The 57,671-nt window shown below is 43.1% G+C and carries 41 protein-coding genes (2 of these 41 cut by a window edge); 16 read left to right on the top strand and 25 right to left on the bottom strand.

Annotated elements, in window-relative coordinates; translation table 11 throughout:
- From HFD85_RS20640 to HFD85_RS20625, 4 genes are all read left to right on the top strand, one after another.
- A protein-coding gene (locus tag HFD85_RS20640; RefSeq protein WP_167614121.1) for a carbohydrate-binding family 9-like protein crosses the window boundary here: on the top strand, nucleotides 1-967 show its 3' portion. The gene continues 140 nt to the left of window position 1, outside the view; only the last 967 of its 1,107 coding nucleotides appear in the window; the start codon falls outside the window, past its left edge; it ends in the stop codon at nucleotides 965-967.
- A gap of 4 nt (nucleotides 968-971) precedes the next feature.
- Nucleotides 972-2,042 (top strand): family 10 glycosylhydrolase, encoded by a 1,071-nt coding sequence (locus tag HFD85_RS20635; protein ID WP_167614119.1) that lies wholly within the window; start codon nucleotides 972-974, stop codon nucleotides 2,040-2,042.
- A gap of 139 nt (nucleotides 2,043-2,181) precedes the next feature.
- A complete protein-coding gene (locus tag HFD85_RS20630; protein ID WP_167614117.1) occupies nucleotides 2,182-2,883 on the top strand; it encodes a queuosine precursor transporter in 702 nt (233 codons plus the stop codon).
- A gap of 181 nt (nucleotides 2,884-3,064) precedes the next feature.
- Nucleotides 3,065-5,584, top strand: coding sequence for a DUF5686 family protein (locus HFD85_RS20625; protein WP_167614115.1), 2,520 nt, complete (start codon nucleotides 3,065-3,067; stop codon nucleotides 5,582-5,584).
- Between the two features lie 124 nt (nucleotides 5,585-5,708).
- Here the strand turns inward: HFD85_RS20625 and HFD85_RS20620 are convergent, their stop codons facing one another.
- From HFD85_RS20620 to HFD85_RS20600, 5 genes are all read right to left on the bottom strand, one after another.
- Entirely contained in the window at nucleotides 5,709-6,488 is a 780-nt protein-coding gene (locus HFD85_RS20620; protein ID WP_167614113.1) for a hypothetical protein, read from the bottom strand.
- 84 nt (nucleotides 6,489-6,572) lie between these two features.
- Nucleotides 6,573-8,768, bottom strand: a complete 2,196-nt coding sequence (locus HFD85_RS20615) for a DUF748 domain-containing protein (protein WP_167614111.1) — start codon at nucleotides 8,766-8,768, stop codon at nucleotides 6,573-6,575.
- 176 nt (nucleotides 8,769-8,944) lie between these two features.
- Nucleotides 8,945-10,909: a GNAT family N-acetyltransferase gene (locus HFD85_RS20610; RefSeq protein WP_206082044.1), complete on the bottom strand. Its 1,965-nt coding sequence runs from the start codon at nucleotides 10,907-10,909 to the stop codon at nucleotides 8,945-8,947.
- Nucleotides 10,910-11,145: 236 nt separating this feature from the next.
- Entirely contained in the window at nucleotides 11,146-12,330 is a 1,185-nt protein-coding gene (locus HFD85_RS20605) for an MFS transporter (protein ID WP_167614109.1), read from the bottom strand.
- A 143-nt stretch (nucleotides 12,331-12,473) separates the two neighbouring features.
- On the bottom strand, nucleotides 12,474-13,733 hold the full coding sequence (locus HFD85_RS20600) for an Nramp family divalent metal transporter (protein ID WP_167614107.1): 1,260 nt from the start codon (nucleotides 13,731-13,733) through the stop codon (nucleotides 12,474-12,476).
- A gap of 312 nt (nucleotides 13,734-14,045) precedes the next feature.
- On the opposite strand from HFD85_RS20600, the gene HFD85_RS20595 reads away from it, so the two are divergent.
- Together HFD85_RS20595 and HFD85_RS20590 are read left to right on the top strand one after the other, a co-directional pair.
- Nucleotides 14,046-15,005, top strand: coding sequence for a hypothetical protein (locus HFD85_RS20595; protein ID WP_167614103.1), 960 nt, complete (start codon nucleotides 14,046-14,048; stop codon nucleotides 15,003-15,005).
- Between the two features lie 19 nt (nucleotides 15,006-15,024).
- Nucleotides 15,025-16,779, top strand: coding sequence for a hypothetical protein (locus HFD85_RS20590; protein WP_167614101.1), 1,755 nt, complete (start codon nucleotides 15,025-15,027; stop codon nucleotides 16,777-16,779).
- Nucleotides 16,780-16,860: 81 nt separating this feature from the next.
- Here HFD85_RS20590 and HFD85_RS20585 read toward each other — a convergent pair whose 3' ends face one another.
- The 9 genes from HFD85_RS20585 to HFD85_RS20545 form a co-directional block, all read right to left on the bottom strand.
- Nucleotides 16,861-17,880, bottom strand: coding sequence for a TQO small subunit DoxD (locus tag HFD85_RS20585; RefSeq protein ID WP_167614099.1), 1,020 nt, complete (start codon nucleotides 17,878-17,880; stop codon nucleotides 16,861-16,863).
- 63 nt (nucleotides 17,881-17,943) lie between these two features.
- Nucleotides 17,944-18,318 carry a hypothetical protein gene (locus tag HFD85_RS20580; RefSeq protein WP_167614097.1) on the bottom strand — a complete coding sequence of 125 codons (375 nt, stop codon included), beginning with the start codon at nucleotides 18,316-18,318 and terminating at the stop codon, nucleotides 17,944-17,946.
- Between the two features lie 78 nt (nucleotides 18,319-18,396).
- On the bottom strand, nucleotides 18,397-18,876 hold the full coding sequence (locus HFD85_RS20575) for a GNAT family N-acetyltransferase (protein ID WP_167614095.1): 480 nt from the start codon (nucleotides 18,874-18,876) through the stop codon (nucleotides 18,397-18,399).
- Nucleotides 18,877-18,982: 106 nt separating this feature from the next.
- Nucleotides 18,983-21,076, bottom strand: a complete 2,094-nt coding sequence (locus tag HFD85_RS20570) for an alpha-L-fucosidase (protein WP_167614093.1) — start codon at nucleotides 21,074-21,076, stop codon at nucleotides 18,983-18,985.
- A 90-nt stretch (nucleotides 21,077-21,166) separates the two neighbouring features.
- Nucleotides 21,167-21,823, bottom strand: coding sequence for a hypothetical protein (locus tag HFD85_RS20565; RefSeq protein ID WP_167614091.1), 657 nt, complete (start codon nucleotides 21,821-21,823; stop codon nucleotides 21,167-21,169).
- Nucleotides 21,824-22,344: 521 nt separating this feature from the next.
- Entirely contained in the window at nucleotides 22,345-23,187 is an 843-nt protein-coding gene (locus HFD85_RS20560; RefSeq protein WP_167614089.1) for an SDR family oxidoreductase, read from the bottom strand.
- Between the two features lie 595 nt (nucleotides 23,188-23,782).
- Entirely contained in the window at nucleotides 23,783-24,289 is a 507-nt protein-coding gene (locus tag HFD85_RS20555) for a lamin tail domain-containing protein (RefSeq protein ID WP_167614087.1), read from the bottom strand.
- Between the two features lie 187 nt (nucleotides 24,290-24,476).
- Nucleotides 24,477-25,475 carry a glycoside hydrolase family 43 protein gene (locus tag HFD85_RS20550; RefSeq protein WP_167614085.1) on the bottom strand — a complete coding sequence of 333 codons (999 nt, stop codon included), beginning with the start codon at nucleotides 25,473-25,475 and terminating at the stop codon, nucleotides 24,477-24,479.
- Nucleotides 25,476-25,611: 136 nt separating this feature from the next.
- On the bottom strand, nucleotides 25,612-26,619 hold the full coding sequence (locus tag HFD85_RS20545; protein ID WP_167614083.1) for a fatty acid desaturase: 1,008 nt from the start codon (nucleotides 26,617-26,619) through the stop codon (nucleotides 25,612-25,614).
- Nucleotides 26,620-26,996: 377 nt separating this feature from the next.
- Between HFD85_RS20545 and HFD85_RS20540 the strand changes: the two genes are divergently transcribed.
- Nucleotides 26,997-27,770 (top strand): class I SAM-dependent methyltransferase, encoded by a 774-nt coding sequence (locus HFD85_RS20540; protein WP_167614081.1) that lies wholly within the window; start codon nucleotides 26,997-26,999, stop codon nucleotides 27,768-27,770.
- 88 nt (nucleotides 27,771-27,858) lie between these two features.
- On the opposite strand, the gene HFD85_RS20535 is transcribed toward HFD85_RS20540, so the two are convergent.
- From HFD85_RS20535 to HFD85_RS20520, 4 genes are all read right to left on the bottom strand, one after another.
- On the bottom strand, nucleotides 27,859-28,572 hold the full coding sequence (locus HFD85_RS20535; RefSeq protein WP_167614079.1) for a hypothetical protein: 714 nt from the start codon (nucleotides 28,570-28,572) through the stop codon (nucleotides 27,859-27,861).
- Nucleotides 28,573-28,717: 145 nt separating this feature from the next.
- Nucleotides 28,718-29,878: an acyltransferase family protein gene (locus HFD85_RS20530; RefSeq protein ID WP_167614077.1), complete on the bottom strand. Its 1,161-nt coding sequence runs from the start codon at nucleotides 29,876-29,878 to the stop codon at nucleotides 28,718-28,720.
- Nucleotides 29,879-29,921: 43 nt separating this feature from the next.
- On the bottom strand, nucleotides 29,922-32,300 hold the full coding sequence (locus tag HFD85_RS20525) for a S9 family peptidase (protein WP_167614075.1): 2,379 nt from the start codon (nucleotides 32,298-32,300) through the stop codon (nucleotides 29,922-29,924).
- Between the two features lie 252 nt (nucleotides 32,301-32,552).
- Nucleotides 32,553-33,377 carry an aldo/keto reductase gene (locus HFD85_RS20520; protein WP_167614073.1) on the bottom strand — a complete coding sequence of 275 codons (825 nt, stop codon included), beginning with the start codon at nucleotides 33,375-33,377 and terminating at the stop codon, nucleotides 32,553-32,555.
- A 207-nt stretch (nucleotides 33,378-33,584) separates the two neighbouring features.
- Here HFD85_RS20520 and HFD85_RS20515 point away from each other — a divergent pair, with 207 nt between their 5' ends.
- On the top strand, nucleotides 33,585-34,835 hold the full coding sequence (locus HFD85_RS20515) for an aspartate kinase (protein ID WP_167614071.1): 1,251 nt from the start codon (nucleotides 33,585-33,587) through the stop codon (nucleotides 34,833-34,835).
- Nucleotides 34,836-34,928: 93 nt separating this feature from the next.
- On the top strand, nucleotides 34,929-36,242 hold the full coding sequence (locus tag HFD85_RS20510) for an efflux RND transporter periplasmic adaptor subunit (RefSeq protein ID WP_167614069.1): 1,314 nt from the start codon (nucleotides 34,929-34,931) through the stop codon (nucleotides 36,240-36,242).
- Between the two features lie 114 nt (nucleotides 36,243-36,356).
- Here HFD85_RS20510 and HFD85_RS20505 read toward each other — a convergent pair whose 3' ends face one another.
- Nucleotides 36,357-37,469: a carboxypeptidase-like regulatory domain-containing protein gene (locus HFD85_RS20505; protein WP_167614067.1), complete on the bottom strand. Its 1,113-nt coding sequence runs from the start codon at nucleotides 37,467-37,469 to the stop codon at nucleotides 36,357-36,359.
- 158 nt (nucleotides 37,470-37,627) lie between these two features.
- Here HFD85_RS20505 and HFD85_RS20500 point away from each other — a divergent pair, with 158 nt between their 5' ends.
- Nucleotides 37,628-38,284: a hypothetical protein gene (locus tag HFD85_RS20500; RefSeq protein WP_167614065.1), complete on the top strand. Its 657-nt coding sequence runs from the start codon at nucleotides 37,628-37,630 to the stop codon at nucleotides 38,282-38,284.
- Between the two features lie 93 nt (nucleotides 38,285-38,377).
- Here HFD85_RS20500 and HFD85_RS20495 read toward each other — a convergent pair whose 3' ends face one another.
- The 3 genes from HFD85_RS20495 to HFD85_RS20485 all read right to left on the bottom strand — a co-directional run bounded on the left by HFD85_RS20495 (nucleotide 38,378) and on the right by HFD85_RS20485 (nucleotide 42,956).
- The gene (locus tag HFD85_RS20495) at nucleotides 38,378-39,115 is read right to left on the bottom strand and encodes a redoxin domain-containing protein (RefSeq protein ID WP_167614063.1); all 738 of its coding nucleotides are present in this window, start codon (nucleotides 39,113-39,115) and stop codon (nucleotides 38,378-38,380) included.
- Between the two features lie 307 nt (nucleotides 39,116-39,422).
- Complete coding sequence (locus HFD85_RS20490) at nucleotides 39,423-40,166, bottom strand: carboxypeptidase-like regulatory domain-containing protein (RefSeq protein ID WP_167614061.1); 744 nt, start codon at nucleotides 40,164-40,166, stop codon at nucleotides 39,423-39,425.
- Nucleotides 40,167-40,319: 153 nt separating this feature from the next.
- Nucleotides 40,320-42,956: a valine--tRNA ligase gene (locus tag HFD85_RS20485; protein ID WP_240925089.1), complete on the bottom strand. Its 2,637-nt coding sequence runs from the start codon at nucleotides 42,954-42,956 to the stop codon at nucleotides 40,320-40,322.
- Between the two features lie 679 nt (nucleotides 42,957-43,635).
- Here HFD85_RS20485 and HFD85_RS20480 point away from each other — a divergent pair.
- Nucleotides 43,636-50,337: a carbohydrate-binding protein gene (locus HFD85_RS20480; protein ID WP_167614059.1), complete on the top strand. Its 6,702-nt coding sequence runs from the start codon at nucleotides 43,636-43,638 to the stop codon at nucleotides 50,335-50,337.
- Between the two features lie 250 nt (nucleotides 50,338-50,587).
- Nucleotides 50,588-51,022: a hypothetical protein gene (locus tag HFD85_RS20475; RefSeq protein WP_167614057.1), complete on the top strand. Its 435-nt coding sequence runs from the start codon at nucleotides 50,588-50,590 to the stop codon at nucleotides 51,020-51,022.
- Between the two features lie 89 nt (nucleotides 51,023-51,111).
- Here HFD85_RS20475 and HFD85_RS20470 read toward each other — a convergent pair whose 3' ends face one another.
- From HFD85_RS20470 to HFD85_RS20460, 3 genes are all read right to left on the bottom strand, one after another.
- Nucleotides 51,112-51,504, bottom strand: a complete 393-nt coding sequence (locus HFD85_RS20470; protein WP_167614055.1) for a hypothetical protein — start codon at nucleotides 51,502-51,504, stop codon at nucleotides 51,112-51,114.
- Nucleotides 51,505-51,674: 170 nt separating this feature from the next.
- On the bottom strand, nucleotides 51,675-53,129 hold the full coding sequence (locus HFD85_RS20465; protein ID WP_167614054.1) for a NupC/NupG family nucleoside CNT transporter: 1,455 nt from the start codon (nucleotides 53,127-53,129) through the stop codon (nucleotides 51,675-51,677).
- A gap of 49 nt (nucleotides 53,130-53,178) precedes the next feature.
- Nucleotides 53,179-53,772: a bifunctional nuclease family protein gene (locus HFD85_RS20460; RefSeq protein ID WP_240925088.1), complete on the bottom strand. Its 594-nt coding sequence runs from the start codon at nucleotides 53,770-53,772 to the stop codon at nucleotides 53,179-53,181.
- Nucleotides 53,773-53,948: 176 nt separating this feature from the next.
- Here HFD85_RS20460 and HFD85_RS20455 point away from each other — a divergent pair, with 176 nt between their 5' ends.
- The 4 genes from HFD85_RS20455 to HFD85_RS20440 all read left to right on the top strand — a co-directional run.
- Complete coding sequence (locus HFD85_RS20455; RefSeq protein ID WP_167614052.1) at nucleotides 53,949-54,452, top strand: RNA polymerase sigma factor; 504 nt, start codon at nucleotides 53,949-53,951, stop codon at nucleotides 54,450-54,452.
- The gene (locus HFD85_RS20450) at nucleotides 54,449-55,180 is read left to right on the top strand and encodes a hypothetical protein (protein ID WP_167614050.1); all 732 of its coding nucleotides are present in this window, start codon (nucleotides 54,449-54,451) and stop codon (nucleotides 55,178-55,180) included. Before HFD85_RS20455 ends, HFD85_RS20450 begins: the two co-directional genes overlap by 4 nt.
- A gap of 63 nt (nucleotides 55,181-55,243) precedes the next feature.
- Nucleotides 55,244-56,941 (top strand): HEAT repeat domain-containing protein, encoded by a 1,698-nt coding sequence (locus tag HFD85_RS20445; RefSeq protein ID WP_167614048.1) that lies wholly within the window; start codon nucleotides 55,244-55,246, stop codon nucleotides 56,939-56,941.
- A 168-nt stretch (nucleotides 56,942-57,109) separates the two neighbouring features.
- Nucleotides 57,110-57,671 carry the 5' end (the start) of a transglutaminase-like domain-containing protein gene (locus HFD85_RS20440; protein WP_167614046.1) on the top strand. It continues 1,463 nt past the right edge of the window, so only the first 562 of its 2,025 coding nucleotides appear in the window; the start codon lies at nucleotides 57,110-57,112; its stop codon lies beyond the right edge, outside the window.

Below are 57,671 nucleotides of genomic sequence, written 5' to 3'. Positions count from 1 at the left end.
AATTACTCTTGACGGAAAGCCGCTTGAAAAGGCATGGGATCGGGCTCAATGGTCCGATGAATTTGTTGATATTGAAGGTGATTTAAAACCGGCTCCCTTATTTCAAACACGATTTAAATTGCTTTGGGACAAAGACAATCTCTATGTTTATGTTGAACTTGAAGAACCCAATATTTGGGCCTACTATGATAAACACGACATGGTGGTTTTCCACGAAAACGACATTGAGCTGTTTATCGATCCCGATCGCGACACGCACAATTATTACGAATTTGAAGTAAATGCCCAAAACACCTTGTTCGACCTGGTGCTGAATAAACCATACAGAAACGGAGGCAAACCCGACATAAAGTGGAATGCTGAAGGTTTTGAGAGTGCCGTTTGCATCAAGGGAACGCTGAATAATCCGAATGACAAAGATGAGATGTGGAGCGTGGAAATGAAAGTTCCTTTCAGCTCGTTAAGCACAAACGGCGAATTTGTTCAGCCTGAAGACGGAAGTTTATGGAAGCTTAACTTCTCGAGGGTGCAGTGGCAAACCGACCTTGTTGACGGAAAATACGTAAAGAGAAAGAATCAGCAAACCGGTCGCGATCTGCCTGAAAATAATTGGGTTTGGAGTCCGCAAGGCGTCATCAATATGCATTATCCCGAACGCTGGGGACTGGTTATGTTCTCAGAAAAACCGGCGGGTAAGAAAGTGGATTTCAATTTGCCGGCGGATGAAGTTCTACGAAAATACCTGTGGGAAATTTATTACAGGCAGCAACAATTCAGAAAAGTGCACGAAAGATATGCAACTTCGCTTAACGAACTGAATATTGCTGAAAGGGGTGAGGATGCCGGGCAGTCGTTTCAACTTAACTTAAAGTCTGATTCTACTGCATATCAGGTTACTTTAACCGCACAAAACGGATTGATTTTGGTCATCGATCAGGAAGGATTAATACTACAAGCAACTAAATAACAGGATGATGAACAAACGTGATTTCATTAAGTCGTCGGTTTTGGCCGGAATGGGCATGACCGTTTTGGGAGCATCGGCCGGTGAGTCGAAAGCAGAAAAAAAGACTGCCAAAACAAAACACTGGGTATGGGAAAATCCTAACCGAACTGCAGGTGATGAGGAACTGAAGACAAAGTATGAAAGTTTTTATGCAGCCGGTATTCGTGGAATGTTCTTTGAAGCCGACAGCGAACGTCACTTTCGCATTGCCAAAAAAGCAGGGCTCGAAACTCACCGCTGGATGTGGACCATGAATCGCGGAGACAAAGATCTTTTGGAAAATAAGCCGGAGATTTATGCCGTAAGCAGAAATGGGAAATCATGCGCTACCGATCCTCCTTATGTGGGTTATTACCGCTGGTTGTGTCCGACAAAGCCTGAAACTCTGGAATTTCTGACACAACAATCGAAAACCATTCTGGAGAAGGATTATGTGGATGGCCTGCACCTGGATTATGTGCGTTATTGTGATGTTATCCTGCCGGTAAACCTTTGGGACAAATATGATATTGATCAAACCAAAGAATTGCCCGAATACGATTTTTGTTATTGCGATTCGTGTCGTTCAAAATATAAAGCAGAGTACGGCACCGACCCGCTTGAAATGGAGTTTCCCGATCAAAGTCCCTCGTGGCGTAAGTTTCGTTACGAGCAGGTGAACAACATTGTGAACCATTTGGCCGATCTGACACATTCCTATAAAAAGCCGATTACCGCCGCTGTTTTTCCAACGCCGGAAGTAGCACGCCGCATCGTTCGGCAGGACTGGACCAACTGGAACCTTGATGGAGTTGCTCCAATGATTTATCATGGTTTTTATCGCGAACCTGTAAAATGGATTGGCGACGCTGTGGAAGAAGGCCTTCATTTTTTGAGCGGCAAGTTCCCTGTGTACGCGGGTTTGTTCATCCCCGATTTTAAAACGGATGAAGAATTGGAACAGGGAATTCGTTATGCCATGAAAAATGGTGCTTCGGGTGTATCGCTTTTCGGCAAGGTGGACGAGCGTGTGCTGGGAATCCTGAAAAAGGCTTAGGCTTAATAAATTGCTGGCAGACAAACACTTTTGCCTTTTTGCTTTTTCATTTTGCCTTTTTATTCTACATTTGCTGCCCGAATTGAAATGTTAAACTTTTGCAGGTGGCATCACCCTGCGACAACTAAAAATTAAAAAAATGCAAAACGAACTACTGTGGCTGGTTATGCTGCTGGCCAATTTTCTGTTAATTATTCTGGCTTATCGCCTGTTTGGTAAATGGGGGCTCATTATGTGGATCCCGATCTCGGTGATCATTGCCAATATCCAGGTGATTCAAACCGTAAAGTTATTTGGTTTGGCTGCAACGCTGGGTAACATTGTTTATGCTACGTCGTTTCTGGTAACCGACATTCTTTCCGAGAATTACGGAAAGCAGGAAGCCAAGAAAGCAGTCTGGATCGGCTTTTTTAGCCTGATTTCAATGACCTTATTGATGAACCTGGCCCTGCAATTTATCCCGTTCGCCGGCGACGATTTTGCTCCGGTAGCTCACGAGGCAACAAGTACTATTTTTAGTTTGATGCCACGCATCGCGATTGCCAGTTTAAGTGCCTACCTGCTTTCGCAACGCCACGATGTTTGGGCCTATCATTTCTGGAGAAAGCGTTTTTCAAAGGACCATCAAATCTGGTTACGCAATAACCTTAGTACTATGGTTTCGCAGTTGATCGACAGTGTGGTTTTTGTACTTATTGCGTTCTGGGGAGTCTACGAAGGTGTTGTGCTTTTCGAGATTTTTCTTACAACGTACTTCCTGAAATGGATTGTGGCAGCCGCCGATACTCCTTTTGTGTACTGGGCTCGCGGCATTCATAAAAAGAACAAATTTTTAATGTAAGATAAGAAACCGGTTGTATTTCAACCGGTTTTTTCTTTTTGTCACCGATATGATTTTAAGGTTTATCGAATAAAAGCGAAAAATAATCGATAGCCGATCCGGAATACTGATTTTTTGAACACCTTTACGCAGAGGATTTTTCACAAAAGAAGCCTCGATTTAGGAAACAGAAAACAGATATATGCCAGAGTATAAAACCCGTTTGAGGTATCGAATTATCGTTGCTTTTATTTATTTTTTGTTGCTGAGTACCGGAACAGCTTTCGGTCAGAAAAAAATACTAAGCGGAACGGTAACCGACATGCAAACCGGTGAAGCCATACCGTTTGTAAACATTTCAATTAAACATACTACTACAGGTACAACTACTGATACTTTGGGAAATTTCAGAATGCCGTTCCCAAAACTTACCGATACACTTTCGTTTTCGGCTATTGGTTACAAGCCGGTGATCAAGTTGTTGCCGCGCGAGGACATGGTTTCGCTGAGCGTGGTGATGTTGCCCGAAGTGTTTGATATCGGCGAAGTGGAGGTGGCTCCCGATGAAGGTCCGATGCGGGCGTTGTTCGGCCACATCATGGATCGGAAGGAAGCCAACAACCCGGATCAATACAATAAATTTTCGTATAAAAAATACACCCAGTGGCAGTACCAGATCAATAACATTACCGATAAACTGCTCGATTCGAAAGTATTGCAGGAAAATGCTAATTTGATCAAGACAGAGGAAGACGGAACCCGTTTCCTTCCGCTGTATTTTTCTGAACAGCTGGTTTTTAACGAGGTTCAACGCGATCCTCAAAAAGCAAAGTCAACCGTTTTGGCCGACCGCACCAGCGGTGTGGGAATTCTCGATGAACTGGAGATTTCGGGCTATACCAGTGCGCTGGATATGGAAGTTAATTTCTACGACAATCATATTCTCCTGTTCACACAGAATTTTATCAGCCCACTTTCAAACGGCGGCTGGTATTATTACAAATATTTCCTGGCCGATAGTTCGCTGGTTGATGGTGTGATGCACTACCGTGTTCATTTTCAACCCCGGCGAAATGGAGAGAATACTTTTAAAGGATATTTTATTACCGAGAACAAATATTATTCGATCGTGGAGATCGATGCTGATCTTTCGTCGACCAGTAATCTGAACTTCCTGAAAAAACTGCACCTCCGTAGCAATTACTATTTTGTAAACGATTCCACACCGTTTTACAAACGAAACCAGATTGATGCCCTTTTTGATTATATCCCCTTCGAGACACGGAATAAAAAGGCAAACCGGCTGTCGCTGTTTTACACACAGGCCGCTACCATCGACGAAGTGACTATTGATCCGCCTGAGGAAATAAAACTGCTGACACCTCGGGCAAAATACGAAACAATAAAATTGCCGGGTTCCTACAGTCGCGATTCGGCCTATTGGAGTAATATCCGAATGGAGCCGCTGACGCAAAAACAGTTGATGCTCGAACATACGATCGACTCGATCAGCAGCATCCGGCAAATCAATTTTGTAAACAACCTGGCGCGTATGATGATGACCAGTTATTTCGATGTCGGGAAATTCGAGATCGGTCCGTATGCCAGCTTTTTCAATACCAATGAAGTAGAAGGACATCGCTTCTTTTTTGGCGCCAGAACAAGTACCGAAATCAGCGAAAACTGGATGTTGTGGGGAGGACTCGGCTACAGCACGCGCACACAGGATTTATCCGGAATGGGGGGAATCGGGTATAAGTTTCAAACCATTCAGCGGCGGGTACTTAGCTTTTCGTTCGACGATAAAATGATTCGTACCGGCGAAAATGAAAAAATTCTTTACCTCTACGAAAATGCATTTAGTCCAACCGAGAATAACCTTGTTTCAGAGATTTTCAAACGTAATCCGCTCGATGAAATGTTTCGTGAAACAAAGATCACTGGTCGATACGAGCATGAATGGTATCCCGGATTATCGAATAAACTATCGGTGAATTATTTCAAACACTATTCGCCTGAATTTTATCCTTTTATGCGAAATGGTGAGCCTGCGAATTCGGTTTCGGCAACAGAAATTAGTTTAGATACCCGTTTTTCGCGCGAGGAGAAAGTGATTGATGACGGTTTTCTGCGTTTATACATGGGAACCGATTACCCGATTTTTCATTTCACAGTGGGGGCAGGGCAGGTGTATTCCGGGAATACTACAAACTACTATGGAAGAGTTGCAGCTACAGTAAAAGACAATGTTTACCTGGGTATGACGCGTTTTGATTATGCACTTGAAGCCGGTGCCTGGATGGGCAAATTGCCCTACACTTTGCTTGATATTCCGCGAGGTAATGAAACGTTTGGCTTGTACAGTTACGATTTCAACCTGCTGAACTACCTGGAATATGTGCACGATAAATATTTTCATGCCTACCTTGAATATCATTTGAATGGCTTTATTTTCAGGAGGGTACCTGCATTCCGAAAAGCCAATCTGAGAGAAGTGTTATCTGCGAAGGTGCTGGTAGGTTCCGTCAGTCATAAACACGAGGATATTTTGAGCTTCCCCACAACTGTAAGCGATATGGAAAAACCATACATCGAACTGGGAGCCGGTGTTGAAAATATACTCAGTATTGCACGGATTGAAGCCATCTGGCGGATTCAACCCAAATCAAAACTCGATGTTCCGCAGTTTGGCATTCTGGCACGTTTCGAGATTGGATTATAAAACGGACTTTTTGCCTGACGTTGCAGGCGGCAAATATGAATGATCCGGACTTTTAATCCCGGGATAAAACAAAGGCGCAGCAATTTAATTTTGCCACGCCTTGTATATGAACATTGTTTATGGTTTAATCAAGATTGGAACGAACATTAAACGTCCGGATGTTACGGGCCTTAAAAACCTCAACCGCTTCGTCATTACCGTTTTGCTGATGAATACTCGTTGAATCGTATTTCAATACGCCGTTGAATTCAATTTCAGTGTAATCCAGATTGAGGTCTTCGGGTAAGTATTCGTCATAAAAGTAGCTGGTGTCGGTGCCGTCAATTATACCAATTACGAATTCGTTACAGTCGTTGGGACAAAGCGAGTTTCTGATTATCCCTGCTTGATCGATTAAAGTTCTGTCGCCGAAATTTACTTCTTCGTTTTCCTCAATTTTAAAAGCATCAGTATAAGTACGCAAATAGCCGATGAATGATCTTACTGCGTCGGGCTCGTTCATGTACTCAAAAATAACTTTATACACCTCCCCGCCGTGTTTTATTTCGATCCATTCGGCACCGCCATCGGCACAATCAGGACAACCAATAATGGAGTCGAGTTGCTTGAAGGCGTCAAAGTCGATGTTCTCAACAAGTGGCAGCCAGTAGTTTTGATCAATTTCAGCTGATAAACTTACTTCCGGAAGCAGGCCTTCCATGTTGTGTCCGTTTTTTTTGAAATCGATTTTATTGGATGTAACCTGTATTTCGTGTGTACAGTAACCGATGCACATGCCAAACGAGGTGCCGTATTTCAAGTAGTCTGCGTCTTTGGCCAAATCATCCGATACGATTTGATCACAAGCAGGTAACAGCAAGTAAAGTAGCATTCCAAAAAGCAAAATTGTGGTGTTTCTCTTCATAATAGTTGGCGTTTTAATTTAGCTGAACTATAATGATGATGAGAAGAAAACAAAAATGGTTGCGTGAGCTTAAAAAATGACTGATCAGTTGCCGGATTCAGCATCAGGCAGGTCTTCGGCCAATTTGTAGCTAATCACAAAACGAGGCCGGCTTCCGATGTTCAATACATTTTCGGGATCGTAATCCAAAACTCTTATTGTTGTGGAATCATTTTGCATGTGCAGGTATTCCTTCACCATCCTGAGTCGCTGTTGTTCGCGGTATTGAATCACTGAGTCCTTTGCCGCTTCGGGTGCCAGAAGTCGTTCGTAATCCTGAATGACAAGCGAATCGCGACCACTTTCTGCTTGCAGGTATTTGAGGTATTCTTTCTGATGGGTGAGCGGATTGTTATTGTGTTTTTCTTTGTATGAATCCTGCACGATTTGAGAAGCAGCATCGATACGTTCCAGTTTTCGGTCGTTTAAATATTGCATTTCAATGGCCAGTTCGGGCTTCATTTTTTCAAGTTCGAGCAAAAGATCGAGGCTGCGACGCTGTTTACCTGTCAGCGTTGTGTCGCTATACACCAAGGTGATCTCCTCAATTTCATCGGGTTGGGCACCCAGCAAATTTCCGAGAGCCTTAAATGGCGAGGCTACAATCTTGAACATGAACCCCTTGAATGTTTCCCATACAATCTTGTTGATATTTGTTTTGGGATCGGATAGATCACCACTCACCGGAATATCGAGTTTTACATCGCCATTAATATCTTTCAGAATAAACAGTGCCAGTTTAATGGGAACATCATACAAACCACCTGTTTTGCGGCCCATTTCAACATTGCGGATAAGCAATTCGTTGCTGCTTTCGAGCTGGCGGTTGATAATGGTGGTTTTGTTTACATAGTACATTTCCCCAAACAAAATTGGCAGGCCCATGTAGTGTTTCGAGTAAATATTTACATCGGGCAACTGGAAATCGGACAGAACATAATCCAGCTCGATATGACTAAAGGGATCGTGTGGATTAACGCCCAGGTTGGCTTCCAGATTTCCTCGTTTGTTGAGTTTCATTGTGGTATTGATTTCCAGCCAGTCGCTGCTTAGCGAAACAGAATCCATATCGACACTTACTGCTGAAAGCTCGTAGTTGAATGGTTCCAGAAGTCGCTGGTCGCTAAAATCGATCAACCCGCTGTCGATCACAAAATTATTTACGAAAACATCGTAAGGAGTGCTTTCCTCTTCCTGCTGCTTTACTTCCTGTACTTCGTTTTGTTCAACAATCAGTGTTTCAAGGTTAAAAACCGAATCGATCAGCACCAGGTTCATATAGGGTTGATCGAGTCTGACCGTTCCCAACTCGGCTTTGTACAACAAGGGTTTCATCGCAATTAAATCGGCCGCTGCATGTTTTACTCCGAGTACCTTTTCATTATTCTGATCATCCAACACCAGATCAGTGACTTCAGCCGTTCCTTTCAAGGTAAACTGGTTGAGGTCGGAAACCAGACCACTAAAGAAAATATCGGCATCCAACAATCCTTCAATGTCAGAAAAACTCATGTATTGCTGAATGTAAGGAAGAATTATTTCGAGATTCAGGTTCTTAAAGTCCGCTTCTCCTGAATATTCATGAGTTTTTGAATTGTAATCAAACGAACTACTGATACTTCCGCCATCGCCGATGTTAAAAGCCACATCGGCTGTACTTTCGGCACCTCCCCAATATATTTGCGGAATGAGGAAGCTGATATTTTCCATCGCGATGGTGTGATCCAGTTGCTTGTCGGTGTAACTCAGCTGCCCGTTTTTTATTTCAATCTGGTTCAGGTTGAGTTTATACGGTTCCTTTACTATCGTATCAACAGGCGCTTCTACACCTGTAGTGAAAAATTCAATCAGGTCGGTGAAATTGAAAATCGTATCATTTTGTACGACCTGTGCCTTCAGGTTCACCACCTTGAATTGCTGCACATTAAATTCGTTTTTTAGCAATCGCAAAGGTTTCAGATTAATCAGAAGGGAATCGAAACCAACAAAAATATCGGTATCATTCTGTTCGTACATTTTCGCCTTGCTTATACTTAAAGTTGACGTAAAATAATTGTATTTCAGCTTTTCGACAGAAAGTGTGCGACCGGTAAGTTCAGTTCCGTTCTTGTTGATGTAGTTTCTGATTATGCCTGGCGCAACGGCCAGCGCAATTGCAATAAGTACCACAAGAATTACTGAGGCGGTAATAAAAATTTGCCGGCGTTTATTTTTTTTATGAATGGCTTCTGTACTTCCCATATTGTGCTGGTCAACTAAAGAAATTCTATTACTGAAAGTGAATCCAAGTTATGAATTTATAGTATAAACAACAATCGGAACTTACGGTTTTAACGACAGATCATTATTGTTTTTTTGTGGTCTTTATTGCACATTTTGTTCGGGGGTGAAATAAAAGAAAAGCGGTAATTCTGTACTTATCTCACCGTCAATTCAATCTTCTGTACGTTCTTGGCAATTTCTATCCTGTTAATCAGCGAATCGATCAGCGTGTCGTATAGCTTATCGCCCAGCACGAGATCCTCAATTCCGCTATCGATGTTGGGATTATCGTTCACTTCCACGACATAAACCTTATCATCAATCATTTTCAGGTCAACTCCATACAGTCCGTCGCCGATGAGTGCCGCGGCTTTTAATGCTGTTTTCAATACCAGTTCAGGCACTTCTTCAACCGGCAATGTTTCTGAATCGCCGGCATATTCGTCACCTATTTCTTTCCAGTTGTATATCTGCCAGTGGTTTTCGCTCATGTAATACTTGCAGGCAAACAAAGCTTTGTTATCGAGAATCCCAATCCGCCAGTCGAAATCGGAATAAACAAATTCCTGGCAAACCACCATATCCGATTTTTTAAACAAACGATCGAGTGCCGTCAATGCCTCTTCTTCGTTGTCGACTTTGAATACACCCAGCGAAAATGCGCTGTCGGGCTGCTTCAGCACGATAGGATAGTTCACCTCGTTCAGTAATTTTTTGTTGAACAGGTTTTTGGTGAAGACAATGGTTTGTGGTGTTGGTATTTTATGTTTTCTGAAAATCTCGTTCTGGTAAATTTTATTCGAACATTTCAGGATCGACCACGGATCGTCGATCACCACCAGCCCTTCGGCATAGGCCATTCGCGAAAATTCGTAAGTATAATCGTTTACATTGGTGGTCTCTCGTATGAACAGCGCATCAAACTCGTTGATCTTGTCCATATTTTTGCGGGTAATAAATTCCAGAAAAACGTTCTTTTTGGTGGCTGCATTTTTTAGTTTCTGAAGTGCAGCAGTATTCGATGGCGGTGTTTCTTCTTCGGGATTCACCAGTACCGCAATGTCGTATTTGAAATTGGTGAGTTTGGGTTTACTAAAGCGTTTTCTGCTAAAATATTTCCGGGCAAACTCGTACATGTTTTCCAGTTCATCGCCGCCCAGTTTTGGCAATGTCAATACCTGAATGTCCTTGATCAGCCATTTGTCGTGTTTTACAAAATCAACTTTAAACAGCGGGGCCTCGAACAATTGGTACAGTTTCATGGCCAGCGCTTTAAACCCCCGTGTTGAGGTTTGCCCAAAAAAGACTTTTAACGAAAAGTTGCTGCTTTTTTCACGAGTAAGCGAACGGTTGATCTCTTCTTCGATATCGAATGCCGCCGAATTTACCACATTCAATAACCTGAAATCGCGGATGGTGGCGATGCTTGGGATTACCCGCTGGCTGCGCGCCGTTGCCAGCAGCGACACATAGTAACCGTAACTCTGGTACTTGTACGAACTGCACAGGTTGAAAATCCTGAAGTCGGTACTGTTTTGGTATACCGGATTGTTGATGTATTCTTTAACCGTGATGATATTCGCATCTACCTCGGTAAACGACCACTTGAATGGCTGGTTTATCACAATTACGTTCGTGGTTTTTCCGCTGGATTCGGCTTTAATCCTGCATTCCATTTTTAAGGCATGCTCACCTTCCTCGTAATAGTCGGGAATAGTTTTTATGGTTCGGAATCCTCTTTTTCGATACCAGTTGATCAAAGCCTCGTTCTTCTCGCTGACTTCAATAGCAATTTTCTCATACTTGTTTCGCCGGGCCAATTCGAAGACATGCTTTAAGAGCAATTCGCCAAATCCTTTATTTTGAAATTCGGGAAGGATGGCCACCGAATAAATTCGAACCGTATGCTGGTACAAAAACAAGGTGAGTGAACCTATAGCTTTTTTATTTTTAGCGCTGGTTTCGGCAATCAGCACTCTTTGAAAATCGCTAAGCAGGCTATGCCTGATATTTTGCCGCGAGTTTTGCTGGAAAGGCTCGAAGCAGTTTTGTTCCAGTTTTACCAGGAATTCGAGATCATCGGTCCCGGCTTTCCTGATTTGGATATTCAATGGTTTCATGAACGTGATTACGCAAAATTGAATAAACGGGTTGTTTTAATTGTATTTTGTTCGTTTATGTGCTGAAAGACAATGTTATAGTAACTTATAATAAGTCTTTTATTTTAAGGGTGAATATAGATATATTTTGAATTAAATATTCAATTCAGAAAAAATGTTAGCTCCACACAATACATTTTTTTAAAAGGGGTGAAATATGTAGATAAAAGGTGTGACAGCCTTTTGTGTCCGATCGTTCAATGACCTGTTTTGTGATCCTCGTTACCTACCATTGAAAAGATAATAATCAACATGATTCCTGCCAGTATCGCACCCGAAAGAAAGGCTGCTTCAAGCCCTTTTAGTGCATAAAATAATCCCACCATTAAGGGGCCAAAAGTCTGGCCTCCACGCAGCACCATCGAATTCAGCGACATAAAAGCAGCACGTTCACTGATGCCTGCAAAACCAACCATCATATTCTGAATCGAAGGAATGATTACGCCGTGTCCCAGTCCAAAAATTATCACAGCCAGACCTATAACAGCATAATCTCCGGCTATCATCATAATAAGTGTAGCAATCAGGTATGCCGAACTGCCAAAAATCAGTTGTTTTTTTAATCCCAACCACTGATTTATCCGGCCGAGCTGCGAACTGACTCCTGCCGTTGTAATCGACATCAACGACATCATCAGCCCAATCTGGTACGATTCAGCGCCCAATCGGTTTTCCAGCATCAACGGGAAATAAGTGAGGTAACTTCCGTAAAGGATCAAAAAGATTATGAAGTTGATGATGAGTAAGCCCCATACCGTTTTCCGGTTGATGGTTTTCCACACTTTGCCAAAATAGGAACGTAAATTGGATTTGTTCTTTGGTTCCGGGTTGTTTAAACACCTGATCACACATAATCCAAGCGGGATAGCCAAAATCGGTAACGCAAAAATGTATTGCCAACCCAAAATTGCGATTACGCCACCCAGCGCCGGATACGAAGCAGTAGCAATACTCAGCACACTAGCGTTATATCCCATTACCGCGGTACGCTGTTTTCCTTCAAACAAATCGCCTACAAGCGTAATATTCATGCTCGAAAGCGAGCTGGCGCCAATTCCCTGGAAAAAGCGCAGCACCAGCAGCCAGTAAAAATCTTTGGTAAACATACAGGCAAATCCAGCCAACCCGAATAAAAATAACGAAGGAACCAGCACGATCTTTCTGCCATAACGATCGGCCAAAATACCCGTGAACGGTGTAAGAAAAATTCCCGGTAGTGTAAAAGCCACGATCAAACCACCCACTTGTTGAGGACTGATATCGAAATAGCGAATAATATCGGGGAAAGCCGGTGTAATACTGGCTACTCCCATCATGGCGATCAGCGTGACGCCAAAAATAATAAAGAGGTTTCTGTTCTTGAAAACGGATGTTTCGGACATTTTTTACAGTTTCAATCCCATCAAATGTAATAAAAATGACCGGAGCTCAAAGGTTCTTCCTGATGACTGCAAAAATACTGACAGGTATTCCTATATTCCCGGAGATCCGGTTGACTGGTTTTGCCGGTACAGGTTTTCGTTGCTTAGAACATGCTTACAAACAAAGCGATGTTGAGCAAGGTCACAATTCCGCCCAAAACATAGAGCAGAATTTTCGAAAACAGCGAATTTTTGTATTTCCCCATTACTTTTTCCGATGAGGTAAGGTACACCTGTAAGAAGATGGTGAAGGGCAGTTGAATACTCAGAAACATCTGAGAAATGATCAGGCCGTTAAACGGATTCGAAATAAGAAATATGATGCCAAGGGCAAGTACCAGCGAAATGGCAACTCCCAGGCGCGAGTGGTTATCCTTGATGTCGTAGGGTTCTTTAAACATACCCGAGAAAATTGAACCCGCCGCCATTCCCGAAGTAATGGTTGAAGCAATCCCGGCAAACAAGAGTGCAATGGCAAACACAAACGACGCGTGATGTCCGAGCAGTGGGGCCAGCAGTTTATTGGCTTGCTGCAATTCGGTAACCTCGGTTTTCGTTTTGAAAAAGGTGGCAGCTGCCAGGAGTATCATGGCACTGTTGATCGCCCAGCCAATAACCATCGAAAAAAGGGTATCGAAAAACTCGTACTTCAGTTGCTTTTTTATGACTTTGTCGTTTTCCCGGTTCCACTGCCGGCTTTGAATAATTTCTGAATGCAGGAACAAATTATGCGGCATAACAACCGCGCCCAACACACTCATGATCACGATCATCGATCCTTTAGGAAACGAGGGAGTAACCCAGCTGCTGATGGCGGTGTTCCAGTCGATGTTTACCAGCGAGAGTTCGTATAGAAACGACAACCCGATAACCGAAACAAAAGCGATGATCCATTTTTCGATCATCCGGTAGGAGTTGGTGTACAGCATGATCATCACAAAAATGGTAACCAGCACAGCCGCTGCCCGTATCGGGATATCCAGCAGCATATTCAGCGCGATGGCGCCACCCAGTATCTCGGCCAGCGAGGTGGAAATGGATGCCAGCATGGCTGACGAAAGCAAAAGCCGCGCATATTTGGGTTTTACATAAATGGCTGCCGCCTCCGACAAACACAGCCCGGTAGCAATGCCAAGGTGCGCAACATTGTGCTGCAATAGTATGAGCATGACGGTCGACAGTGTGACCATCCAAAGCAGGGCATAACCGTAATTGGCACCGGCAGCAAGGTTCGAGGCCCAGTTACCTGGATCGATAAATCCAACGGTTACCAGCAAACCAGGACCTATAAACTTAAAGATCTCAAGCCCACCATATCGGGCCTTATAGCCTTTACGGTCGATGTTTTTGAGCAGTTTAAACATAAAGCAAAATACGTGTTTGTCAACTTTTACTCACTTCGGGAACCTAAATTTACGACACATAATTTAACATGATACTTTAAGGTGTCGCAAATTGTTGTTTTTGAGAAATGCTTAATGCACGTTTTGTTTTTCGCTCTATCTGGCCATAATATACTACCATATTTCAGGTCGAATAAGTACTGTTTTGAAACATTTTAAATTTGCTGAAGAATCAGTTAATCTTGTGATGAACTCCTGAAGTTTCTGTTAAATTTGCGTTGTTATTAATGTTTTACAAATACAGCACAAACCAATATCAACAGACTCTTTTAAATGAAAAATCTGAAGACCTTTTTTCTGCTGTCAATGCTTTTTTTATTGTACAGCAGCACCGTGTATTCGCAGGACCGTATTGTTTTGACTTCGGGCGATACAATCACCTGCACCATCATCAAAGTAAACAAAAGCTACCTGGTTTACAGCCAGAATTTTAATGGCGTTTCGGCCAAAGGGAAAGTGCCCCGCGACAAAATAGCGGAGTGGTCGTATCGCATGAACCCCGAAACGAATGCGACATCTTTTATGCCTGAAGTCAAGACGGAAATAGCGGTAGAGCCTGAAGTTGAAAAGGAGGCGTTGCCAACTTACGGATCACGTTTAAGAGTGGCTGTGAATGGTGGATTGGGTTTTCTTCTGGGCGACACCAAAACGGCCGAGGAATCGCTGGTAACACAGGGAGTAAGCTCGGATAACGCCAAAAAATATTACAAGGGACTGAAAACAGGTATCCAGGGAAAGGCTTCTGCATATTACCATGCTTTTGGCGAATATTCGTTCGGTTTGGTTTACAAGGGTTTTTATACATCTTCCGATGTGATGACAGCGCTGCAAATGGACGACCTGAACATGTATTACGGAAAACTGGGCGAAAGGTACTTTGTGAATTTTGCCGGCGCTTCGTTTTTTGGCGCCGAACGGTACGGAAAAAACAAGCAGATCGGGCTGAACTCGTCGTTTTCGGTGGGACCGGCTTTTTACCGCGACGAAGTGGAGATGTACAACCAGGAGATACTTGTTCAGGGCACAACACTTGGAATGGATGTTTCGCTGGGCGTGGAATACTTCATCAAACCCAATATCAGCCTGAACTTCGAAACATCGGTTTTCTCGGGTAAAGTGAAAAAAATGACCGTAACAACTTCCGATTCATCGCAGGATATGGAACTCGATAAAGACAATTGGGAGAATCTTGGCCGCATTGATGTGGCAGTGGGTTTAGTTTATTATTGGTAACCTTTAAAGCTGAATGATGATGAAACAACTATTTACGCAATATCCGGTTTTGTCCCGGGGAAATGCACGCAAAGCAACACGTTTTGCAGCCTTAAATGTTTTGGCTGTATTGCTGCTGTTTGCCTGTAATTTTAATTACCCTGAAGAAAGACTGGAAGACACTTATTCCACCGATCTTGACTATCACTTTAATACAGGTACTTCAGGTGCTGCGCTAAGCTTTCAAATCAGCGAGTTGGGAAATGCAGCATACCAGGTGATTGTTTACCCGATTTGGATGGGTGTTGATAATCCTGAAGGAAAGCTGGACAATGGAAATGCCTTTATCCCGATCTACTTTAAAAATCCCGAAAGCTTTATGCAGAATGGCCGTGTGGAAGGTTTTGTGTACATCCGGATTGGTAATGAAGGCATTTTTCGCTTTTTGGTGAGTTACGGAAAAGAGAAAACAGAAGACCCGGATATTACAGGCGAGGAATACATGAATGTGAGTACGGCTGCCATCGATTTTGCTTATGGTGTAAGCAGTTCGTTTACCATCGAAAATCCCGGAGAAGTTGGGAAGAACTGGTTCATACAGAATATTCCGGAGTGGCTGCAGTTGTCAAGCACAGCGGGTTATCTGGAGCCCGGTGAGTCGCTGACCATCGAATGCACTGTGGTTCGCGATGGACTTGTTCCCGGAAGCTATTCTCAGATCATTAATATTGAATCGGATCGCCCGCAACTCTCGGCCGGGATACTTATGGAAATGCTGGTTGAAGATCCGGGCGAACCCGTAAATTCAGCGTCACTGAAGTGGATATCGGGAACTGTAAAAGATGCTTATTACTGCAAGGTCACCGATTATTTTTATGTTTTAACCGCTTCGCCCAATGCCTTGCTGGTAAAGACTCCGGATGTTGATTCACTGATCGCTTATCCGCTCGACCGTATTCCGAATTGTATTGATGTTACTGCCGATGGAAAAACCATGGCCATCGGTTACAACCAGGCCTATGTCGATTTGCGCAATGCAGCTACCTGCGAGCGGATCAAACTCTACGAAACCGATTGTGTTCCCTTCGATCTTGTATTTGGCGAGAACGAATGGTGTTACCTTTCGCCCGACGATGACCAGTGGGTTTCTTTATACAGCCTGAACCTGACCAGCGGGGTTACATTCAGAACGCAGTCGGCTAATTTTTATGAAAAATCGATCCTGCGAAAAATGCCCGGTAAACCACTGATCTACATCACCCGGCCACAACTGACACCCGGTGGTATCCAAATTGTCAATATCGCAGACAGTATACCCAACGACACTGTTCCGGGATGGCACGAAGAAACCGGCTCTAATATCTGGCTGTCGCCCGACGGCTCGAAAATTATTGCCGGCGACAAAGACGTTCATTCCACTCCGGAATACACCACCGAAACGTATCACCTTGATCTGCCCCGGATAGGTACTTTCGAAGTTCCGAGAAACTACATAACCAGCCTCGATTACAACGCAGCGCTGCATTGCTACTTTGTAGCTTGTTCCGATTATTACTGGGGTGCCGAAAATGCCGATAACATTTACCAGGTGAACGAGATCAGTTATTCGGCCGAACGCTCGCTGAAGGTGGGTACTTATCCGGGTTATGTGAATAACCGTTACAATCCCGGAATGGATGTGCACTATGTATTCAGCAATCAGGAAGGAACAAAGCTGCTGGCATTGAAAAATGTTGAACGTGATTTGGAGATGAATGTATGGGCACTTGAAATTTTCGACCTGCCCCTGGAATAACAAGCTTGTTTAAAACCGTAATTCAGGGGAGGCCGGATTAAAAGTTGAATCCAACTTTTGGAACAGCCTCCCCTGTTGTATTTAGTGCAGGTTAATCGCAGTCACCCATTCCAATCCGCTGATATCAACGAGTTTTAAGGTGTATTGCTGATTGTTTTTCAAATTGACTCCTCCTAATTCGATAGCCAGATCGGCTTTTGCACCCAGCGGAACCACCAAACTGTGTTTGCCCGGTTTCACTATTGCCACATAATAATTGTTGATTTGATCGACAGGAAAGCCGGCCAGCTGGTCTCCGTTTCGTTTAAACAGAATGTTTCCTTCCGCATCGCTCAGCTGAATTCCGATTAAAAACGAGCCGTAAACATCCACGCCTTCGGTACGGTAAATCTGAAATTGCAGGATGTTGTTTTCAATCCCGGCATTGCTGATTTCGATCTTTGGTTTTACCGATTTGTTATGAAGTTTTCCAAAAACACCACCGTGAAAAACCTGGTTGGTGAAAAGTGTCAGCAGTAAAATTGCCAGTGAACCGGCAAGTACAGGCAGCTTGATATTTTTAATTGGAAGTTCGCCCGATCCGAGCCAGACAAACCATTTACTTTGGGTGAATTTTAGCTTTTTGTTTATCAGCCACTGATCGAATGAAAAAGCACCGCTACCGCTAAAAAACAAGGTAAATCCGGCGGCAATTCCAAGTACTCCGATTTGCCATTCGTCGAGGCAGGTGGTACCGATCCAGCCCGAACCGAGCAGGATTCCGGCGGCCAGGCCAAAAACGCCAATGCTCATCAGGCGGGTAAAAAAGCCCAGCATGATAAAAAGCCCCACGATGGCTTCGATTATGGTAAAAATCACCATGGCTAGCCACAATTGTTCGGGGTGGGTGACGAGGTGCTCAATAATAGGTTTTATCCCCAGTGCGTTGGGTAAAAAGTGGTTGAATTTCTCGCCGATATAGCCGGCTGCATCCGGGTTTAATTTATCGACAAGAATTACCCGGCGCCAGAAGGCTGAAAAATAGGTCCAGCCAACTACCAGCCGGAGCGATAAGGTGAAAAGTCCGGCCATACCTGCCGGTTTATTCGCATGAATATTCATTCTGAAAATGATTTTACGGTTATTAAAATTGACAAAAGTGTGTGCTGAGTGGTGGTGTTTTGGTTACACCATGTCGAATTTTAATCGTTTGTAAAGGATGTAAAACGGTATGTTTTTACTGGAAACAAGCTCGCCCGAAAACACGGGTTCAAAGCCGGAAACTGCTGGCTCAGCCACATCGTTTACCATGTTTGTTGCAGCTAACAACTTATTGTCGGGATGCTGAACGGTGCCGCTTTGCAGGTAATCGTCAGGCGAAGTATTGCAGTTGTGTTCGAAATTCTGCGAGACCTTTGTTTTGTTTAATGGCTTTAGGTAATCAACACCGATGGCCCGAAAAACAGGTTCTTTCACCGAGCACGAAGCCAGTGAAAATAACGCCAGCAACACCAGTGTAAGGTGTTTGACCCATCGAAAATATGCTTGTTTGCGTACCATTGTCACCTGAAACAAAAGTAAAAGAAATTTGTTTGGGCGAAACGGCAAACGTCTCATACCTCACTTTCGTCTCTCAGTTCACAGCTTCAACTCCATTCTGAAATTGGTAAGATTTACACCGCGTGTGGGATTGTCCTGTTTGCGGATGACTACAAAACCCATTTTTTCGAAAAAGGGGCGGGCAGTGAGACTTACATCCGAAGTTAGTGTTTCTACATTCGTTTCGAAGGCTTTTTGCAGTAGTCCCTTATATAAATTTCTGGCAATCCCACGGTTCTGAAAATCCTTGTGCACAAAAAGAAAATCGATGTAGTTATTTTCGAGCGAGGCAAAACCGACGAGCGTTTCTTCCAGCCGTGCAACTATAAAATAGTGTTGTTCGAGTTTCTTTAACCAGCGCTCGGTGTTTTGTGCTCCGGCGGTCCAGACAGCACGCTGTTCGGGCGTGTAATCTTTGGCGCACACGGTATTGATGGTGTCGACAAATAAGGCGAGGATGGCTTCCACATCCATTGCAGAAGCGGCGGAGATAGTGATGGTGTTGGAGTTGGAATTCATCCTGTAAAATTAGCCTTTCTCGATTTACCGGTAAATGGACTCGTGTTATTTTTCGGCTTTTTCTTTTAACTCCAGGTGTCCTCTATTTAGATTGTCATCCCTTTTATTAATCTGCAAAAACTTCCACTTCTGCCCAGCTTGCTTTGCCGCTTTGTCTCACATCCGACAATGATCGCATTTTCAGGTAGCGGGCAGTCACTTTTTCATCAAACCTTACAATTCGTCTGTTCGGATTGTTTTCAATATTACTGAAAGTTCCCGAGGCCATTAAATTCCAGTTGCTGCCATCTGCACTGCACAGGAATTCGTATTCGTAAATGATCCCTTCCTTTTCACCGTCCTGCCGGGCCAAATACGAAAATGCGCTAATGTTGGTCGGCCTTGCCATGTCGATGACTATTTCGTGCGGATGTTTCGACTTTTCTTCCTCGCTGATCAGAAAGCTTTTTGTATCGTTATCAATGGCGAGTTTACTTTCCTGAGGGATTTGCCCGTCAACAGAAATTACCTTCCAGTTCTTGCGTGCAACACCAAATTCTTGTGTAATTACTTCGGTTCGAAATCCTGTTTTATCATCTTGTGCAAAGCAGTGCAGTTTTCCTCCTTCAGGAATTGCAAGCGGTGGTGTATATTTTTTGAAATCCGCTGAGTCGGGATCTTCTCCTAAAGCATAGTATATGGAAATGCCATCGGTTGACGCAAAGCTCAGATTCCCCTGCAGGTCAACTTCGGGAAGCGGATCGGGTACCAAAGCAGGTGCATGGTAAATTCCTGCATTCGAAAGCATCAAACAGGGAGCTTTTGTGCTGAGTTTCAGCCTTGCCTTTTGGGTGCTTACTTCATCAAACCGCAGCAGCCGTTTGTAGCCAATCGTTGTTCCATGGGCAATCTCCACAAACTTTCCGTCTTTCTCAATTTCTAAGGAAAAACTATCCACCCGCTGTCCGAGGGCGATGTATTCCTGTAGCAGTAATCGGTTAAATACGGTAGGTTTTCCAAAATCAAATTCAAGCGTGGCAGAGTTTACGCCGTCAGAAGTTGCCCAATACGTTTCATTATTCTTGTCGGCGATCAAACCGGAGTTGAATTTAGTGCCACGGTCATTATCTGCTTTGATTCTGGCCTGTTCGAGCAGGTTGCTGTCAAACTCGCGTTTTACCTGTTCTCCGAATTTCAGCAAGGCTCGTCTGTCGGCTTTGCGAACAAGACCGCTGGGTGCAATGGCCAGGCCAAGATTCAGAGGCGAACCACGTCCCACCGAGGTGTAATAAAGGTCCATCAGGTTGCCCAGACTGCGCACCGGCTGACCGGTGTGGTAATACCAGGCTTTGGGCCACAACAGCGTGGTGTTCACTTCGGCCGGTATCCACTTTGCGCCGCCCTCTTCGCCGGTCGATAGCTTTTTAACATATTCGCTGTCGGACACTCCCGGAACTTTATCTCCCGGACTGATCGTGTTCCAGTTGGTTTCGCCGCCAATGCCATCTTCATTTCCTACCCAGCGCGTCCCCGGACCGATGTCGCTAAAAATAACCGCATTAGGCTGGTACTTTTCTACAATCGAAAAAATGGAATCGTAGCCGTAATAGTTTTTTGCATCGATGTTCCGGCGCTCGTTGGCTCCGCCGTAATAACCGGTTCCCCCGTTGGCTCCGTCAATCCAGAATTCAAAAATATCACCGTAACTCGTCAGCAGTTCCTCCAGTTGCCTGTAGTAATAATTCACATATTCCGGGCGGCCGTATTCGGCATGGTTTCGGTCCCAGGGCGAAAGATAAACACCGAGTTTGAGACCGTATTTTTTACACGATTGCGCCAGGTCGCCCAAGACATCGCCTGCTCCGTTTTTCCACGGTGTAGCTTTTACCGAATAATCGGTGTATTGGCTTGGCCAGAGGCAAAAGCCGTCGTGGTGCTTGGCTACCAGAATCAGTCCTTTCATTCCGGCTTCGCTGGCAGTTTGTGCCCACTGGTCGGTATTCAGATCCGAAGGGTTGAACAAACCGGGATCTACATCTCCGTAGGCCCATTCTTCTTCGGTATACGTATTCAAACCGTAACAAACCAGGCTAAAATATTCCATTTCGTGCCAGGCCAGCTGGGCTACCGATGGAAGGGCGCCGTAAGGTTGTGGCGGATCAACCTGGTGGCATGCAGTAAAAGCAAAAACAAGCAGGTACAGTAGTAGTTTTGGTTTCATATTTTCAGGTGTTCTTAGCCGGAAGTAAATATATATGAAGTATGGAAGTCCGCAAAACCGAATGGAGACATTGTGTGAGGAAAGTGGAAATTATCGTGGTTTTTGTGCTTCCGGTGCCTTTACTTTTTGCAGGTAAAAACTAATTGAAAGCAGCGCATAAAATGCAACATTGACAGCTATAAACAGGTACCCCGATTTTTTGAGAAACTCAACATCTTTAACTAAAAGCACATTAAACACTAAATGAAAAAATATGCTACTCGCGAAATAAAGCAGTACAGCTGAGTTGATCCAAATAACAGGTTCGTTTCTTAGCTTGTCTATTTTGCCTTCTACCATGATTCTGTAAAAAGTAAGAATGGACAACACGATCATTAGGATACTTTCAATTGCCCGTGTTGTTGGATATTCATTTAAACCCTGAATAAAAATTATATTCACAATGCAGTAAATTTCAAATACAGTTACTACCAGCCAGTATAAATTTTTATTTACGAATGGTTTCATCAAATACCAGAAAAACAAGGCCCAGAAAAAGAATTCAAACATTACATAAAAGTGGGTTTTCCAGATAGTTGTTCCTTTAAAGAGATGGATGATTATTTGAGCAGAAAATTCAGATATAACGGCCATGGATACAAAAGCAAAAACAACTTTTAAGGCCTTGTTGAGGTATTTGTAAAACAGAACTCCAAAGAATAATGCTTGAGAAACTGCAACAAGGGTGAGAATTTGGTGAAAACGCATTTTGGCTATTAATTGATCTCAAAATTAGATCAGCCAAAATACAAAAAGAATTTGAATGCGTTTTGTTCAGTTGAACTGATGGTAGCGCAACCTAAAGCTGAGAAAATTAAAGAAGTATTCGCGGATGTTTTTTATTAGGATCGGCAAACGTTTTTATGCTTTGTAAATCACTACCGATTTAACAAGCAGGTCGTGAATGGCCTGGCCTTTTTTATTGCCCGAAACGGTTAACAGCGAAATTGGGTGGTCATTCCCCTTTGATTCCCCCTCTACTGGAGCGACGAGGAAAAACTATTCCCTCATGCGATGTCCTCATTCTGTATGGAATTATCCTGCTGCGCTACAGAATGATAGAGATTCTCTAACGAATTGCTATACTGCTAAAGAGAATCCCTATCATTCTATGTGGAATTATCTATTTTCGAATGAGAATCATAGGAATTCTCTATGGAATTACTTTGCTGCTAATGAGAATCTCTATGATTCCAAGGAGAATGGTCTTTCTGCACTCCGGAATTAGATTAAAGAACAGCTGCAATGGAATCAGCTAAAGGCGTTGTTGGCCTTCCGATCAGTTTTGAGAGCTGTTTTGATTCGTCGAACAAATCGCCTTTTGATGCAGATACATCCCAACTTGCAATGGCATCGGCAAAAAACTCGGGTAAGCCAAAGCTTTTTAAGATCGACGCATATTCCGATTCCGGTAGGTTGTTATAGGGGATATCCTTCCCGGTTTGTTTCGAGATTTCGGCAGCGAGGTCGCTCAAGGTGTACGCATTTTCGCCGGCCAGTTCGTAAACCTGTCCTTTGTTGCTTTCATCGGTAATAGCTGCCGCAGCGGCTTCTGCAAAATCGGCGCGAGCGGCTGATGAAATCTTACCATCCCCGGCGCTTCCAATAAATGCTCCGGCTGCCAAAGCTCCTTTAATCGAACCAGTATAGTTTTCGGTGTACCAGCCATTACGCAAAATGGTATTATCGATGCCCGATGCTTTAAGTGTTTGTTCGGTGGCCAGGTGCTCTCCAGCCAAATTCAGCGAAGTAGTATCGGCGTGAAGCAGACTGGTATAAACGATCCAGTTAACACCTGCCTGTTTTGCTGCCTCAATAACATTGCCGTGTTGGCGCGCACGCTGCCCAACTTCGCTGCTTGAAATCAGCACTAAACGATCGATACCTGAAAGGGACGCAGTTAAAACGTCGGGTTTTTCGTAATCAAATGCCCGGACTTCCACTCCCAGTCCTTCAGCTTTTTCAGGTGTGCGCACAAGGGCTACAATATGTTCACTTCCGGTTTTTGCTTTTAGCTGTTCAACAACAAGACGACCTAGCTGCCCTGTTGCTCCTGTTACTCCTATTTTCATTTACTTTAATATTTTAATGTTTCTACAAATTATTCCCATTTCGTTCCACAATCCTATAGTGACCATGCTAATTTAAACGCCTTCACGGTCGGCTCGATGAACTTGCAGTCACCAATAGGCATTGCTTTGTGCTATGTACCATACATAACACCCATCACCGCTGAATGGTTTCCTAATTCAATTTGTATGGGATGCTCTTTTTACGGGTGTGGGGGCACAAAGCAATTTCCGGATTTCGCAGGTCAATCCCCTTGGGGCACAAAGCAAGCACGCGTTTTCGAAAGTTAATCCCACGGGGGCACAAGCTAATCCCCTGTTTTCGGGAGGTAGTCCACATTGAGCGTATAGCAAGACCCTGTTTTCTCAACATCATCCCCGTGGGGCAAATAATGATCCCTCAAGGTCGAATAGCAATCCCTCAGGGGCACAAGGCAAAAATACGGGAGATTGACTTTCCCTGATTCATATTAAAACATCCAAAGGAGGGGAATTCATAAGAAGTGAACATTTCGATCCGGCAAACACTTCGCTGTAAATCGCAGCGAGTTTGCCAGGTATTTGGAGTAGTTACCAGAGATATTTGCTGCCGTTCGACTTATTCATTCGATCGGTTAAAAGTTGGTGCCGACCATGCGAAATCACCCGAACCATTGGGTTTACGCGCCCACGATTGTTCAACAACAGTTACCGGATATTCTGCCAGGTCAATTACATTCAGCTCAGGATCGAGAAAAACCACATTCTCGCCATCGGCTGACAATCTGTAGTTTGTATGTAATCCGGCCTGAAGTGTATCGCCATCGCACCAAACAATCAGGTAACCGAGTTTGCCAATAACGGTTCCTTCCGGGAACTTCCATTTTCCGGGCTCTTTTTTACTGTCGGAAAGATAATATCCTGAAATATCCTGGTCGATTTCTGAAGGATTGTACAGCTCAATCCAGTCGTCGTACTCTCCATCCTGATCAGAACCATTTTGCGAATTTTTTGGCAGCAGTTCGTTAATCACTACAGCGGGAATCTCCACTTCATCATCATTCTTGTTACATGAGCTTAATCCCAAAACAAGGGAAAAAAACAGGACGGGTACTATATATTTCATTTGAATATTCTTGGTAAAAATGGTTAGTTGTTAAAACGATTAAAGCCGATTAAAAATATTTTTAGCTGCGAAAAATACAAATAAATGTTGAAAGGATTTAAAAATACGGAAAAATCAAAGTACGACAGGCAATTTCAACAATTGAAGCACGATATTACGGTGCAAAACTAATGAAAGTGGCAGCGAGCTAATCACCTATGGTTTGCATAAAATCGGGGAATCCGTTTGCTGTCCATCGCACCACCCTGGCACGTGTTGCCCGGTTGGGATCGGATAATTCGTGTCCGCGTATTTCCTTGTAATCGCGTGCGTGGTAAATCATGATTACTGTTTCACCATCTTCGGCAGTTGTAAACGAATTGTGCCCGGGTCCGTATCTTTTTACCTCTTCGTTGGTAAAGAAAACCGGCCCCGGCGATTTATTCCAGCTTGAGGCTTCCAGCAGATCAGCATCTTCATCGATCCACAACAAACCCATACAATAGTTATGGTTGGTGGCGCTGGCCGAATAGCTCACAAAAATCTTTCCGTTTCTTTTTATAACTGCGGGTCCTTCGTTCACATGGTATTTTACCCGTTCCCACGCGAACTGTGGTTCGGTGATCACAATTTCAGGTCCGGTCAGTGTTGTCGGGTCTTTCATTTCCGACAGTACCAGGGCAGTATTGTCGCCTTCCCGCACATTTTGTGCCCAGATCAGGTAGCGTTTACCCTTGTGTTCGAAGGTAGTGGCATCGAGCGAAAAGCTCTCTCTTTTTGTTTTTATCTGTCCTTCTTCTTTCCATTCGCCCTCTGTCGGGTCGTTTGACGAATTAGACAAGGCCCACATCCTGATCTTCCAGATGTCTTCGGCTTCACCGGCAGCAAAATAGATGTACCATTTCCCGTCGATCCGGTGTAATTCGGGTGCCCAAATGTGGTGCCCCATAACGCCTGTTTCGTGTTTGTGCCACACCTCTTTTTCTTCGGCGTTTTTTAATCCGTTTATGCTGTTGGCTTTCCTGATCACAATCCGGTCGTATTCAGGAACAGTGGCAATCAGGTAATAGGTACCATCATCGGTTTTGGTTACCCATGGATCAGCACGTTTGTTTGCAATGGGATTATTGTACTGAAAGGTTTGGGAAAAGCTGTTTTGGTATAGCATAATAACTGCTATCAGGACTAAAAATATTCTGATTTTCATGATCTGTCATTTATAAATCTGTTCGCCCAAAATAGGTATTTTTTTGAGAAAATAGAATCTGAACAAATGTAGAAACCAGAATTAGTATCTCAGTTCATAGGAATTTATTATGCCTTTCCAAACAACAATGCCGGGGTTAAATTTCCTGAAATCCTATTAATTTTTGAAGTTTTTCGTCCCATAAACGAAGACGCAGGGTTCTGAGGCTTGAAATAAACGTGACGGGAGTAACTTCTTTGAAAATTTGATTCTCGGCATAACACTTTGGTAAATTGTAGTTAGGTATGCGTGCATTGATATGATGGATATGATGAAATCCAATGTTGCCCGAAAACCACTGAAGTAGCCTCGGAAATTTTACAAACGAACTTCCTTCCAAAGCCAGTTTTATGAAATTCCAGTCTTTATCTCTTACCCAGGTAACATTCTCGTACTGATGTTGCAGGTAAAACAACCATAATCCGACTATCGCGGCCAGGTATAAAATCAACAGCTGAAGAACCAGGTAAGTGAGAAATCCAATTGACAAACCCATGCCAACAAAGATGAGGAGCAAGGTAATGTTGGTTAAATACACATTGTTTTTCTGCTTCCTGGTCATCCATTCGCCAGTCAGCCTGTTTTGAATTAGGAATACGTAAAGCGATCCAATGCCAAACATCGTAATAGGGTGTCTGTACAGTCTGTAATACAGCCGTTTCTTTTTCGAACTGGCAAGGTACTCTTCCTTTGTCATCGTCCATACATCTCCGGCACCGCGCTTATCGAGATTCCCAACTGTAGCATGGTGTTTCATATGAGAACTGTGCCATTTGTCGTAAGGTGTGAATGCCAAAATTCCAAAAACCATTCCGGTGTACCTGTTGGCTTTTTGCGATTTAAAAAACGAGCCATGACCACAATCATGGAAAATAATAAACAGACGTACCAGCAATCCGGCAGCTATTATTAAAAGGAAAACAGTGAGTACAAGCGAAACCGATAAACTATAAACAAGCAGGATCCAAATGCCAATATACGGAACAAACGTGTTAACAATTTGCCATATACTTTTTAAACGATCCGGATGTTGGTAACGGGCCGATTTTCTTATAAAATCTTCCCATTGGTTGGGTGATGTTGCTTGTGTTTTTTTTGTATCCATTTCTTAATTCTCCAACAGGTGTCATACCGGTTTAAACGAAAATTCAATTTGATAGGTTCTGCAATTTTCCCCGAAAGAGATAAGCCGGGACATATTGTTTGGTGTCTGTTAAAAAGAGGTGGGTACTATTTATCAAAGGATTAGAATGATTTCGTGAGAATGACCTATATTTGAGGTACTAAAATTTTTGGATGTTTAAAGTTAAGAAGGATTTGGTGAAGTAAGCAGCCTTTGACGTTTTGTCTCTGGTTGTCCATTTGATGAACTCAGGCATATTCGTGCCCGGGTTATTTTTACAACTATAGGTTACCTTTAATTTATGGCCGGAAAACTTGTAATGTTTGAATCCGGTCGGAATACTTTTAATTATAAACATCATGGAAAAAGAAAATAAATCCATTCACGAATTCGATTTTAGTCTAATCGCAGAATATTTCTCGAACCTTCAACGTCAGGGGCCCGGAAGCCCTGAGGTGACCATTAAGGCCCTAAGTTTTATTGAAGGACTTAGTACCGATTCGCGCATTGCCGATCTTGGTTGCGGAAGCGGAGGTCAGACTATGGTACTGGCGCAATACACCCCTGGAAAAATTGCCGGCATCGATCTGTTTCCTCTTTTTATCGATCAGTTTAACAAGCAGGCAGAGCAGTTAAAAATTCAGGACCGGGTACAAGGGATTAGCGGATCAATGGATGATCTTCCCTTTCAGCCTGAAGAACTGGATTTGATCTGGTCGGAAGGAGCGATCTACAACATTGGTTTTGAAAGGGGATTAAGCTATTGGCGTAATTTTCTGAAAAAGGGAGGTTATGTTGCAGTTTCTGAAGCATCGTGGTTTACTACCGAACGACCCGCAGAAATAGAAACTTTCTGGCAGGATGCCTACCCCGGAATTGATACGATTCCAAATAAAGTAGCGCAACTGCAAAAGGCAGGATATGTTCCTATCGCAAGTTTTGTTCTTCCGGAAAACTGTTGGATCGAGCATTTTTATACCCCGCAGGCAGAGGCACAGGAGGTTTTTCTGAAAAAGTATGCAGCTAACAAAAACGCAGCAGATTTTATTGCCAACCAAAGGCACGAGGAGCAGTTGTACATGAAGTATAAGGCGTATTACGGGTATGTATTTTACATAGGGAAGAAACTTTAGGCAGAAATAATGGGGGATGTGAAATCATTCCCCGGTTTCTTTTTTAAGGGAGAGCGCATTCCTTTTTTGTAACGAATCAGTTAGTTTATCATTCGGGAAACTCATGAATGCGCACAAATTTGCGCGAAACGGAGTCTTCAGAATTTAGCAAGGTTAAAGTGATAACATTTTCCTCGAAATCGATTTGCCAGAAGTCCCTGTTCAGGTTATCTCCATAAGGAATCAGTTCCACTTCCGGTTTGTGGCCGTGAACATTGTAAACACCGTTGATCCTTCCTTTTTCGGATTGAATAACAAAGCGTTTGTCCCAGCGGAAGAGGATATAAGCCGTTAATGGGGATTTGCCGGCTGGGGCAAAATAGTTGCAGTTGCCTGTGGCTTTCTCCAGTTGCCATAAACCAAGGATTTTATCACCAAAGGTTTGCGGAAGTTCGTCTGAACGCTTCAGTGTTACAATCACTTTTTCACCCTCTTCGCTACGGTTCCAGGTCATTACATCCTTTTCCATGCTAATGGTGAATGGTCCGCTGGGATCAATCAACCCGTTTGTGTTGTCCACTGTTAATTCCTGCGTATTGTCGTCGATGCTCCAAGTTCCCACCGAATGCTGGAACCAGCCGTTACCTGACTGTTGAGTGCCATCAGCATTAAAACGCATCCAGCGTGCGTTTGGGGTCATTTCCTGCCCGCCTGCTGTAACCTGCTGCACCACCCATAGGCCTTCGATTGGGGATTTTTCAATACAGCCTGGCAATGTTGCCGCCACCATCAGAACAATTACAAAAAATACAGTTTTATTCATCGTCAGGATTTTATTGAATAAAACACGGCGGAAACTGAAATGTTGCAGATGTTCAGGTTTAAAAGGAGAACCGTTCTTTCTTCGTTTGCGGAGAGAAAGAACGGTTCTTCAAAAAGCTCGAAGCTCAAGGCTCACTGCTCACTGCTCATTTTTCCGGGGTTTTACCTGAACTTCTGCCATTGTCCATTCTTTTGTACATCATTTTTGAAGTATGCAGTATTTTGTTGCCGAGGGTAGCAATTGGGTGCTCGTAGAGTTGATACAGCAGGTAAGAGCCCGTAAAAGTGACCAAAAGAAATAACAAATATTTGAATGTTGCATGATTTGCAAGCAGATTGGGGTAATGCTTGTCAATCAGCTGGATGAACAAGAGATTCAACAAATACATACTGTAAGATAAAAAGCTGATCACGGTAATAAAACGTCCCACAACAGACCGGCTGTCTTTTAATCTGTCTATTAGCGGAAATAAAAGTGCGATAAATATGGGAGAGAGGCTCAGGTAAATGATATTGTAATAAATAGATTCGGTGTTTTTTGGAATTGACGACATGATCAGGAAAATAACAATTCCGCTGATAAAGGCAGGTAGTGCAAATTTTTTCCAACTTTCGGCATAGAAGAACCGAACCCAGGCAGCGAGTACTCCAAAGAAAATTGAATCGATTCTGGACAGTGCAACTTTCCTGAAATTTACGTCCCACCAAAAAGTGTCGTAAACTGTTCCGGAAATATTAATCCGGTAAATAATTGCAATTGTAATAAAGAAGCCCGAAATGATTACTATGCTTTGTTTGAGTCGGTTGTTGCGGGTGAAAAACAAAAGCAAAAGTGGGAATAAGAGGTAAAACCACTCCTGTGTGGCCAGGCTCCAGGATTCCCAGAAAAAATCGTAAAAAGGATACCACAAATTTTGTGTGAAGGTTGCGAAAAGCCAGGGACTGAATTTAGCCACTGAACCATTCAGTATTTCACTTTTCACCAGAAAATAATTGACAGCCAGCAAAAGGTAGTAATTGGGCAGAATTCGAAGTGCTGATCTTTCCCAGAAGTTCATGGCTTTGCCAAATTTTAATTGCCCGTTGGTTTTAGCAGCGCCCGATATGAAACTGTAGCCTATCAGGAATCCGCTCAGAACAAAAAAAATGTCGACACCGCGTGGGAGGGGGACCCATGGAAAACCTTCAAGCATCGTTCCAGTGAGCAGGTGTTTTCCGTGGCCGTGAATCACACAAAAAATAGCAAATGCCCTAAGAAGGTCAAAGCCGTATATTCGTTTTTCATAGTCTATCTTGATCCCCAACATTGGCTGCATCGGTTTGATATTACACAACAAAGTGTGTTTCCGGTTATTTCAGATTATCCTCAAACAGTTTAAATATACGTTTGTATTCATCGGTCCAACTGCTGGGCTCAACAAAACCGTGTCGCTCGACCGGGTAAACGGCCAGTTCCCAGTTTTCCTTGCCCAATTCGATGAGGCGCTGAGTAAGCCTGATAATGTCCTGAAACTGTACATTGTCGTCCACCATGCCATGGCACATTAGCAGTGCACCTTGCAGTCCGTCGGCAAAATTAATGGGCGAACTTTGTGCATAGGCAATGCTGTCTTCCACCGGAGTATTCAGGATGTTGGAGGTGTATCCGTGGTTGTAATGCGCCCAGTCGGTTACCGATCGCAGTCCGGCTCCGGCAGTGAATACATCCGGTTCGTTAAACATGGCCATCAGCGTAATAAATCCGCCATAAGAACCACCGTAAAGACCGATTCTACCGGGCGAAACATCGTATTTGTCCACCAGCATTTTGGCGCCATCCACCTGGTCCGAAAGATCGAGGCCACCCATATGGCGGTAGATTCCGGTTCGCCAGTCGCGACCATAACCCGCACTTCCGCGGTAGTCGATGTCGAGCACCGTGTAGCCGTTATCGGCCAGAATATTATGGAACTGGTACTCGTGGTAATAGTCGCTCCACCACTTGTGGGCATTTTGCAGATAACCGGCACCGTGTACAAAAATCACGGCCGGGCCTTGTTTCTCCGGCGATTCGGGTCGGTATAAACGTGCATACACTTCGGCGCCGTCAGCAGCTTTAAAAGTGATGTACTCCGGCATTCGCCAGGGGTAAGCATTAAATTCTTTTGTGGTGGAGTGGGTGAGTTGTTCGGCTGCTGCTCCGGCTTTGTTGGCTTGAAGGTAGAGTTCCCACGGCTTATTCCCTGTTGAATGGCGAATAGCCAAATATTTTTCGTCGGGCGAAAGTGTTACTTCGTTACCGCCTTCCATCGAGGTGATTTGTGTAAGTTCGCCACCCCACACCGGCATTTGGTAAAAATGCGTTACACCTGGGTGTACCTTGTTGGCCGTGAAGTAGAAGTATTTTTTATCCCTGGAAATGGAAGCGCTAGAAACCTCAAATTTACCACTGGTGAGCTGCGTCTTCTTTTTACTGTGAATATCTACGGCATATAAATGCGAGTAGCCACTTGCTTCGGAGTGGAACCATACAGATTTACCGTCGGGCATCCAACCCATGGTGCCTCCCGAGAAACTCCAGCCACCGATTCCCGGGCCACCGATCCAGGCTTCGTCGCGCTGGCGGTCGAGCAGTTCAAGGTTGCCGGTTGCCGGATCCAATAACATGATCCAGCGGTCTTTATTGTCGATGGACAACACCGTGAGCACAGCCAGGTCTTCTTTTTCGTTCCACAAAATTCCGGTGATATTAACCGCGCGGTCTTTCATCTCCGTGCTGTCTTTTGGCATCCTTTCGGGGTAATCACTCAGGTAGTCGGGCAGGTCTTTCAAACCCGGTATCTGCGATTTATCGATGCTGATGGTTTTGTTATTCTTCACATCGAAAATGCCCATTTCGGTACTGCCTTCCTCAGCACCAACTTTGGCGCGAGCGTTTTGATCTTCGGTGTACCCCGATTCAGTTACAAAATGTGTAACCGAAGTGTTCTTGCTGTTTCCACGATCCATAATCATATAACTCACAAAATTTCCACTCGGGCTCATTGAAATCCGGCTAACACGGTTTTTCCCGGTGTTGATCTCCAACAGCTTTTCAGTTTCTTCGGCTTTACGCTGGTTTTCGCGGGCCTTGTTTTTGGCGTCGCGTTCATTTAGTACTACGAAAAGATCTTTTTGTTGCTGCTCCAGCCACTTGTCCTGTTCGCTTTTACGTGGCTCGGGACGTTTGTTCTCCGTGGTGAAATTGGTGATCTGGCTGATCATCCCACTTGCAATGTCTATGGTGAACAGGTTGCTTTCCATGGTAAAAGCAATCTTCGAATCATTCATTACAAACTCCGGCGACGACACCCGTTCAAGCCAACTTGTGAGTTGCTTTTCAGTATCTTTTTTCAGGTCTTTCAAAATAATGTTACCACCGCGGACAAACACTTTTTTGCTACCGTCGCTGCTTACATCGGAGACGCGTCCCGGGAATTGTTGCTTTTCTTCCAGCGATACTTTTTCGATTTTTTTGGTAGTTAGCGAATAAGCATACAACGACGAAAGTGTATCCTGATCCGGATTCCAATCGAAATAAATTTTATTGCCCGAATCGCTCCACCGGATATCGGAAGGAGAGGTGCCGATCCACGTTGCTTCGTCCTGCATAATTTGTGCAATGCTGAGCGAACTCCGGTTGTTTTTTTCAATTTGGGCAAAAGCCGTAACAACAAAGGCGGTTAACAGAATAGTGAGCAGTTTTTTCATGAAGAGATATTTTGTTGATTTTAGATATTTAAGATGTTTTTTTAAAATAAAACTTTAGCGAGCTACCACCTCCCCCCTGACTTTATGGTCAGGGGTACTCCTCCTGGCAAGGAGGAGAATCGTTCTTTTTCCAATATACAATATTGAAACAAATTGAATGATTTCAGCAAGAACTTTTCCTCTTCTATCCGAGGAGGGGTGCGGCTTTAGCCTCGGGGTGGTGGTATTGTGAAAATTAATTTTGTTGAACATTTAGAAACTTATATAATCCGGGTGCCCGCCAATGCGGCCGTTTTTGTCGAGGCTGTCGATTTTGGCCATGTCTTCCGGCGAAAGTTCAAAGTCGAAAATATCGGCATTCGCAATAATTCGCTCCGGCGTTACCGATTTCGGGATAGTTACCACACCTTTCTGGATGTCCCAGCGCAGGGTGATCTGAACCGGTGTTTTACCGTATTTCGCAGCCAGCTCCTGAAGTATTGGGATGTCGTTCACTCTTCCTTTCATAATCGGCGACCAGGCTTCGAGTTGAATACCTTTATTCTGACAGAACTCCAGCAGGTCGGGCTGAATCAGTTCAGGATGAAACTCCACCTGGTTAACTACCGGCATAACTTTACAATGGGGCAGGAAATCTTCGAGGTGGTGCACCAAAAAGTTGCTGATGCCAATGGCTTTTGCCTGTCCCTTGGCATAGATTTCTTCCAGCGCTTTCCAGGTTTCCACCGAACGGTCGCCTTTGGGCCAATGGATGAGGTACAGATCGAGGTAGTCGGTTTGCAGTTTTTCCAGGCTTTCTTCAAAAGCTGCCATAGTGGTGGTATAGCCCTGATCGGTGTTCCACACTTTCGAGGTCAGAAAAATATCTTCGCGTGCGACTCCACTTTCAAGAATGGCGGTTCCAACGCCGCGTTCGTTCTGGTATATGGCTGCGGTATCAATACTTTTGTAGCCATTTTCCAGTGCTGTTTTTACTGCGGTAATTACTTCTTCTCCGTCTTTCGACTGAAAAACACCCAAGCCGAGCCAGGGCATTTTTACGCCGTTATTCAGTATTGCTGTCGATGTAATGTCCATAATTAATTTTTTTTTTGAGGCTGTCTAAATTAGCCATTTTTAGCGAGTATCAATGCTATAGGCAGCAGCAATTTATTTATGTTAATATACATATTCCGGATTGTTGGACTATTCATTTCATTTGAATAAAAAGTTGCATGTCAGAACTAAAAAAAACTAGTTTTGTATTTCGGTTAAAAACTCAAAACAATAGAAGCAACTCAGAAAATGAAGGTTTACAAATTTGGGGGTGCATCGGTAAAAAATGCATCGGCGGTAAAAAACGTTTACGAGATTATCAAAAGTGAGTCGGGGCCACTGGCAGTGGTTATTTCAGCCATGGGCGAAAGTACTAACCTGTTGGAATTGCTGGTAAGGTCTTTTTCGGATAATGACGATAAGAAGTGGGAGATATTCAATGCTTTTCGCGGATATCACCAGGAAATTATTAGCGATTTGTTTGGCGAACAGGGAATGCCGCAAGGTGTTTATCAGCTGTTTACCGACCTGGAACATAAACTACGTACCCGTCCATCGTACGACTACAATTTTGAATACGACCAGATTATCTGTTTTGGTGAGCTGATTTCCACTAGAATTGTAAGCGATTATCTGAATGCAGCCGGTCACGCCAATGTTTGGGTCGATATTCGCAACAGCCTGAAAACCGACGATACTTTCCGCGATGCGAAGGTTGACTGGGAATGGACCGATGAACTGATAAAGGAAGAATTTAATTTCTCGGATACCAATTTGTACATCACTCAGGGATTTATGGGATCGACTACTGCTAACCTGACAACTACACTGGGGCGTGAAGGTTCTGATTTTACTGCGGCTATTATTGGTAGTATTCTGGAAGCCGAAAGTGTTTCGATCTGGAAAGATGTCCCGGGGATTTTAAGTGCCGATCCGAAGAAAATGAAAGACACAGTAAAAATTGGTGAACTTTCGTACAAAGAAGCGGTGGAAATGACACATTCCGGAGCGAAAGTCATTCACCCGAAAACCATGCAACCACTGCACAATAAAGGCATTCCGCTGTTGGTGAAATCCTTTGTTTTGCCGCAGGATCCGGGAACAGTAATTCATAAAATAGATCATAAAATTGAATTGCCACCGATTTTTATCCTTAAGGAAAACCAGGTACTGATCACACTTTCTGCCAAGGATTTCTCGATTATTTCGATCAACGATATCGACCGGGTGGTGAATTTCCTGTTAGGTAGACTGATAAAAGTGACGCTGATGCAACAGTCGGCCATCGACCTCAACATTGTAGCCGATGCTTGGGACGAAGACCTGGAAGAAGTTTTCGGTGAACTTTCAGAACATTACAAAATACGTTACAACACCGGTTTAACACTGGTCACTATCAGGCATTATACCGAGGAGGTGCTCGACTGGATGGTAAAAGAAAAGGATATTTACCTGGAACAACACAGCCGACTCACTGCAAGGATGCTAATAAAAGAATAAGTTGGAGGTCTAAAATGATTTAAACTTATGCTAAACGGTTTTTTCTTGTAATTTTAAGGGTTGAAAACTGACCTATAAAAAAACTACTTCAATATGAAGCAAAAGAAAATCCTGCCTTATGCAATCGCTCTCGTTGTAATTGTAATTATTGTATTGGTTATCGGTAAAAAGAAGGGCTGGTTTGGCAATGACTTTACCATAAATGTGGCCACTGAAAAAGTGGAAAGCAAAACCATTACGGAATTCATTACAGCCAATGGAAAAATTCAACCCGAAACTGAGGTAAAAATCAGCCCCGACGTGGCAGGCGAGATCGTAGAATTGTACGTGGAAGAAGGCGATCAGGTGGAAAAAGGAAAGTTGCTTTGCATCATCAAGCCTGAAATTTATGTTTCGGCAGTTAACCGGGCAGAGGCTGCACTTAATTCATCCAAGGCAAGACTGGCACAGGCACAGGCACAAATGATCGAACGCGAACTTTCGTACAAACGTTCGAAAGAATTATACGATAAAGGAACCATTCCGGTGGCCGAATTCGAAACTGCTGAAGCGGCCTATAAAGTGGCTGAATCGGAAGTAATGGCTGCCCAGTATTCGGTACGCAGTGCTGAAGCTTCGTTGTCGGAGGCAGAAGAGCAACTCACCAAGACCAAAATTTATGCACCTATTTCGGGTACCATTTCAGCGCTTGAGGTTGAAAAAGGTGAGCGCGTGGTTGGAACCAGCATGATGGTTGGAACCGATATGATGACTGTAGCTGACCTGGAACGCATGGAAGTACAGGTGGAGGTGAATGAGAACGACATTGTGAAAGTAATGAAAAGCGATACCGCGCTTGTTGAAGTTGATGCTTACCTGGGGCGCCAGTTTAAAGGAATTGTAACCGAAATTGCCAACTCGGCAAGTATCTCCGGTACCACTGCCGACCAGGTTACCAATTTCGATGTAAAGGTATTGTTGCTGAAAGATTCGTATAAAGATCTGATTGATCCGGCCAACGGAAACCTTTATCCTTTCCGGCCGGGAATGTCGGCAACGGTAGATATTCTCACAGAAACCCGCGAAGGTGTTATTTCGGTGCCAATTGCTGCTGTTACAACACGTATTAAAAAAGAAGACGGTGGAACAGAAGAGGTGAAAGAGGAAGGCGAAAACGCATCGGATAATGAGGAAGCTACCGAACGCGACGAAAAGCAGGAAGTGGTGTTTTTAATTAATGGCGACCGGGTAAAAAAGGTAGAAGTTGAAACCGGTATTCAGGATAATACAAGCATTGAAATTCTGAAAGGTATAAAAGAAGGCGACGAAATTGTTACGGCACCTTACAATGCCATTAACCGGACTTTAAAGGACAGTATGCTGGTGAAGGTTGTTAAAGAAGAAGACCTGTTCAAAGCAGAAAAGTAAACCTAACAATTCAATTTATATAATTGTTAAAACGGGAACAGCTAATGGTTGTTTCCGTTTTTTGTTTTCAATGCTGGTGCTTTCAGATTAATAATGGCTTTTTAAAAACTGATTTTATTTACCCGGAAAATAATCGCGCGAAGTGAGTGTCGTTAAGCCATTGGCATGGGCGCGGTTTACCTGCAATACCGTTTGCTCACTGTAAGTGTCATTTTTGTAAGCATAATCTTTTGATAGTGTGATTTTGTTAAGGAGCAGATCCTTGTAATCCACAGTGAACTCGTACGATACATCTTTCAGAAAATCGGTATTGCCGACTGCGATGGCCAGCGAGCGGTCCTGACGGTTGTTTTTTGGCGACGTTACTTTAGCGCTAATGTTCCTGACAGCATAATTTTCTTTCGAAATGGTAATGGTTCCTTCAAATGCAGTGGCATAAAAATCGCCCGATCCTTCCAGGGTGGGAAGCACCTGTTTGTAGGCGATCACCCAGTATTCTTTACCGTTGATGTTTGGCTGGTCCTTCAAGCTCAGCGAGTAATCGCGCAATAAAGCCGGATTCAGAATTTCGGAAGCCGACCGTACCCAGTCGAAAGCGAGCAACTCATCCAGTTTCAACATATTCGAAGTAAAAGAATAGTCGTCGCCAGCTTTGCTCACCCTGTATTTTCGCGAGCGGTAAGCATCCAGAACCGATGGTTGCGAGTAGCCTGTTTTATCGTAGATCAGCACATCGGCGTTTGTGGTGTAACTCGAGTCGTTTTTAGTGGTTTCGCGGGTGTAACTGCAATGCAGGTTAAATGGCCCGGCTCCGTTGTTGTAGCGGATGTTTTCAGACGCCATTCTCAAAATACGGATCAGCACCAGGTTTTGCGCCTCGATGTCAACCCGGTCAACATCGTACGATTGCGGTTGCAATTTAATAATTGTGTTCTCTGTGGTAAACAATTGTTTTACCGGAAACTGACGATTCTTAAAACCTACTGCCGAAAAGAAAATGTTCTTATCCGACAGCTCTTCCGGAATTTTCAATTCGAAATTACCTTCTTCGTTACTGGCGGTACCGTAAAACGTACCTTCGAGCCCGATGTTAGTGTATGAGATCGGTTCGTTGGTGTCGGCATTTACTACCTTTCCTTTTATGGTATGAACCACTTTGCTGCCATTTTGTGCAAAAGAAGCCAAAGAGGTAATTAAGATGAGGGTAATTATTGTAACTGTCTTCATTCGTTTTCTATTTTTTACTTGCCTGTCCAAATTTTTCAGAGAAATTGGCCTGTTCTATTTTTAAATAAAAATAACAAATTAATACCAGACCTGTTTATATGAACGTTTTAATCAGGGAATATTATTGTATATCTTTGTTAAAATCAAAACAGACAATTATGAATAAAAAATATCTGATCATTTTTATTGGTTTTTTAGTGCTTGGGATGTCTTCGTGTGTTTCTAAAAAGAAATACCTCGAAATGGAAGCCGGTCGTTTAAAGGCAGAGGAACTATCACGGAAACTGGATGGAGAGAATCGTGATAAAGCAGCTCGAATTGAAGCTTTGATTGCCGATTTCGAGTCGATGAAAAATGAATTGATGGAAAGTAATGCCATGAAGGAGCAGCACATCGATTCGTTAAAAACAGAATTGAACCAGCTTTTTGCCGATCTGAATAAAAAGGAACGTTCGCTGGAAGAAACAAGTTTCACGCTCGATTTCGAAAAACAGCGGTTGACCAATGCGCTTGAAGCGAAAGATCAGAATATCATTAAACTTCAGGCTGAAAATGAGAGTCTGGAAGAACAACTCAGCGAAAAAGATAGTGAAATTGAAGAGCGAAACTTTGAGATTTCGAAGTTAAATGACCAGGCAAAGTTGCTTGAAGGACAAATAAAATCAGGTCAGAGTGCACTTGAAAAGCAGCAAGGCGAACTTGATAAAGCAAAAGCTGAAACTTCGAAGTTGATGGAAGACCTGAAACAAAAGGAAGCCGAGATTGCCAAGTTACAAAACCAGGTAAATCTGCTCAAAAAAGAAATTGGAAGTTAAGGTTAGTGAAATCACATAAAGAAAAAGTCCTGATAATCTCAGGACTTTTTTGTTGGTGGGAGACCAACGCTTCTGCTGTTTCTATGAAAAAAATTATTTGTTATCTTCTTCACCTACCCTTTTAAACCATACACGATTTCCAACTTTATAGTAAGCCTGAAGTTCGTCAGGACTTACTTCGGATTCAGCTTTATCAAACGGATAGTAAGGAATAATCACATCATCTCCTTTTTCCCAATTTGCCGGGGTGTAAACCAGAGCTTCTTCCGTAGTCTGAAGTGCTTCAACAAGTCGAATAATCTCGTTCATGTTACGACCAACTTGTAAAGGGTAAAAATTAATCGATCGTACTATGTTATCTCCGTCAATTACAAATACACCTCTTATGTCGCGATTTGTACTGGTTGGCCTGTGAAGCATACCGTACTTTTTCGAGGCGTTTAAATCGGTGTCGGCAAATAGCGGAAAATCAATTTTTTTCTTTCCATGGTTTTTGTAGTCCAAATCTTCCAGGTATTCCACCCATAGTTTATGTGTTTCTACATCGTCGGTAGAAACAATTGCGATTTGTACTCCTAATTTTTTAAACTTGGGTTGTAACTCTGCAAGCTCAAGAAGTTCGGAAGAACATACCGGGGTAAAATCGGCGGGATGACTAAACAAAACTTTCCATTGATCACCAAAATCGTTTGGGAAAGTAATTTTCCCGTTAGTAGATTTAGCTGTGAAGCTGGGGGCTTTAGATCCAATTAAAGGAATCTGATCACTCTGCCCCCATGTGCCGGAGGCAATAAAAATTACGGCCACTAAGGCTAACATTAATCGTTTCATGACTTTTCTGTTTAAATTGTTTAAATGCAGAAAGAAGTTAAGACGATTTGAGTTCAAATAACATGCTGTAAAACATTTATAGATTGAACAAAAATTGCTACTCGCTTACAATTGAGAAGCAAATAGTTGAATATGATAACGAATTGAAAGAATTAGTGTGGCAATATAACTAAAATAGTAAAATATTGAATTTTGAGTATAACTATTAAACCAAATGGATGAAATAAAATAACACTAAAAAGTATTTATTTAATAAATTTTATGGTTTTATTTTCGACTTTTGTCCGAATTAGTTTGGAATTCGTAATTAGTTTAACCCGTAATCGAGTTTAAATAATTTTCCATACTCAACAATCGACGATCGAACCTGGTATTCGTTGGCGGTGTAAGGAAGCACATCGTGGGCATTGAACCAAACCATAAAAGTATCGGCGTACGCTTCGTTCAATCCGGTAAGTTTCATCACCATTTCCTTGTTGTAGTTTTTCGAATGCATTTCCCAGTTCTTCATGATGGCCATGTCCCTGCGGACTTCCCGTTTGCGCTTTTCGCGTTTACTGAAATAGTATTGCATATACGATGCCGGGTTAAAAAAGGCAGCCAGAACCGGTGGCTTTTCATTAAAGGCATCGCCGCGCAATTCCGGATCGATGGCTGTTGGTTCGCCGTGCTCGAAATAATCGAGTTGTTTGGCTTCTCCTTCAACCGTAACCTCGCCAACGTTGTAAAGTATGGGTTCCATGTAAAAGGTTAGCATTTCGAAACCGGTATAATATGACGGAATTTTCAGAACGGTCTTTTTGTAACCTACAGAAGTTACTTCCAGACTGTCGATATTCAGCATTTCGAGTGTAAAATAGCCGTCGTTGTTGGTAATTGTTCCACTGTGTGTGCGGTGAAGGATGATGTTGGCATACGGAATTGCTGAGCTATCGGCAGCGCTTAAGATTTTAGCTTTCAGCTCAATCAGCATAGGGTCCACCGAAGTGTCCTGGGCTTTAACTCCGGATAAAATAAACAGGAAAATCAGTATGGTCAGTATATTTCGCATGTCAACATTTTCGAAACATTTACAAAACTATGCAAAAGATTGATTTAGTTGAAGAAATAACAAATTTTAACCGGCTTTTAACAGATATTAAGGGGGTGAAAGAAATTGATGAAGAAATTGAACGGGTGACTCAAAGTCACCCGTTCAATAAAATTATCTCATTGAAGCGATGCGTTCTTCCAAAACTTTAATTTTGGCTTCGGCGTCGGCCTGTTTGGCTTTTTCGTTGGCCACCACAGCTTCCGGCGCATTGTTCACAAAACGCTCGTTACTTAGCTTTTTCATCACCGAATTCAGGAACCCTTTTGTGTAGTTCAACTCTTCTTCGAGTTTCTTCAGTTCTTCCTCTGCATCAACAAAACCTTCAAGCGGAATGTAGAAGTTGGTTGATTTTACAAGGAAAGAAGCAGCACCTTTCGCTTCTTCTGTTACCGTATTTAAGGCTGAAAGATTTCCGAGCTTCACCAAAATGCTGTTGTATTTCGGATCGAATCCTTTGTCGCCCTGTTGTACCGAAAGTTCGATGGTATCTTTAAAAGCAATGTTCTTTTCTTTTCTGATCTTGCGAATTCCCGAAACGGCTTCTTTCACATCCTCGAAAGCAGCTAGCAAGGCTGCATCAAAATCAAAAGCTTCGGGCATTTGATTGATCATGATACTTTCGCCTTCGTTTCGTTCTTCCAGCAATTGCCAGATCTCTTCGGTAATAAACGGCATAAACGGATGCATCAGTCGCAGCATCTGGTCGAACAACTCAAGCACCTCGGCATAAGTTTTAGCATCGATAGCTTGCTGATAAGGTGGTTTTACCATTTCGAGCAACCAGCCCGAGAATTCATCGCGAACACTGGTATAAACCGTCATCAGCGCTTCCGAAATACGGAAACTGTCGAACTGGCTGTTCAGTGTTTTAACCACTTCGCCCAGTTTGTTTTTGAACCATTCGATGGCCAGTTTTGAGTGTTCCGGCTGTTCAATTTCTGCTGAAATTTCCCAGTTTTTCACCAGTCGGAAAGCGTTCCATATTTTTGTCGAGAAGCCGGCTCCCTGTTGTGGCAGGCTTTCGTCGAACAGCAAGTCGCCACCGGCAGGCGAGCACAACAACATACCCACGCGCACACCGTCGGCACCGTATTTGGCGATCAGGTCGAGCGGATCGGGTGAGTTACCCAGCGATTTCGACATTTTGCGGCGTTGTGCATCGCGCACCATTCCTGTAAAATACACGTTCTTGAACGGGAAATCGTCGCGGTATTCGTAACCGGCGATGATCATTCGTGCTACCCAGAAGAAAATAATATCGGGTGCTGTTACCAGGTCGGAACTTGGATAGTAGTAATTTACTTCTTCATTATTAGGCTCGCGGATGCCGTCGAAAACCGAAATCGGCCACAACCAGCTTGAGAACCAGGTGTCCAAAGCATCTTCATCCTGAGTCAGATCGGCAGCTGTCAAGGCAGCATTTCCCGACTTTTCCTTGGCCAGTTCCAAGGCCTGTTCAGCTGTTTCGGCACAAACGAATGTTCCGTCGGGCAGGTAGTACACCGGAATCTGGTGTCCCCACCACAACTGTCGGCTGATACACCAGTCCTTGATGTTGCCCATCCAGTGTTTGTAAATATTTTTGAATTTCGGCGGGTGGAACTGAATGGTATCGTTCATCACGTTTTCGAGTGCCGGTTTCACCAACTCCTCCATTTTCAGAAACCACTGTGCCGAAAGTTTTGGCTCAATCACCACGTCAGTACGTTCCGAGAACCCAACTTTGTTGGTGTAGTCTTCAACTTTTGCCAGGTTGCCCGCTTTTTCCAGTTCAGGAACTATTTTTTTTCTAACCTCGAATCGGTCTTCACCGATAAATAATTCGGCTTTTTCACTCAACGTTCCGTCGTCGTTAAAAATATCAATCGATGGCAGGTTGTGTTTCATTCCGATTTCGTAGTCATTGATGTCGTGCGCCGGTGTAATTTTCAAACAACCGGTACCAAATTCCATGTCAACATATTCATCTTCAATGATTGGGATGGAACGATTCAAAAGCGGCACAAGCACCCGCTTCCCTTTCAGGTGAGTAAAACGCTCGTCAGCCGGATTCACACATACTGCGGTATCACCAAGGATGGTTTCAGGACGCGTAGTGGCGATGGTTACAACGCCATCTTCGCCTTCAATTTTATAGTTGAGGTAATACAGTTTTCCCTGCATTTCCTTGTAGTTCACTTCTTCATCGGACAGTGCTGTTTTGGCAGCCGGGTCCCAGTTTACCATGCGCACACCGCGGTAGATCATTCCTTTGTTAAACAGGTCGACGAAAACCTTGATCACCGATTCGCTGCGGGCTTCATCCATTGTAAATGCGGTGCGGTCCCAGTCGCAGGATGCACCCAGCTTTTTCAGCTGCTCGAGAATGATTCCGCCGTGTTTATCGGTCCATTCCCAGGCATGTTTCAGAAATTCCTCGCGCGACAGGTCATATTTGTCAATTCCTTCAGCATTCAGTTTGTTTACCACTTTGGCTTCGGTAGCAATTGATGCGTGGTCGGTACCCGGAACCCAGCAGGCATTTTTCCCGGTCATGCGTGCACGACGCACCAGAATATCCTGGATGGTATTATTGAGCATGTGCCCCATGTGTAAAACGCCGGTAACATTTGGTGGCGGAATTACAATCGTGTAAGGCTCGCGCTCGTCGGGTGTTGAATGGAAATATTTATTGTCCATCCAGTATTTGTACCACTTATCTTCAACCTCTGCCGGGTTGTATTTGCTCGGAATTTCCAATTTGCTCATCTTGAAATATCTACCTAAAATTTTGAGGTGCAAAAGTAATATTAAATGTTCAGAGTTCAACGTTTAGCGTTCACAGTTTACACTATGGTAAATACAGAAGAAGAAAATATCCCTAATTCAAATTATTTAAAACACTAACATGATTTAAAAAAGTTTATTTTTGAAGGAGAACAAAAACATTGCCTTATGTACTTATTCCTTCGCGTAATGATCATTGCGGTAATTCTGCTACTGTTGTATTTTATTATTAAGGGAATTTTCAGTCAGAAAAGAAATAAGTAAACATTACTTGTCCACGGTTATTCTGTTTGATAGAATCTTCTCCTTCGAAAAAAAATAAATATTTTTTTAGTAGCTCAATTTTCTTCTCTATCCCTTTATTTTCAATTATCAGACTTTATTTCTTGTTCAAGAAAACGGGTTAAAATGATGATCTGAAACAAAATACTATTTTATCTTAATTATATATTTCATAACTTGTTTAACAATAAACAAAGTTTAAAGGAAAGGAATACCATTAAATCAAATTGTACCCTGTTTCTTCCCCTTTAGATGTAAACAATAATAATATGGACTTCGCAACTCCCTTGATTCATTATTGCAATGGTTTGATTGCCCTGCAGTAATGCGTGTTTGCGGTTGCGCCAAACATGAAACTTATCACTTAATACATACCAATATGAAAAAATTTACTTATTCGGAAGTGATTCCAACCTATCTATTAATCACAAACAAATGCTGTAAATTTCTATGGCTGTTATTGTTTGCTTTCATTATGCCAATACTGGCGAATGGGGAGCGAAAATATCCTGATATGTCAGTTTCAGTTTCATCAGGAGGATCAGATTACACAATTACCTTTAACTACAGCGGTGCCGGAGTAGTTGGTTGTAGTGAATCTGTTGTTCACAGAATTGATGTTTATAAAAATTCGGATGGCAACAGCGTTCAACACCAGACAGGTAGTGGCAGCTTATCGAGTGGAACCGTTACTCACATTGCAGGCCCGGGTAATTCAGGTTACTGGGGCTTACGTTACCAGGAATCAGAAGATTGTAGCTGGGCCTGGTGTAACTGTGTGGAGTGGGTATGGAGTGGTTATCCCCGGGCGAATAATTCGGATGACAGAGGTGCCGGCTACAGCGTTTTAACCTACGCCGCTACTGCTGCAATTAAATCTCCAACAAATATTACCGCGTCCAGTGAGGAGTATTTTGATCAAATCATCTTAACCTGGGGAAAAGGCACTAATATTCCGGATGCAAATACCGGATATAATATTTATCGGGGAACCACAACAACAAATGGTACGCTGATAGCTCAAGTGGCGGGAGATATTCGCACCTGGACTGATAATACAATCGTTCCGAACGATGAATATTATTACTGGGTCACTACATTTACTGATGATTGGGGAAATCACGAGTCCCCTAGAAACGGTTCAAATGCCGTACTTGGTAAAGCAAAAACTTTTACGGTTAATGCATCAGACGGCACTTATACTAATCGTGTTAAAGTAGAATGGGAAGATCTTTCTGATTTCGCAGAAGAGCTTCGTATCGAACGCAGTGTGCCGGAAAGCACCCAGAAAGAAGAACTTGCTATTTTGAGTAAAAATGCCCAGGCATACAGCGATGATGGTGCCATACCCGGTTACAGGCATACGTATTATGTAACGCCTATTCACGAAACAAGAAATTTTCCTACCATTTCCGATCAGGGGTATTCGAAACCGAACGGAACAATTAAAGGTACCGTAAAGTCGCTGTTGAGTGTTGGAGTGGAAGGTGTTCAGGTATGCGCAATTCCAATAACGCCTAATTTGCCGGCCGGTGCAGTTGCCGTTCCTTCCGGCGGATATTGTACCACCACCGATGTGGATGGTTACTACGAAATACGCAACATTTATTATTACGACGAGGCCGAGTTTATTGTAATACCATACAAAGAAGGACCAAACGGACCACATATTTTTACGCCGGATACGATTACCCGCGTGCTCGATCTGAATTCGAAGTTAAGTTCGGGAGCTAATTTTACCGACGAAAGTGTGTTCTCTGTAGCGGGTAGCGTATTTTATCCAAAGTCAACTTCTGCTGAATGCGGTGTTCCGGATGTGGAGATTTTAATCAACGGCGAGAGTAGAGGAATATTTACAGATGCAAACGGAGAATGGAGTTATGCCATCCAGGAAGAAGGTGATTATTCCTTTACCCCCGAGTTTTTACACCATACTTTTGAGAATCCTGCCGGACAACCTTCTACTTCATTTTTTGTTGCGGGCGATTCTTTGAACATCAACTTCACCGATACGCAAACCGATACTATTTTTGTAAAAGTTCAAACGGGTTGCGGGACTCCGGTAGCAGATTCTGTTAAAGTGCAGATTACTTCACCCGGTAATTGCTTTAATACCAATTATTATACTGATGCGAATGGTTTGCTGACTGTTCCTGATCTTCCGGCGCGGGAGTATGATGTACAGGTGGTTCAGTTACATCCTACAAATTCGAATATATTTGATCAGATAGGTAATAAACCAATCCGAATTGACCTTACAGTTCGCGATACCGCAGACATGGTCGTTGAGCGTGATAGTCTGGTTATTACACCCGCCGATACTGTTTTCTTGCCCAACAATACAGTACGCATCACACCAGCCGATACAACCATTATTCCCGTTGCTGATACAACACGCGGAGAGGTAGTTCCCGAGGCGAATTTTATATACCATTCGCCGCTTGATATTCAGGTGGACTTTGCTGATGCAGGAGCCATGCAATACAATTGTAGCAGTTCCACAACAACGATAATGGAACAAAATCAAACTTATACTTTGGTATTTGAAGTAAATGAATCGTTGGGGGACTGCCCTGTAAATGAAGGGTACTTAAGAATTTTTGATTTTGTGAGCGACCGGGGAGATGAGCCCATTGAGATTCCAATTGTGAATGGTTTTGCAGTTTATACCGTTGCAGCAGGTTTACCTGAAATTGCAGAAAGTGCCGAACATAATCACGAAAAATTACTCTATGTTATTCCTGAAGTTGGTTTTCTTGATGCAGATCCCGAGGAGTACTGGATTATGGTTACCGGTGTGAAAACACAGGCTCCGTCATTTATTACAAAGTCACCCGAAATGCCGATGCTGGTTTTGCACGATCCTCCGGGCGATAACAGTTATTCCTATGTTCAGGAAGGTAAATCGTATAAAAGCTTTAATACATTCGAAATGCTTGTGGGGGGTGAAGCAGGCGTTTATGCTAACCTCTTAATCGGGGCTAAAGTGCTAACACCCTTCTCCAGTAACGGCTTTGGAACACAAATCAAATTTAGTGCAGTGGCCGGAAGGGATAATTTTAACCGTAGTGGTGTAGAAACAACAATTACATTTAATGAAACCTTTTCCACGTCCGATATGGAAAACCTTACCGGAAATGACGGTGACGTTTATATTGGTGCCTCATTCAACCAGGAATATGCATTGGGCGACGAACTTAGCTTTAATACCACGACCTGTCAGGCCGAGATTAAAACAGTTCCAACCATCGATGTAACAGGTTTTGCAACCACCTTTGTTTATACCGAAAAGCATATTAAAAGTACGCTTCTTCCTACCTTAGGAGTACTTCGGAGTGCTATAATTGCCGGTCGCGATACCAGTTTGCTTTCTCCTGAAGAAAAGATGCAGGCCAACCAGTTGCTGGCTGATAGCTTACACTGGGAAGATGTGTTGGCTCAGAATGCTAAAAACAGGGGAGAAGATGCTGTATTTAAGGAAAACATTTCGTTTAGTGCGGGAGCCCCTTATACCAATGAATATACCACGGATACAACAAATTCTGCATCCTACGAATACACCGCTTTTATTAACACGGAATTGGCCGTAGGAATAAAAATTGACAATGAAACCGGGGCCTGGTTCGATAGTGAACTTGGAGTAATGGCAAAGTTCAGGTGGGCGAATACATTTAACCAGGGAAACGATACTTCGTATACCCGAACGGTTGGATATATTCTTTCTGACAACGATATTGGCGACTTTTTCAGTGTTGATATTAAAGAAGATAGAGCATATGGCGTTCCGGCGTTCGATTTAAAACTGGGGACAACGAGCTGTCCGCATGAGCCGGGAACACAGCCTCGCGACGATGCCCGGATTACAGTGTATCCGCCGCAGATAAATAACGTACCGATCGGTGGTCAGGCCGTGTTTACAGCTAACCTGTTAAACGAAAGTCAAAGCCGCGAAACACGCGAGTACCATGTCAAGGTAATTTCAACCACTAACCCCGACGGCGCAATTGTAAAACTGGGCGGTACCTTAATTACCAACGGTGGGGCTTCCTATTTTTTACAGTATAACCAAACTGCTAACATCGCGTTGACCGTTGAACGCGGCCCGATGGCATCCACTTACGATTCTATTGGTATAATGATGTACCCACCTTGTGAGTATTCATTGTGGGAAGATAATGGCAATATTACAAGCGGTGATACGGCCTGGATATTTGTTGACTTCCAGAGTGAATGCTCGAACGTTGCTTTGTTTTTGCCAGGCGACAATTGGTTGGTAAACAGCAATAACAATGATAAACTGGACGTGGCTTTTACTGGCTACGACCGGAATAACGAAAACCTGCAAAGCATAACACTTCAGTATAAACGCCAGGGGGAAGGATGGGTTGATGACGTTATCATTGATCGCGAATTGCTGGTAGAAAATTTTTATGATTACGAATTTGATGTATCAGGTCTGACCGACGGGAAATATAGTCTGCGGGCCAAAGCATTTTGCGGAATTGAGGGCGGAATATCTTATTCTTCGGAGCAGAGCGGGATAATCGACCGTTCGTCAATCGCTCCTTACGGAACACCTTCGCCGTCAGATGGCTACCTGCGTTTCGGCCAGGAGATAAGTGTTGTTTTCGACAAGGACATCAACTGTAATTTTGATAGTTATTCAGGGGCAGCGCCCAGCATTCATTTATTTCTTGAAGACTCTACTGAAATTCCAATAACGGTTCAGTGTTCTCAGAATGAGGATGGAATTATTCTGGTTCCTGACAACGATCTTTTCGCACAACCATGGCTCGAAGGGAAACGGGTTTACGCTGTGGTAGAAGGAATTCAGGATATTAATGGCAACGTACAGAAATACAAGACTGAATGGTCGTTCCTTGTAAACGTGAGCCCGGTTTCATGGAATCCGGAAGAGGTACACAGAACGGCAGTGGAAACAGACAATGTAATCCTGAGTGCCAATCTCGACAACAGTGCGAGCATCACCAAAGCCTTTACTATTGATGAATGGCCCGCCTGGTTGGTGCCTTCGGTTACTTCCGCTTCAATTTTATCGGGTAATAGTTTCACGGTGCAGTTACAGGTGGCTGATGGCCTGGAACCCGGATATTACGACGGTGATGTTGTGGCCATGGTAGATGGCACTGCCGAAGTTCTACACGTTTCACTTGAATTGTATGCCGAAGAAATTGACTGGAGTGTGAATCACCCTGATTTCCAATACTCGATGAACATTGTTGCACAATTTAGTTCCGATAGTGGCGATGAGAACCTGTCAACCGGATTACGCGATAAAATTGCGGCTTATGTTGACGGCGAATTGCGGGGCATTGGCAGTATTATTTATGTTCCTGAAATTGATAAGTATGCCGCTTTTATGAATGTTTCGGGCAACCTTGCCGGTGAAAACGGTAGCTTGATTGAAGCTGAAGATTATATCAATGATTTGAGTGTTCAGGATATCACTTTTACAGAAGATGGCAAAACTAATGATGCCACGCGGTATAAGAAAAGTAACTGGACTGATTTTGACATTTATGCTACCAAATCCGGCGTCTTTGATGTTGAATTTAAAGTAGCCAGTACCAAACCCGGTGATGTTGAACTTTATATCGACGGAGCGTTAAAAACTACCTTCGCTGTTCCGAATACCGGTAGTACAGCTACTTATACTGTATTCACAACACAGCTGGAGGTTCCGGCCGGCTCGCATACTTTGCGCATTTTATCGAATGATGCCGAGTTCGATCTCGACTGGTTCAACTTCCCCGAATATCACGTGCGAAACCAGCATACTACTGAAGTTATTAAGTTCAGGATGTGGGATGGATTGAATGGAATTGAATACGGTGCCATTGAAGAACTTACCTTCTTTAGCGATGGTGTGGTAGGAAACGCTGAAGAGCCGTTTATTCTTCATCCGGCCGGAGGAATCCAGGAAATGGCGCTGGCAAAAGGATGGAACTGGATTTCGGTGAATAAGGAAAGTGCAGATATGAGCGTTGCTAAGGTGTTTGAAAGTCTTACACCGCCAACTTCTCTAAACGATATCACCTTGAAATCGCAAACCGGATATTCACAATTCAGTCAAAATGCCGGATGGCTGGGAACGCTCTCGGATATCGATATTAAATTGGGATACATGATCTTTTTGAGCGCTCATGGCGATACACTGAGTTTGATTGGCATGGTGCCTGAAAATGATGTTGCCATTCCTCTAAATCCGAAATGGAACTGGATCGGTTATCCAAAATCCGAAATATTACCTGTCGATGATATTCTCGGCCAGTTGACATCCGGTGCGGGCGACATCATTAAAAGTCAGTTCGAATACGGAGAATACAATCAGGGTACCGATTCGTGGATCGGCGATCTGAAATTTTTCCATCCTGGCCTTGGATATAAGTTGTTTGTGGCCAACAGCGATAACATTACTATTCAGAAATCGGGAAGTACCGATGACCTCTTCCTGAAACACGAATACAATATGACGCTGACTGCCACCGTAGATTTTGGTAATTTGCCTTCGTCGGAGAATTACCGGATTCAAACTTATATCAATGAACAACTTCGTGGAGATGCACCACTGACCTATTTGAATAACATGGAAGAGTACATGACATTCGCGATGGTATATGGCGACCGTTCGGATATTGGTGAACAGGTGAAAACTGTACTATGGGATGAATACAACCAGCGGCAGATTGAACTGGTGTCGCCTGAAATGAATTTCACAGTGGATAAGATTAATGGTACAGTGGATAATCCGATTGTTCTTGCCGTTGCCGACGATGAATTGCCGGGTACTGATGAGGGGCTTTATCATTTCAACAGTTATCCGAATCCGTTCAGGAATGAAACCAATTTACAGTACAATATTCCTGAAGATATGCATGTTCTGCTGACGATTACCAATGCTGTTGGTAAAGAAATTCAGCGTATTGTTGATGTGAAGCAAACAGCCGGGCATTACACTTACGTGTTTGAAGCACGCGATCTGGCCGACGGAATTTATTATTGTACCTTAAAAACAAACGATTTTGTAGAAACTAAAAAGCTGATTCTGTTAAAGAAATAGCAGATTCTGTTTTGAGATAAGGGAGGTGGCTGTGCAGTTTTGTACGGCCACTTTTTTTATTATTTGATCAGCATAATAGCATCAACAAATAAAGGCGATAACAAATTTAAGGAGCCATTGATAGATTACCTTTTGCTGATTTTCAGAATATTATAATAGACGACGCTTATTCTACTTTTATACGTACTATTGATTTGAACAGACTTTAATTGGTTCTTGTAGGCAGGGAATCCACTAAAAGTCTATTGTCATGATTGTAAAAAGTATGATTCTTGGCCTGCTGTTTACTCCTCTTTCGCTGCTTGCAGTCGATGATCCCGGTAACAGTAAAATCAACGAGAAACTTGATGTTGTTGAGACGATAATTGCTGAAGCGGAGGCACAAACTGCCGGCTGCCAAATGCATTCTTTCTGGCATTTTCCGGTTGAACTTTATGGGTACCTCAATATTGCGAGGAGATATGCCGATAATGCCAGGAAGTCTAAGAATCTTCGAAAAATGCAGGAGAATCTCCAGTGCATTCTGGCGATTGTTGATGAAAGCATCAGCGGGAAAGAGGGCTATTGGTCGGGTAACTGGAATGATGTTTGGGTCGATCCCACGCCCTGCGTGCCCGATTGCGCGCTTGATTCATTTGTAAAAATGAAAAAAGAACTCGAAACAGAAATAAAGAAATTTTTGTAGTACCATTTGTTAGTCCAAAATCATATCTACTATTGCAACCTGGTTAACATTTTTCTTTGGACAAAGAATAAGTTTTATTAGGTTCTAATTTAAAATGGATCTTGGAGATTCTGTTTAATGCGGTTCCCAAATACTCTGAACTGAGCATTCGCATATCCAGAGATCTTATCCTCTTCAACTTTCAGCTTCCATTCCTCATTATACATTCCCTGTTCTGAATATCTTTCAATGTATATTTCATTACCAGTAATTTCAACTTTATCAGCTGGCATTTTCTCTCCATTTTCAACAAACTCTGCTTTAACTTCCCCATTGTCGTCTTTCCAGATTTTGAGAGTTGTTTTGATGTCACCTCTAGGAGATTCAAGTGCAGTTATTTTGTATTTACCAAAAACATTTTCATCAATACTTTTTTGATATAAATCAGCAAGCGCAAATTCTGAGAGAAAAACGAAGATAAATAATACTATTAGCTGTTTCATGATATTTGGTTTTTGAGAATATAAGTTACTAAATATCACCCTTAATTGCAATCAGTTGAATATTGCATATTGGCACGGTTGAACAATTCGATGTTTGAAATACAGAAAGAGAGAAGGAGACTCAATAGTCTCCTTCCATAGTACAATATATAATTATTATTCTTTAGGCATTAGCCCAGTATCATTCCAATAATTGTTGCACTCATCAGTGATGCCAGTGTTCCGGCCAGCAGCGCGCGCATTCCGTATTGCGACAACAGAACGCGACGTGAAGGTGCAAGTGCTCCAATACCTCCGATTTGAATTCCGATAGACGAAAAATTAGCAAATCCACATAAGATATAAGTAGCCATAATCACCGATTTGGTATCGGAAAAAGCGCCGGCGGCTTTCAGGTCGGCCAGGCTGATGTACCCGATAAATTCGGTAAGAATAAGTTTTTCACCCAATAAACGCCCCACAGTGATGATGTCGTCGGGACTGATGCCGATCAGCCACATGAGCGGTGCAAAAGTGTAGCCCAGAATAAACTGCAGCGAAAGTCCGTCGTACCTTCCGTTTGTTCCTTCAGCTATAATTTCGTTCAGTGTGGTCCATTGCCCGATTTTACCTACAATAAAATTGAACATGGCGATAAAAGCAATAAACGCAAGCAACATGGCAGCAACGTTAACAGCCAGTTTTACACCTTCGCTGGTTCCGTTGGTAATGGCGTCGAGCATATTACTTCCGATTTTGTCGCGGCTAACTTCTATCTGTTTGTTTATTTCTTCGGTAGGAGGTACCAGCATTTTCGAGAAAATGATAGCTGCCGGTGCTGCCATTACAGATGCTGTGAGCAGGTGTTTGGCAAATTCGAGGCGCATCCGCGGATCGTCTCCGCCAAGCAGGGCAATGTAAGCAGCTAAAACACCTCCCGCCAGCGTGGCCATTCCTCCGGTCATTACCAAAAGAATTTCCGATTTGCTCATTTTATTGAGATAAGCCTTGATCATCAATGGAGATTCGGTTTGCCCAAGGAAAATATTTCCGGCTACGGACAAGGCTTCGGCACCCGAAATTTTCAGGGCTTTGGTAAATACCCATGCCAGTCCGTAAACTACTTTTTGAATGATCCCCCAGTAAAAGAGCAAGCTGGTAAGCGCCGAAAAGAATATAATGGTAGGCAGTACCTGGAACAGAAAGATATAACCATAGGTGTTTGCATCCATAAGGTCGCCCAGCAAAAAGGTGCTGCCTTCCTTGGTAAAATCGAGAATTTTAACGAAGATCCTGCCAAAAAACTCAAACGCGATTCGTACAAAAGGGATGTATAAAACGCTAATTGCCAGTATTATTTGGATCGTTAATCCAATGATTACAGTTCGCCAGGGGATATTCCGGCGATTGCTACTAAATAGCCAACCAATAAAAATGAGCACTGTCATTCCCAGTAATCCCCTGAAAATGGTGGTCAGCGAAAATGGTTTCTCCCGCTTTTGCGATAATAATATTACTGAAGTATCCGTGCTTTTTTCCTGTATCTGCACCTGTTCGGTTGTTGTGGAATCGTTGTTTTGAGCCTGTACTTCCGGAACAAATAAAAAGCCGGTAAGTATTACCAGCAATATCAGGATTTGCTTCATTTTATGATTATGTCATTTGTTGAATGCCCTTTCGTTTGGGCGGTAAATATTATTTTTTCTCTCTTTTGTTCAGTTCATCGCGAATAATCGACGCCTTTTCGTAGTCTTCGTTCTGTATGGCATCGTCGAGCAGTTCCTGTAACTCATCAAGTGAGTACTGTGCATAAGAAGAAACTTCGGGCTCGTCATAGTCGTCGTCGAGCATACTGCGAACCGGCGAATTTTCATCTTCATGTTCCAGAACGATGCCGGCTTTTTTCAGAATTTCTTCTGAAGTATAAATCGGACAACGAAAACGCAGTGCCAGCGCAACAGCATCCGAAGTCCTGGAATCGATGCGAATTTCCTTTCCACCCATTTCGCACAACAATTCCGAATAGAAAATACCTTCCTCGAGCTTGTAAATAGTCACTTCCAGCAAGGCAATTTCAAATGCAAGTGCCATGTTTTTTATTAAATCGTGGGTAAGCGGACGGGGTGGTTTCAGACCTTCGAGTTGAATGGCAATGGCTTGCGCTTCAACCGGCCCAATGATGATGGGAATTCTGCGATCTCCTTCTTCCTCTGCTAATACCAATGCGTAAGCCCCTGATTGTGTCTGACTTACTGAGAGTCCCAAAATGTTCAGTCGAATTTTCTGCATATTCAGCCTGGCCTGATTTTCAGTGAAAACAAATATAACAATCATTTTGGTATCACACCGAAATTGGAAGCCTTTTATTGAATATGTTGTAAATTCAGCTTGAAGAAAGAAAATTGGGATTTTTTGTAGTTTTTTCCGACTTCGTACGACCAACTAAGTGAAACAAAAAACAGAACGTGCAACGACCATCGAAAAAGGAATTTAGTCAGTTGATCGAAAAACACCAGGCGATCATTCATAAAGTGACATTGGTTTATACCAACGGACCGGCCGACCGTGAAGACCTTTTTCAGGAGATCTGCCTCCAGCTATGGAAAGCTTACCCGAATTTCAGGGCCGAAGCAAAACTCACAACCTGGATGTACCGGGTGGCGCTGAATACGGCAATTAGCACTGTTCGGAAAAACAGAAACAGACCGGGATTCGAAAGCCTCGGGGCGTATGACCTTGCAACAGACGAGAATCCTGAAGAAGCAGAGCAGGTGAAACTGTTGTACTCTGCCATTTCGAAACTCAACAGTATTGACAAAGCCATCATCCTGTTGTGGCTCGAAGGCAAAAGTTACGACGAGATCGCATCGATCATGGGAACATCGAAGGACAATGTAAGCGTAAAGCTGGTGCGCATAAAACGAAAGCTCGAAGAGCTGGTTAACGATTCAGAAAAGGAATTATCATGAACGACGAAAAATTAAAAGCCATGTGGAGTAAAACTGAGAATCTGATCGGATCTTCGGGATACGACAGTTCAAATATTGAACGATTTTTATCGGGGAGATCGCACAGCACGGGCCAGTATGTCAGGAAAATGATTTACATGGACCTCGTAATGAAAAGCCTTGTAATTATAGCACTTGTAGTCGATAGCATTCTTTATGCCGGAACAAGCAAGGTAGTGTCAGCGTGCGCAGGCGGTGTGGTGTTGCTGGCCGGATTGATGTATTTTCAGTTGAAAATGCTAAAGCGTTTTTCCGAAATTGCCGATCTGGGACAAACAACCCGGGATAAGTTGGTATCAATGTTAACGTACCTGAAAACTCGCTTCACCAGTACTTTGATTTCAATGTCAATTACATACCTATTTGTATTTGTCTCAGGATCACTGGCATATTTTTTCGCCGTTTACGGTAAGGTTCGCACACTCGACTGGATCGACATTGTAGTATTTCTGACCTTTATTCTGATTGGGCTCGGGTTTAACTTTTTCACCTTCCGTGCGCAGATACGCTACCACGTTAAACACCTGGAAGCATGTCTGTCGGACCTGAATGACAACAACATGCTTGTAGTAAGTGAACTTATCGAACAACAACGAAAGCAGGACCGTATAAACAAATTGTTATTGATGCTGATACTCGCATTTGGATTTACACTTTTTGCCATCTTGCTGAAGAAATTCGGTATGTAACAACCGGAAATCGGCCGGAAATGGATTTGAGTTTTCAGATATAAAAATCATAAAATCAAAGCCATGAAACCAAAAGAACCAAAGAAGATTTTACAAAACTTCGGGTTATTTTTACTGGCGCTGGTATTTTCAATAGGATTGATGTTTGCTTTTATCGAAATCCCGCAAATGCTTGATAAATTTCTTCAATCCAACGTCGGCACTCCTCAATCTGATCCTGGCTACAATAATGCGAAAATTGAGTTGTTTTTCGAAGTTGTTAAAATTCGCTGGATCGGATACATCTGCCTCGGATTAATCTTCCTGATGATTATTTTGGGTTTTGTCACCAAAAAGAACAGTTTTATTTGGGTTGGAGGAATTGCTCTCTTCCTTCCTGTTTTTGCCACATTTGCTTACAGCATGTTCTACCTGGCCGGCCTAGGATTGCTGAATGTGATTTTCTTCCCGCTACAGGAAATTTCGCTTTCGATGATCGATCTGGGGAAAGTGGTGCTGATTCCTTATTGGATATTATTGTGGATTGCCGGGCTCTTCAACTGGAATGCACATCAATTTCTAATCTATTTGTTTATGATTTCCGGCACGCTCATTTTCGTATTGGGAGTTTACGCCTGGATCAAAGTCCGTTTTGCCAACAACAAGGTTGCCAAACACTGGATTTATAAATATTCACGGCACCCGCAGTATTTGGGATGGATAATCTGGAGTTATGGCTTAATGCTTTTTGGTCCAACGGTTAACGATATGAAAAAAAGCTGGGGGTGGTACGGAACACTTCCGTGGCTTTTGTCAACACTGGTGATTATCGGAATCTGTTTCCTGGAAGAATTAAAGATGAGTGAAACTGCAGGCGATGACTATGATGAATACCGTAAAAGAACGCCGTTTTTATTTCCGGCACCAGTTTTTCTGAAGAGAGTCATCCAATTTCCAATGTATTTGCTTATTCGTAAAAATCGTCCTGAAAACCGAAAGGAAATCGGGTTGACGCTTACAGTTTATGCTGTTCTTTTGATGGCGTTTTCCCTTTTCTGGGTCGATCTGCAGCCGGCTGGAGATCCAAATGCATTATCAGCTAAACCATATGACAGAGAACGAGCGGATTTGCTGATTTCTGAAATTACCAGGGAGCAGTCGCGCAGGAACCGAACGTTGCAGCCATTTGCAGAGCTTTTGTCGATGGGATCCGAAACGTACCCCGCATTTTATGAACTAATGGAGTCTTCTGATCCTGATGTCAGGGGATATGCAATTCAGGCTGCCGGTGCCTACACCATTCCGGAAGCAATCCCAATTCTAATAAATGCCCTGAATGATTCTGTTTCCGGTATAGTGGAAGCGGCTGTCAGAAGTTTAGGGAGTTTAAAAGCAGTGCAGGCAGAGGATGAATTACTCAGTATGCTAATTAATGGGAGTGAAAAGGTCAAGGCAAATGTTTTGCTTGAAACGCTATCGAGTATTGGTTGCGAAGAGATCATGCCTTATCTCGGGGAAAGTCTTGACGATGATTTCTGGTATTATCGGGCATCAGCCTTGAAGTCAATGATGAGAATTGACTTTGAAAGAGCCAAGCCCTACCTGTATCAGCATTTGGAAGATGAAGATCCGAATGTTCGCCGCGAAGTGGTGTACATGCTGCTTGATTCATTACCAACCGATGCGGTTCCTTATCTTGAAAAAGTCACCGACGATGATGACTGGGATGTCAGGTTTTATGCGCGGCAAGCCATAAAAGAGATCAACAAAAAAACGAAGTAATGCTATGATCTGAATAGAATCAATTTTATATAAAAAGCGATGAAACAAGTCCTGATTTATTGAGTGGTTTAATTTGGAAACAACTAACAATTTAAAGCCATGAAACGAGCAACGATTTTATCGTGCGAGTTACATCGGATACAATAGAAATCAAAAAACTGGAATGAAATGAAAACAATCTTTAAACTTTCGTATGCGCTGGCTTTGTCTGCATTCTTATGGACAACAGCAGCCGGGCAGTCATTAAAAGGCCTGCCAAAATCTGAAACTTTTGCCGTTGAAATCAGCGGTGTACTCTGCGGTTATGCCGAATCGAAAATTACCACAACTCAGGTTGATGGTCAGGAATTCCTTGTGCTGAAAAGAAATATTCTGGCCAAACTTTCTGCGCTGGGAGGGGGAGTTGATATGACAATTCAGAATAAATTTCTATTCGATCCTGAAACGGATAAACCTGTTTCGATCGAACATGTAGTTGCTACTTCAGCCGAGATTTATACTTATACCAAATTTGAAAATGGCAAAGCTTTCTTCACCGATTCAAGGAATGGAGAATTTCGGGAAATAGAGTTGGATGAAGACGTGATAGTTGAGAATTCGGTAAGCTATCCTCACTTGATGAAGGATTTTATCAAGGGCAAAGACAGTGAAAAAAGTTACCGTGTTTTTGATGATATGAAAGGCCTTGTTGCCACCAAAAGTTACAGATTGCTTGGAAAAGAAGTTCTTG

The organism is Maribellus sediminis, assembly GCF_011799805.1.
Taxonomy (GTDB): domain Bacteria; phylum Bacteroidota; class Bacteroidia; order Bacteroidales; family Prolixibacteraceae; genus Draconibacterium; species Draconibacterium sediminis_A.
This window is presented reverse-complemented; position numbering and strand designations above follow the sequence as displayed.

Bases quoted from the DNA above. Each gene is read 5' to 3' on its own strand.
- HFD85_RS20635 (WP_167614119.1), top strand. From the start codon at position 972: ATGATGAACAAACGTGATTTCATTAAGTCGTCGGTTTTGGCCGGAATG.
- HFD85_RS20630 (WP_167614117.1), top strand. From the start codon at position 2,182: ATGCAAAACGAACTACTGTGGCTGGTTATGCTGCTGGCCAATTTTCTG.
- HFD85_RS20625 (WP_167614115.1), top strand. From the start codon at position 3,065: ATGCCAGAGTATAAAACCCGTTTGAGGTATCGAATTATCGTTGCTTTT.
- HFD85_RS20620 (WP_167614113.1), bottom strand. From the start codon at position 6,488: ATGAAGAGAAACACCACAATTTTGCTTTTTGGAATGCTACTTTACTTG.
- HFD85_RS20615 (WP_167614111.1), bottom strand. From the start codon at position 8,768: ATGGGAAGTACAGAAGCCATTCATAAAAAAAATAAACGCCGGCAAATT.
- HFD85_RS20610 (WP_206082044.1), bottom strand. From the start codon at position 10,909: ATGAAACCATTGAATATCCAAATCAGGAAAGCCGGGACCGATGATCTC.
- HFD85_RS20605 (WP_167614109.1), bottom strand. From the start codon at position 12,330: ATGTCCGAAACATCCGTTTTCAAGAACAGAAACCTCTTTATTATTTTT.
- HFD85_RS20600 (WP_167614107.1), bottom strand. From the start codon at position 13,733: ATGTTTAAACTGCTCAAAAACATCGACCGTAAAGGCTATAAGGCCCGA.
- HFD85_RS20595 (WP_167614103.1), top strand. From the start codon at position 14,046: ATGAAAAATCTGAAGACCTTTTTTCTGCTGTCAATGCTTTTTTTATTG.
- HFD85_RS20590 (WP_167614101.1), top strand. From the start codon at position 15,025: ATGAAACAACTATTTACGCAATATCCGGTTTTGTCCCGGGGAAATGCA.
- HFD85_RS20585 (WP_167614099.1), bottom strand. From the start codon at position 17,880: ATGAATATTCATGCGAATAAACCGGCAGGTATGGCCGGACTTTTCACC.
- HFD85_RS20580 (WP_167614097.1), bottom strand. From the start codon at position 18,318: ATGGTACGCAAACAAGCATATTTTCGATGGGTCAAACACCTTACACTG.
- HFD85_RS20575 (WP_167614095.1), bottom strand. From the start codon at position 18,876: ATGAATTCCAACTCCAACACCATCACTATCTCCGCCGCTTCTGCAATG.
- HFD85_RS20570 (WP_167614093.1), bottom strand. From the start codon at position 21,076: ATGAAACCAAAACTACTACTGTACCTGCTTGTTTTTGCTTTTACTGCA.
- HFD85_RS20565 (WP_167614091.1), bottom strand. From the start codon at position 21,823: ATGCGTTTTCACCAAATTCTCACCCTTGTTGCAGTTTCTCAAGCATTA.
- HFD85_RS20560 (WP_167614089.1), bottom strand. From the start codon at position 23,187: ATGAAAATAGGAGTAACAGGAGCAACAGGGCAGCTAGGTCGTCTTGTT.
- HFD85_RS20555 (WP_167614087.1), bottom strand. From the start codon at position 24,289: ATGAAATATATAGTACCCGTCCTGTTTTTTTCCCTTGTTTTGGGATTA.
- HFD85_RS20550 (WP_167614085.1), bottom strand. From the start codon at position 25,475: ATGAAAATCAGAATATTTTTAGTCCTGATAGCAGTTATTATGCTATAC.
- HFD85_RS20545 (WP_167614083.1), bottom strand. From the start codon at position 26,619: ATGGATACAAAAAAAACACAAGCAACATCACCCAACCAATGGGAAGAT.
- HFD85_RS20540 (WP_167614081.1), top strand. From the start codon at position 26,997: ATGGAAAAAGAAAATAAATCCATTCACGAATTCGATTTTAGTCTAATC.
- HFD85_RS20535 (WP_167614079.1), bottom strand. From the start codon at position 28,572: ATGAATAAAACTGTATTTTTTGTAATTGTTCTGATGGTGGCGGCAACA.
- HFD85_RS20530 (WP_167614077.1), bottom strand. From the start codon at position 29,878: ATGTTGGGGATCAAGATAGACTATGAAAAACGAATATACGGCTTTGAC.
- HFD85_RS20525 (WP_167614075.1), bottom strand. From the start codon at position 32,300: ATGAAAAAACTGCTCACTATTCTGTTAACCGCCTTTGTTGTTACGGCT.
- HFD85_RS20520 (WP_167614073.1), bottom strand. From the start codon at position 33,377: ATGGACATTACATCGACAGCAATACTGAATAACGGCGTAAAAATGCCC.
- HFD85_RS20515 (WP_167614071.1), top strand. From the start codon at position 33,585: ATGAAGGTTTACAAATTTGGGGGTGCATCGGTAAAAAATGCATCGGCG.
- HFD85_RS20510 (WP_167614069.1), top strand. From the start codon at position 34,929: ATGAAGCAAAAGAAAATCCTGCCTTATGCAATCGCTCTCGTTGTAATT.
- HFD85_RS20505 (WP_167614067.1), bottom strand. From the start codon at position 37,469: ATGAAGACAGTTACAATAATTACCCTCATCTTAATTACCTCTTTGGCT.
- HFD85_RS20500 (WP_167614065.1), top strand. From the start codon at position 37,628: ATGAATAAAAAATATCTGATCATTTTTATTGGTTTTTTAGTGCTTGGG.
- HFD85_RS20495 (WP_167614063.1), bottom strand. From the start codon at position 39,115: ATGAAACGATTAATGTTAGCCTTAGTGGCCGTAATTTTTATTGCCTCC.
- HFD85_RS20490 (WP_167614061.1), bottom strand. From the start codon at position 40,166: ATGCGAAATATACTGACCATACTGATTTTCCTGTTTATTTTATCCGGA.
- HFD85_RS20485 (WP_240925089.1), bottom strand. From the start codon at position 42,956: ATGAGCAAATTGGAAATTCCGAGCAAATACAACCCGGCAGAGGTTGAA.
- HFD85_RS20480 (WP_167614059.1), top strand. From the start codon at position 43,636: ATGAAAAAATTTACTTATTCGGAAGTGATTCCAACCTATCTATTAATC.
- HFD85_RS20475 (WP_167614057.1), top strand. From the start codon at position 50,588: ATGATTGTAAAAAGTATGATTCTTGGCCTGCTGTTTACTCCTCTTTCG.
- HFD85_RS20470 (WP_167614055.1), bottom strand. From the start codon at position 51,504: ATGAAACAGCTAATAGTATTATTTATCTTCGTTTTTCTCTCAGAATTT.
- HFD85_RS20465 (WP_167614054.1), bottom strand. From the start codon at position 53,129: ATGAAGCAAATCCTGATATTGCTGGTAATACTTACCGGCTTTTTATTT.
- HFD85_RS20460 (WP_240925088.1), bottom strand. From the start codon at position 53,772: ATGCAGAAAATTCGACTGAACATTTTGGGACTCTCAGTAAGTCAGACA.
- HFD85_RS20450 (WP_167614050.1), top strand. From the start codon at position 54,449: ATGAACGACGAAAAATTAAAAGCCATGTGGAGTAAAACTGAGAATCTG.
- HFD85_RS20445 (WP_167614048.1), top strand. From the start codon at position 55,244: ATGAAACCAAAAGAACCAAAGAAGATTTTACAAAACTTCGGGTTATTT.